Here is a 57,671-nt window from a genome sequence, read left to right as displayed (position 1 = left end):
GATCTCGCGCAACACTGCGCCGAAATCGACGGCGGTGTAGTCGATCACCTCGTCCGCGCCGATTTCACGCAGAAATTCGTGGTTGTCCGCGCGCGCCGTACCGATGACGTACGCGCCGCGCGCCTTGGCGATCTGGACCGCGAAGTGTCCGACGCCGCCCGCTGCGGCGTGGATCAGAACTCGTTGTCCCGCACGCAGATCGGCGGTGTCGATCAGCGCCTGCCACGCGGTCAGACCGGCCAGCGGCAGCGCCGCCGCCTCGATATGGGAGATGTTGCCCGGCTTGCGCGTGAACTGACGTGAAGGCGCGACGACGAATTCCGCGTACGCGCCGGCCTGGCGCGGGAAGGCGGGCATGCCGAAAACCTCGTCGCCGGGTTCGAACAGGGTGACGCCGGGCCCGACGGCCTCGACGGTTCCCGAGACATCCCAGCCGACGATCGGCACTTCGCCCCAAGCGATGAAGGCTCCGCTGGCCCGTGTCTTCCAGTCGACCGGGTTGACCCCGGCGGCGTGCACACGCACCAGGATCTCGGTCAGACCCGGCTCGGGGCGTTCGATCTCGATCGGGGTGAGCACCTCGGGCGCGCCCCATTCGCGGGCAGTGACGGCGAGCATGGTCGGCATGTGTGCGGTCCTTTCGGTCTGGTCGTTCGGTCAGCGGAGACCAGAGTGCCGCCCGGTCGCGGCCCGCAGTGCTGGCCGGACAGTCAATATGTGACAGGATCTGGCCATGGCAGCTCGACCGCACCGCATCGTGGTGCTCGCCCTCGACGGTGTACCGCTGTTCGAATTGGGCATGCCCTCACGGGTATTCGGCCAAGCATTCGACGCCGAGGGTGCCCCGCTCTACCGAGTGACCCTCTGCTCTGTCGACGGCGCGCCGGTCCGGTCCGACGAGAGCCTCACGCTGGCCATCGAGCACGGACCCGAAGCCCTCGAAACGGCCGACACGGTGCTCATCCCGCCCACGTGCGACCTCGGTGACCTGCACCTCGGCGGCCGGCTTCCGCCGCGCCTCGCCGCCGCGCTGGCACGGATCAGGCCGGGCGCCAGGCTGGTCTCCATCTGCACCGGCAGCTATGTGCTCGCCGCCGCGGGCGTCCTGGACGGCCGACCGGCCACCACACACTGGATGCGGTCGGAGGAGTTCCGCCGTGCCTACCCCCTGGTGCGTCTCGACGAGGATGTGCTCTTCGTGGACAACGGCGATGTGCTCACTTCCGCGGGCACGGCCGCCGGTGTCGATCTATGCCTCTACCTGGTGCGCCGCGATCACGGCACCGCGATCGCCAACCAGGTCGCCCGCCGCTGCGTCGTCCCGCCCTGGCGCGACGGCGGCCAAGCGCAGTTCATCGAACGTCCGGTGCCCGAACCGACGACGGCTTCCACCGCCGCGACCCGCGCTTGGCTGCTGGATCGGCTCGCGGTGCAGGTCTCGCTCGAGGAGATGGCCGCGCACGCGCGGATGAGTGTGCGCACCTTCACCCGCCGTTTCCGCGACGAGGTGGGTTCGACACCCGGTCGCTGGCTGATCGCTCAGCGGCTGGAACGGGCCCGCGACCTGCTGGAGAACAGCGATCTCGGCATCGATCTCGTCGCCCACCGCGCTGGTTTCGGTACCGCCAATTCGCTGCGCCAGCACATGCGTTCGGTGCTCGGCACGTCCCCGAACGCCTACCGCCGCACCTTCCGCGGCGCAGCCTGACCGGTCACGCCGCGGTCGAAGTCCACCATCCGGCCGATGGCGGACGCGGACATTATCGGTACCCGGCGGCGGGTCCTGCGGCGCGTTGTCGACCATCGCGTGCCCAGTCTTGTGCGCGGCTTCTCCTGACCCGCGGCCGGCCGCGAAATAGGCCGAGCCCGCGGCGGCCACGACCACCATCGCGACGCCGCCCCACTGCGCCGCGCGCAGACCTTCACCCAGCAGCACAAGCCCGGCCACCGCGGCGACCGCAGGCTGCAAACTCATCCACACCCCGAACACCGACGCCTCGATGCGCCGCAGCGCGGTCAGTTCGATGGCGTGCGGCACCAGCGACGAGCACACCGCGACAATGGCGATACCGGCCAGCAGCACCGGGTTCAGCAGCGTCGAACCGCCCTGTGCCACAAGGAAAGGCAGCACCAGGACGCCGCCGAACGCCATGGCGAGCGCGAGCCCGTCGTGGCCCGCGGTGTGCCGCCCGACCACCGCGCCGCAGGCGATGTACGCGCCCCATCCGGCGCCCGCGAGGAGGGCGAAAAGTACGCCGGTCCACGACATCGGCCCGCCGGAATCCATCAGCAGCAGCACGCCAGATCCCGCCAGCAGCGCTAGCAGTGCGTCGCGCAACTTGCGCGATCCGAGCAGGGCGACGGTGAGCGGGCCGAGGAATTCGATGGTGACCGCCACGCCGAGCGGGATCCGTTCGATCGCCGCGTAGAAGCTGAGATTCATTGCGGCGATGGATATTCCGAGTCCGGCGATACCCGGCAGCGCCTTTCGCTGCACCCGGAGTGCGGGCCGCCAGAGCAGCAGCGCGATCACACCGGCGACGACGATGCGCAGGCAGGCGACCACGTCCGCGCCCGCGAGCGCGAACAGCTGTTTGGCCACGGCCGCGCCGAGATGGATGGACACCATCGCACCGAGCACCAGCAGCGGCACGGGGACCCGATCGACGGGTGTTCGAGTGGGAAGTGAGGGAAAGGTACGCGACGGTATCGGTTCGACCGAGGTAACGACCACGAACGAAAAAGCTAGGTGTGCAAAGTAAAAGAATATTGACTACCCGGTAGCCGCACACGTCTTCCTCCGTTGCGAAATGTCGCCCGAATTGTGGCCGAAGGCACTGGGAGTAACTGGCGGGCATAGGGGTATCACCCCCCTTACGCCAGTTGGCGCGAGTTGCGGAAGGAAGCGATGACTATGCGCGAGCGAGTGACTCACGGGCGGGCTGCGCGCGAATCCGGGATGCGGTGGTTCAGTCTGCTGCTCCTGGTGTGGTTGGCCATCGGCATGATCGCCGCAGGCCAGCGGCAGTACTTCACCAGCGGGCCGATCAACTGTGCCGGATTCGGCACGATCGCGCTGACCGCGGCCTCCGGCCCGCTGAACTACCTGGGATTGAACCCCAAAGTGTCGAACTGCACCATGCCGCGGCCGAGTGAGTGACTCGGTAGCAATCCGGTAGTGCCGGGCGGTCGGCTACCGGTTGCCGGGCGTATCTGCGCCCGCCAAGGACCCGGCCTCGCACCCGACCGGTGCGGTGCCGACTCGACCGCGCGGGAGTCAGTCGCGGACCGTGACCGACTCCCGCGCGGCCGCCGCCTCGGCCCGCAGGTCGTGCAGCCGGGCGCCCTCCACGTCGATGTCGGGCACGATCTTGTCCAGCCACTTCGGCATCCACCACGCCCACTCGCCCATCAGCACCAGCAGCGAGGGGATCAGCACCATCCGGACAAGGAAGGCGTCGAGCAGCACGCCCGCCGCCAGTGCGAAGCCCATGGACTTGGCGGTCGGGTCGGATTCCAGCAGGAACGAACCGAACACCGAAATCATGATGATCGCCGCCGCGGTGACCACGCGCGCGCCGTGGTGGTAGCCGTTGACCATGGCGTCCTTGGGCGAGGCGCCGTGCACGTACTCCTCGCGCATGCGCGTCACCAGGAACACCTGGTAGTCCATCGCCAGGCCGAACACGAGACCGATCAGCATGATGGGCAGGAAGCTGACGATCGGATGCGGATCGTCGATGAGCCCGAGCTCGCCGTCCTGGAAGATCAGCACGGTCGCGCCGAACGTGGCGGCCATGGACAGCAGGAAGCCGAGCGCGCCGGTCAGCGGTACCAGGATGGAGCGGAACACCAGGATCAGGAGGATGAACGCCGCCCCCGCGACGATCGCCATGTAGGGCACGATCTTGCTGAGCAGCACGTGGTCGATGTCGGCGTAGATGGCGGTGGTGCCGGTGATGCCGTACTGGATGCCGTACTCGGCGGTGAGGCCCGCTTCGGCTTCGCGGGCGTCGCGCACCAGATCCTTGGTGGACTGGTTGTTCGGGCCCGATTTCGGCACGCCGTCGAGCATCGCGCCGTTGCCGTCCTGGCTCAGCGTCGGCTCGGTCACGTAGTCCATGTCGGCGTAGGAGATCAGCTTCTCGCGCAGCGCGGTCAACGCTTCCGCCCGGCGATCCGCAGGCACGTCGGTGAGGTCGACCGCGACATTGAGCACGCCGTTGCTGCCTTCGCCGAAGCCTTCGGTGCGCAGTTCGTAGGCCTTACGCACGGTGGAGGTCTTGGGCATGCTGTCCTCGCCCGGCAGGCCGAGGTTCAGACCGGCCGCCGGAGCGGCGAGCAGGCCGAGCACCATGATGCTGAGCGCCAGCGTGAGGGCCGGGACGCGGCCGATCAGCCGGGCGACGCGCATGCCGTTGGTGACGATGGTGTCGTCCTCGGGGTCGTGCTCGGCGACGAGCGGCAGCTCGGGCTTGAACAGGAACCGCCCGAGCGCGCCGAGCAGCGCGGGCATCAGCGTCAGCGCGACCAGCACCGCGAAGGCCGCCGCGATCGCGCCGCCCAGACCCATGAAGGTCAGGAACCTGACGCCGACGATGCTGAGCCCGACCAGCGCGATGATGACGGTCAGACCGGCGAACACCACCGCGGAACCGGCCGTGCCCATCGCGGTGCCCGCCGCTTCTTCCGGCGAATCCCGCACGGCCAGTTCGTGTTTGTACCTGGACACGATGAACAGCGCGTAGTCGATGGAGAGCGCGATGCCGATCATCGAGGCGAGGAACGTGGTGAAGCTGGGGATGGACAGGACCGAGGTGCCGAGGAGGATCAGCGAGGTGGCCGCGCCGAGGCCGACGATCGCGGTGACGATCGGCACGAAGGCGGCCACGATGGCGCCGAAGGCCACGATCATCACGATCAGCGCGACGCCCATGCCGATCATCTCCGACTTGCCGCTCGGGACCTGCTGCTCGATCGCGATGGTGCCGCTGAGGTCGACGGTCAGCCCGGCGTTGCGTGCGGCGTCGGCGACGTCGTAGGCCGCCTTGCGATTCGCGGCGGTGATGCCGGCGAAGTCCTTGATGGTGAACGGCACGCTGATGACCGCGACGGTGTCGGGCTCGATCTTGTTGAGCACGTTCAGCGGGGCGCCGCTGCAGGCGGAGACGTCCGGCTCCGGCACCAGGCAGCCCATCCGCTGGGCCGCGGCGACCGGGTCGGCGAGCGGCTTGGCGTGGTCGACGATGTCGAGACGTTCCAGGCTGCCGATCAGCGCCACGATCGCCTCGTGGTTGGCCGGGTCGGTGAGCTTCTGCCCTAGGGGTGCGCCGATCACGTACGTGCCGGTGACGGCGTCGAACTCGAATGCCGCGGACATGCCGGGGAAGTGCTTGTCGAGGATTTCCGTCGCCCGCTCCGACGGCAGATTCGGCAGGCTGAAGTCGTCGGTCATCGGCTCCTTCAACTGCGTGCCGAGCGCACCGAGCAGCAGGAAGAGGACGAGCCAGACCGGTAGCACTATCCACTTGCGGCGGAAAGCGAACTTGCCCCACCGGTACAGGTACACGGACAACAGGTTCTCCTCGCGCTGATCGGGTCGAGCCGGATTGGGCCGTCGCCGCGCCGATGCGCAGGCGGTCTACCGAGCAAAGAGTCGAACAACCCGAGTCTGCTGCGAACTGGGCACGAGATCAAGAACCCGCGGAAACACGTCGGCCCCGCACCCTGGACTGGGTGCGGGGCCGACGGCCGTCGGAATCCGATCAGCTCACGGTGACCGGTTCCTTCTTCAGCTCGACGGCCTTCTGCTGCAGCTCGCGCAGCTTGGTGCCCTCGACATCGATATCGGGCACGATCCGGTCCAGCCACTTCGGCATCCACCAGGACCACTTGCCCATGATCACCAGCAGCGCCGGGATCAGGACCATGCGGACGATGAAGGCGTCGAACAGGACACCGGCCGCCAGCGCGAAACCGAAGGTCTTCGCGGTCACGTCCGTCTCCATGATGAAGGAGGCGAACACCGAGATCATGATGATCGCGGCGGAGGTCACCACGCGCGCGCCGTGGTGGTAGCCGGCGACCACCGCTTCCTTGGGCGACTTGCCGTGCACGTATTCCTCGCGCATGCGGGTCACCAGGAACACCTGGTAGTCCATGGCGAGACCGAAGACGAGGCCGATGAGCATGATCGGCAGGAAGCTGACGATCGGCTGCGGATCGTCGATCAGGCCGAGCCTGCCCTCCTGGAAGATCAGCACGGTCGCGCCGAAGGTCGCTGCCATGGAGAGCAGGAAGCCGAGCGCCGCGGTCAGCGGCACCAGGATCGAGCGGAACACCAGGATCAGCAGGATGAACGCGGCGCCCGCCACGATGGCCAGGTACGGCGCGATCTTGCTGAGCAGCACGTGGTCGACGTCGGCGTAGATGGCGGTGGTGCCGGTGATGCCGTACTCGATGCCGTACTCGGCCTTCAGGCCTGCTTCGGCTTCGCGGGCGTCGCGCACCAGGTCCTTGGTGTCCTGGTTGTTCGGGCCCGACTTCGGCACGCCGTCGAGCAGCGCGCCCGACTTGTCCTCGCCGCTGAACTGCGGCTCGGTGACGTAGTCCATGTTGTCGTAGGACGCGAGCCGTTCGCGCAGGGCGTTGACCGCCTCGTCCCGCTTCTCGGGCGCGACGTTGCTCAGGTCGACCGCGACGTTGAGCACGCCGTTGCTGCCTTCGCCGAAGCCTTCGGTGCGCAGTTCGTAGGCCTTACGCACGGTGGAGGTCTTGGGCATGCTGTCCTCGCCGGGCAGGCCGAGGTTCAGTCCGGCCGCGGGGGCGGCGAGCGCGCCGAGCGCCACGATGGACAGGATCAGCGCGGCCCACGGGGCCTTGCCGATCAGGCGGCCGAAGCGCATGCCGTTGGTGACGATGGCGTCGTTCTCCGGGTCGTGCTTGGCGACCAGCGGGAGCTTGGGCTTGAACAGGAACCGGCCGAACGCGCCGAGCAGCGCGGGCATCAGCGTGGTCGCGGTGATGACCGCGAAGCCGGCCGCGATCGCGCCGCCCAGACCCATGAAGGTCAGGAACTCGACGCCGACGATGCTGAGCCCGGCCAGGGCGATGATCACGGTCAGACCGGCGAACACCACCGCGGAACCGGCGGTGCCGAGCGCGGTGCCCGCCGCCTCTTCCGGCGAATCCTGAACCGCGAGTTCGTGCTTGTAGCGCGAGACGATGAACAGCGCGTAGTCGATCGAGAGCGCGATGCCGATCATCGAGGCGAGGAACGTGGTGAAGCTGGGGACCTCGATGACCGAGGTGCCGAGCATGATGACCGAGGTGGCCGCGCCGAGGCCGATGATCGCGGTGACGATCGGCACGAAGGCCGCCACGATGGCGCCGAAGGCCACGATCATCACGACCAGCGCGACGCCCATGCCGATCAGCTCGGCGGTACCGCTCGGCTGCTCCTGGGTCTGAGCGATGGAACCGCTCACCTCGACCTCGAGCCCGGAGTTCCTGGCGTCGGCCCCCACGTCGTAGGCCGCCTTGCGGTTCTCTTCGGTGACGTCGGTGAACTTCGCGATGCTGAACGGCACGCTGATGACCGCGACGGAGTTCGGGGCGTCCTTGCTCAGCACGTTGAGCGGTGCGCCGCTGCACTGCGAGGGATCCGGGTTGGCCAGGCAGCCCATCTCCTCGGCGGCGTCGACCGGGTTCGCGATCGGCTTCTCGTGGTCGACGATGTCGAGCTCGCCGAGCTTGGCGATGAACGCCTCGACCGCCGCACGGTTCGCGGGATCGGTCAGCTTCTGCCCCTCGGGGGCGCCGATGACGTAAGTTCCGGTGACGGCATCGAATTTGAACGCCTCGGACGCACCCGGGAAGTGCTTGTCGAGAATGTCGTTGGCTCGGGCGGAGGGCAGCTCGGGCATGCTGAAGTCGTTGCTCATCGGTTTGCTGAGCTGCGCGCCCAGACCACCGAGGAGCACGAACAGAACAAGCCAGACCGGAAGCACTATCCATTTCCGGCGGAAAGCGAACTTTCCGAATCTATAGAGGTAAACGGACACCGGGGAACTCCTAGCGATGACTGGGACGTGCTGGATCGTGGCGTGTAGACAGCACTCTCGCGGGGCTCCCTGCTGTCCCCGCCTCCACTGACGCTTCCTGCCTACCGTGCGGTAGGTAGACTACCGAGCGGGTAAGCGGAGGTACAACCTCATTTTTGGCGGCACCCTTAGCCCTGCGCAGGATTGATGAGAGGATCATCCAATGGCCGGACCGGACGCACCCGACAGCGTTATCGCAGGTAGCGGCACCAAAATCGCGATTCGAGATGCGGCGGTGAAGCTATTCGGCGCCAAGGGATTCGAGCAGACGAGCCTTCGTGAAGTCGCAGATGCGGTGGGAATCACAAAGGCCTCTCTCTACTATCACTACCCCTCGAAGCTCGATCTGCTATTGGCGATCATCGACCCGATCATCGACCATCTGCGCTCGGTCGTCGAGGACATCGACGCGGTCCCGCACGACGCCGAAGGTGTGCGCGCGGTGCTGCGCGCCTACTTGCGCGGGCTCATCCGGCACCGCGACGCGGGCGCGCTCTGCGTGCGCGACGCGGTGGCGATCGTCAACGCGATGGCCGACCGATACCCGGACCTGATGGATTCCAACCGGGTGCTGCGCGAGTGGCTGGCGGGCCCGAATCCCACCGACGAGGCGCGGGTGCGCGCCTGCGCCGCGCTCGAGGTGCTCGGCGTGGCGCTGATGTCGAAGGAACTGGTGCCCGGCGCCGACGACTCGCTGCTGGAATCCACGCTGCTGGACTCGGCCACCTCTGTGCTGACCGCCTGCGGCGCCGCGTAGATTCGAGCGCGTCGTCGAACACGCCTGGGAGTAGCCGTGCACATCACCGCGAAGGTCGATTACGCGGTGCGGACCCTGCTGGAGATCGCCATGGCCACCCCGGCGGCCAAGATCAAGGCCGACTCCATCGCGACCGCGCAACGGATTCCGCCGAAGGTGCTCGAAACCGTGCTGGGGGAGCTGCGCCGCGCCGAGCTCGTCGTGAGCAGGCGCGGCCCCGACGGCGGCTACTCGCTGGCCAGGCCCGCCTCCGAGATCTCCATCGCCGACGTGATCCGCGCGATCGAGGGCCCGCTCGCCTCGGTGCGCGGGCAGCGGCCCGAGGACGTGAAGTATCCGGGTGCGGCCGAACCGTTGCAGCGGGTGTGGATCGCGCTGCGGGTGAACATCCGCGCGGTGCTGGAGAACGTGACCATCGGTGATATCGACGCCGACCGTTTGCCCGAGTTCGTCGAGGCGCTCACCGGCGATCCCGGCGCCTGGGCGCGGCGCTGAGCTGGGATTCCGCTCTGCGAAAATCTCCGCGACGGCTGTAACCCGTTGCCGGTAGCCTGCCAAGCATCATGTTGATCAGACTGCTCAGGACCCATCTGTACCCCTACCGCGCACAACTGGCGGGGGTCGTTGCGCTCCAGCTGGTTTCGGTCATCGCGATGCTCTACCTGCCGAGCCTGAACGCCGATCTGATCGACAACGGCGTCACCAAGGGTGATATCGGCTACATCTGGACCACGGGTCTGTGGATGCTCGCGGTCACCGGCGTGCAGATCGTCGCGTCGGCATTCTCGGTCTATCTCGGCGCGCAGGCCGCCATGGGCGCGGGCCGCGATCTGCGCGGCGCGCTGGTGCACCGGGTCGGCACGTTCTCCGCACGCGAGGTCGGCATGTTCGGCGCACCCTCGCTGATCACCCGCAACACCAACGACATTCAGCAGGTGCAGCTGCTCATCGTGATGTCGGCGACCATCCTGGTGATGGCGCCGATCATGTGCGTCGGCGGCATCGTCATGGCGGTGCGCGAAGACCTGAGCCTGTCCTGGCTGCTGCTGATCGCGGTGCCAGTGCTCGCGCTGTCGATGGGGTTCGTGGTGGCCAGGATGGTGCCGGGCTTCCGCGACATGCAGGAGCGAATCGACGTGGTCAACCGGGTGCTGCGCGAGCAGATCACCGGTATCCGGGTGGTGCGCGCGTTCGTCAGGGAACGGCAGGAGACCTGGCGCTTCGGCGTCGCCAACACCGAGCTCACCGAAGCCTCGTTGCGCGTCGGCAGGCTGATGGCGCTGATGTTCCCGGCGGTCATGCTGATCAGCAACGTCACGGCGGTGGCGGTGATCTGGTTCGGCGGGCACCTGATCGACTCCGGCGAGATGCAGATCGGCTCGCTCACCGCGTTGCTGTCCTACATCATGCAGATCCTGATGGCGGTCATGATGGCGTCGTTCCTCGCCATGATGGCGCCGCGCGCGGCGGTGTCGGCCGACCGGATCGGCGAGGTGCTCGCCACCGAGTCCTCGGTGCTGCCGCCGCGCTTGCCGCAGCCGTTCAAGGGCGATCCGGCGACGGTCGACCTCCAGTTCTGCGAGTTCGCGTTCCCCGGCGCGGAGAAGCCGGTGCTGCGCGCCATCCGGTTCCAAGTGGAGCCGGGCACCACGACGGCCATCGTCGGTTCCACCGGCTCCGGCAAGACCACGCTGCTCAACCTGATCCCGCGGCTGATCGACGTCACCGACGGCGCGGTGTACGTGGGCGGCACCGACGTCCGCCACATCGACCTGGAAGTGCTGCGCGAGCAGATCGGGCTGGTGCCGCAGAAGGCGTATCTGTTCTCCGGCACGGTCGCGAGCAACCTGCGCTACGGCAACCCGGACGCCACCGACGAGGAACTCTGGCGCTGCCTGGAGATCGCGCAGGCCGCCGATTTCGTGCGGGAGATGCCGCAGGGTTTGGAGTCGCCGGTGGCGCAGGGCGGCACCACGGTCTCCGGCGGCCAGCGCCAGCGCCTGGCCATCGCGCGGGCGCTGGTGCGCAAGCCGCGCATCTATCTGTTCGACGATTCGTTCTCCGCGCTCGACGTCGCCACCGACGCCAGGCTGCGCGAGGCGCTGAAGCCGGAGACCAGGAACGCCTCGGTGATCATCGTGGCGCAGCGCATCGCCACCATCCGCGACGCCGACCAGATCGTGGTGCTCGAAGACGGTGTGATGGCGGGCATCGGCACCCATGAACAACTGCTGCGCGATTGCTCCGAGTATCAGGAAATCGTGGCGTCTCAGCTGAGTGTGGAGGAGGCGCGATGAGGCCGGGAGCTCCCAGTCCGGGATCGCCGGACACGAAGGCGAAATCGTTCGGCCCGTCGCTGAAGCGGCTGCTGCGCAGGCTGGCGCCCGAACGGTTCTACGTCGGGTGCATCGTCGGCCTCGCGGTCGTCTCGGTGGTGCTCAACACCCTCGGCCCGTACCTGCTCGGCAAGGCGACCAACCTGGTCTTCGACGGCGTTGTCGGCAAGAACCTCGAGGCGATGCGCGGTCTGTCCAAGGAGCAGGCCGTCGAGCGGCTGCGTGACAGCGGCAACGACACCCTGGCCGACATGCTCAACGCCATGAACGTCGTCCCCGGCGTCGGCGTGGATTTCGGTGCGGTGGGCCGGTTGCTGATGGTCGTGCTCGCGCTCTACATCGGCGCCTCGGTGTTCGGCTGGCTCCAGGCTTTCCTGCTCAACATCGTCATCAACCGGACGGTGAAGCGGCTGCGCGCCGAGGTCGAGGACAAGATTCACCGGCTGCCGTTGCGCTACTTCGACTCCCAGCCGCGCGGCGACGTGCTGAGCCGGGTCACCAACGACGTCGACAACGTCTCCCAGAGCCTGCAGCAGACCATGAGCCAGCTGCTCATGTCGGTGTTCTCGGTGATCGGCATCCTGATCATGATGTTCTGGATCTCGCCGTTGCTCGCGCTGATCGCGCTGCTCACCGTGCCCGGCGCGATCGTCGTCACCGCGCAGATCGCCAAGCGATCCAAACCGCACTTCGTGGATCAGTGGAAGTACACCGGCCTGGTCAACGCCCAGGTCGAGGAGGCCTACACCGGCCACGAGGTGGTCACCGCGTTCGGCCGCGGCCGCGAGGTGGGCCGGGAGTTCGACGAGCGCAACCAGGCGCTCTACGAATCCAGCTTCAAGGCGCAGTTCATCTCGGGCCTGATCATGCCCGCGATCATGTTCCTCGGAAACGTGAACTTCGTGCTGGTGGCGCTGGTCGGCGGTCTGCGGGTGGCGACGGGCCACCTCTCGCTCGGCGAGGTGCAGGCGTTCATCCAGTACTCCAGGCAGTTCAGTCAGCCGTTGACCCAGATCGGCGCGATGGCGAACCTGCTGCAGTCCGGCGTGGCCTCGGCCGAGCGGATATTCGAGATCCTCGACGCCGAGGAGCAGAGCCCCGATCCGGTCATGGAGAACGTGCGACCGGTGGATCGCGGCCGGGTCGAGTTCGAGGCCGTCTCGTTCCGGTACGACCCGGAGAAGCCGGTCATCGAGCGGCTCTCGCTGGTCGCCGAGCCCGGACACGTGGTGGCGATCGTCGGCCCGACCGGCGCGGGCAAGACCACGCTGGTGAACCTGCTCATGCGCTTCTACGAGCTGGACGCGGGCACCATCACCATCGACGGTGTCGACATCACCGAGATCACCCGCGACCACCTGCGTTCACGCATCGGCATGGTGCTGCAGGACACCTGGCTGTTCCGCGGCACCATTCGCGAGAACATCGCCTACGGCAATCCGAACGCGAGCGAAGCGGAGATCCTCGCCGCGGCCCGCGCCGCCTACGTCGACCGTTTCGTGCACGCGCTGCCCGAGGGCTACGACACGATCATCGACGAGGAGGGCTCGGGCGTCAGCGCGGGTGAGAAGCAGTTGATCACCATCGCCCGCGCGTTCCTGGCCAAGCCGTCGATCCTGATCCTGGACGAGGCGACCAGCTCGGTGGACACCCGCACCGAAGTGCTGGTCCAGCACGCCACCGCGGCGCTGCGCAAGGACCGGACGAGTTTCGTCATCGCGCACCGGCTTTCCACCATTCGCGACGCCGATCTGATCGTCGTCATGGAGGCGGGGCGGATCGTCGAGCACGGCACGCACGAGCGGCTGCTCGAGGAGCGCGGGGCGTACTACCGGCTGTACAGCGCCCAGTTCGCGGCCGCGGCGGCCGAGGCCTGATTCAGGCGCAGAGCTGGGGGAGCAAGGTCTGATAGACCCAGTCCTCCCAGCGCTGCGCCGACCAGCCCCTGCCGCGGACCAGCAGCAGGAACAGTTCGGTGCTGAGCAGGCCGTAGAGCAGGTCTGCGGCGTCCTCGGCCGAGACGTCCTGGCGCGCACCGGGTTTGGTCATCAGCGCGGTGGCGGTGCGCAGCTGCACGGTGTAGCGCGGATCCGCGCGGTCGGCGGGCCACATCGCCGCGACTTCCGGGTCGGTCGCCGCCGCAGTCTCGATCACCTTGTGGATCGGCGCGATGCGTTCGAGCACCGGGCGGGTGCCCGCGATGTGCGCGCGCAGGTGCTCCGGCGCGGTGCCGGTCTGCATCGCGGCGCGGAACCACTCCCGTTCCATGGTTGCCACCGGTTCGTCGTCGCCCGCGATCGTGACGTCGACCAGCTCCTTGAGCAGGGTGCGCTTGTTGCCGAACACGAAGTAGATGGTCTGCACCGCCACGCCTGCCCGCGCGGCGACCTCTTGCAGGTTGCTCGCGCCATAGCCCTGTTCGACGAACAGCTCACCCGCCGCGGTGAGGATCCGCTGCCGTGTCTCCTGGGCTTTGAGGGCCCGTTTGTTCATCCCCTTGGCGGCGCTCATGGCTGGAGTTTATATCTAGAAGTGTTCACTAGAGTTGAACTCTAAAGAGGATTTTGTCATCACGGCGGTGATCCTCGGGGTTCGGCGCGGGCGGGGATCCGGCGGGCGGCGTGGACCGTGCAGGGACGCCTGAGAGGATGAGGGGCGTGTCAGCTCCGGAATCGTTCTCCTTCACCGTCGGCGCCCGGCTGGACGGACGGCACGGTCGCACGGGCGTCATCCAGACGCCGCACGGCGCGATCGCGACGCCCGCGTTCATCCCCGTCGGCACGAAGGCGACGGTCAAGGCGGTGCTACCGGAGACCATGAGCGAGCTGGGCGCGCAGGCGCTGCTGGCCAATGCGTACCACCTCTATCTGCAACCGGGCGCCGACATCGTCGACGAGGCGGGCGGGCTCGGCGCGTTCATGAACTGGCCGGGGCCCACCTTCACCGACAGCGGCGGCTTCCAGGTGATGTCACTGGGCGTCGGGTTCAAGAAGGTGCTCGCCATGGAGTCCGTCGACGTGCGCAGCGACGACGTGATCGCCGCGGGCAAAGAGCGCTTGGCCACCGTCGACGACGACGGTGTCACATTCCGCTCGCACCTGGACGGCTCCAAGCACCGGTTCACCCCGGAAGTCTCGATGGGCATCCAGCATCAGCTCGGCGCGGACATCATGTTCGCCTTCGACGAGCTCACCACGTTGCTGAACACCCGTGGATACCAAGAGAAGTCGCTGCAGCGCACGCACGACTGGGCGCAGCGCTGCATCGACGAGCACGAGCGGCTGACCGCCGCGCGCACGCACCGCCCCTACCAGGCGCTGTTCGCCGTCATCCAGGGCGCGCAGTACGAAGACCTGCGCCGCAAGGCATGCCGGGAGCTGGAAGCGATCCGCGGCACGGGCGGAACGGGTTTCGACGGTTACGGCATCGGCGGCGCGCTGGAGAAGCACAATCTCGGCGCCATCGTCGGCTGGTGTTGCGACGAATTGCCGCAGGACAAGCCGAGGCACATGCTGGGCATCAGCGAGCCGGAGGACGTCTTCGTCGCGGTGGAGAACGGCGCGGACACCTTCGACTGCGTGAACCCGTCGCGCGTCGCCCGCAATGCCGCCATCTACGTCGACGAGGGCCGTTTCAACATCAACACCAGCCGGTTCCGCCGCGATTTCACCCCGATCGACGAGACCTGCGACTGCTACACCTGCGCGCACTACACCCGCGCCTACCTCCACCATCTCTTCAAGGCCAAGGAGATGCTGGCCGCCACGCTGTGCACGATTCACAACGAGCGCTTCACCATTCGGCTGGTCGACCGCATTCGCGCCAGCATCGAGGACGGCCGCTTCGACGAGTTCAAGGCCGAGACGCTGGGCCGCTGGCAGGGGCGCATTCGCACGCCCTGACGCCCAGCGCATGCTTTGGTCCCGGCCCGCCCTCGAGGCATACCGCCGCCGAGGACGGACCGCTCCGGGCCGCGTACTAAGCGTGTAGCGGGTCGACCGAGAGTGGCGCGTAAGCGGGTTCGTGCTTCTTCAGCAGCGCGATCACCCGGTACGTGATCGGCATGACGAGCACCTCGACCAGCGTCTTCCACAGGAAGCCGACGATCACGTAATTCACGAACTGCTGCCAGGTTTCGATGCCGATGGCCGCCGCGGCGATCGAGCAGAAGATCAGGGTGTCGGCGAATTCGCCGACCACGGTGGAGCCGATCAGCCTGGCCCACAGGTACTTCTCCTTGGTGCGTTCCTTGATCAGCACCAGCGTCGCGGAATTCAGCAGCTGGCCGACGAGGTATCCGGCGAGACCTGCGATCACGAGCCGCGGCACCGGACCGATGATGGAGCGCAGCGCCTCCTGGTTCTCGTAGAAGCCCGCGGCGGGCAGGCGCAGCACGACGGCGAAGCACAGCACGGTCAGCACCAGGGCGCCGAAGCCGTAGTAGATGGCGCGCCGGGTGGCGCGGAAGCCGTAGACCTCGCTCAGCACGTCGCCGAGGATGTAGGCCAGGGGAAAGAGGAAGAACGCGCCGTCGGTGACGATCGGCAGGATCTGGAACGGTCCCACCGTCACCGATTCGTCGCGGAAGAATTCGACGCCCTTGGTGGCGCAGATATTCGAGATGATCAGCGTCGCGGTGAACAGCGCGACGATCGGTGTGTAGTACCCCCGCGCGACCTGGGCAAATGCCGCGTGGTCCGGCGCGGGGCGTCCAGACTCTTCGTGTTCTTCGGTTTTGTGCACATCACTCACGGGCATCATCTTCCCAGGTCGGCCCGGCTCGCGTGGGCCGGTCGCCCTCGGCGGGTGCTCTCTTCTCGCCTGCACCGTCGCTTCGCGGCCGCCCGTGCGTACCGAACCGGAGCCGAGTCCGGCTGCGCCTCTTGCGTGTACATCCCATTCGCCGCGTATTCGGGCGGACCGTGTCCGGTCGCGCCTATTACGCTGTACTCATGACGAATCCTGGCGACTCCTCCGACGAGTGGTGGAAGCAGTACGGCGGCCAAGGCGTGTCGCCGGACTCGGGCGCCCAGGGCTCGGTGCCGCAGTATCCGAACTCCGAACCGTCCGGGTACCCCTCCGCTCCGCAGTACCCGCAGCAGCCGCCGCCCTCGCAGCCGCAGTACCCGCAGCAGCCGCAGTACCCGAACTATCAGCAGCCCGCGGCCGGGTCGCCGTACCAGTCGGGGCCTGCGCCCTATCCGCAGCAGCCGAATTACGGTTACCCACAGGGCTACCAGCCGTACGGCGCGCCGCAGGGGCAGGGGTCCAACGGTCTGGCCATCGCCGCGATGATCGTCTCCATCGCGGGCGTCGCGTCCTGCTGCTTCCTGCTGCCCAGCATCATCGGCTTGGTGCTCGGCGTCGTCGCGCTGAATCAGATGAAGCAGTCCGGTAATTACGAAGGCAAGGGCATGGCTCAGGCCGGCGTATGGGTCGGTGTGGGCGGCATCGTGCTCGGCATTCTGTATTGGGTGCTCAACATCATCGGCATCGTCGCCGGGGTCTGAGCCGAGGCGATTCGTCGCGAAAGCGACCCCGGCTCTTGCACGAACGACCGAGGGGCGCTCCCGTTTCCGGGAGCGCCCCTCGATGCTTGTTCGGGTGAATCAGCCCTTGACGACCTGGGTGCCGCCCGCGAACTTGTCGTGCCAGCCCTGCTTGTTCGGGTCCTGCTCGATGGTGACGGCGATGTAGATGCCGAGACCGAACGCGACCAGGTTGCCCAGGCAGTAGACCGCGTTCGCCGCGAGGAAGACGTTGCGCTTGAGCGAGGTCACCGGGTCGATCTTTGCCGCGCCGCCGGGTGCGACCACTCGCAGGCCGAGGATCTTCTTGCCGAGTGTCGCGCCCTGCGTGGTCTCCATGCCCACGAAGTAGCCCAGTACCAAGATGCCGGACACCGCGGTGGTGACGATGTTGGCGACGAAGCCGCCGCCGATCGCCGCCCCCAGGAAGAGGGTGATGATGCCCGCCGGGATACCCGCGATGAGGCTGTCGATCAGGCGCGCGGCGAAGCGCGGCCACAGTTCACCGGGCTGCGCGCCGCCGAAACCGCCGGCCCCGTAGCCCTGCTGCTGCGCGTACTGCGGCTGGCCGTACGGATCCTGGTTGTACTGCGGCTGCTGGCCGTACTGCTGCTGCGGCTGCTGGCCGTAGGGGTCCTGGCCGTACTGGGGCTGCTGACCGTACTGCGGCTGCTGCTGGCCGTACTGCTGTGGCTGCTGCTGCCCGTAGGGGTCCTGCCCGTATTGCGGCTGCTGCTGCCCGTATTGGGGCTGCTGGCCGTACTGCGGCTGTCCTTGCGGGTACGGCTGGCCGTACCCGCCCTGGGGATTCTGGTTGGGGTCGTACCCACCGCTCGTCATGCTGTGTCCTCGTGGTGATCGATTGATCAGTGGTCGATTCGGTACGTTACGGACACCCACTGGGTTGCAACAACCCGTCGGTGGCCAGGATCCAGGGTTCCCGCGGCAGTCGGGCCGGATCGAAATGTTCGAGGAGCTGCGACGGGGTGCTCGCGGCGTAGCCGAGCGAGTCCGCGAGCAAGCTCACTACCTGCTCGGGCGTGTTGCCGAGGGCGAGTCGGTCGGCGAGGGTCACCGCGCCGTCGCGTTTGGCCAGCCGCTGACCGTTCTCGTTGAGCACAAGCGGCACATGCGCGTAGCGCGGGGCAGGCAATTCGAGCAGGCTCGCCAGATAGGCCTGGCGCGGAGTGGAGGGCAGCAGGTCGTCACCGCGCACCACTTGGTCGATGCCCTGCTCGGCGTCGTCGACCACCACCGTGAGGTTGTACGCGGGCGTGCCGTCGCCGCGGCGCAGCACCACGTCGTCGACCGGTCCCCGATAGCGGCCGTGCAGGTCGTCGACGATCTCGAACTCGGCGGCCGTGGCGCGCAGGCGCAGCGCGGCGGGCCTGCCCTCGGCGCGGCGCCGCGCGCGGCCCTCGGCGCTCAGCGTGCGGCAGATACCCGGATACGCGCCCATCGGTCCGTGTGGGGCGGTCGCGGCCTGCTGGACTTCCCTTCGGGTGCAATAACACTCGTAGGTCAGGCCGGCGGCGGTGAGTCGCTCGATGGCGGCGTCGTAGTGCGACAGCCGCTCGGACTGGCGCACCACCGGGCCGTCCCAGTCCAGGCCGATGGCCTTCAGGTCGGCGAGCTGGCGTTCCTCCGCGCCCGGACGCACCCGATCGAGGTCATCGATCCGCAGCAGGAACCGCCGCCCGGTCGATCTCGCGAACAGCCAGGCCAGCAGCGCCGTGCGCAGGTTGCCCAGGTGCAAGTCGCCCGAGGGGCTCGGCGCATAGCGGCCCGCGCCTCGGGCGAGGTGGTCGGGATGGGCGGCGGGCACGACTGCCATGGTAGGCGTGCGCGTTGCCGTCCCGATCAGACGCGCAGTCGCGGCTTGAGATCGTCCTCGGTGATCGTGGCGCCGGTGTCCAGCGCGGCGAGCAGCGTTTCGGCGCGCGCGATCAGCCCGGCGCCGTCGATGTCATAGGGCAGCGTGCGGTTCCTGGGTTCTGTCGAGTTGCCCGTCCCGTGGTCGTGACTATCGTCGCCCGAATTGCCGCTATCGCCTGGCTGGTAGGCCCGCAACCGTCCCACCGCACGACTGAGCAGAGTGCGGGCTCCCTTCGGATTACCGCGTTGTATGTGTGTCAGACCGACCGCGTATTGCGCGAGCCCCTGCCACAGCATCCTTTCGGCGAACGGTCCGTTCTTCCACGCGGCCTCCAATACCTCATGTGCATTGAAGGCCAGACCGTCGTCCAGGAGTTGCTGGGCGAGGGTAAGTGTTTGCTGGGGTGGGAGATTCAGATCGTCCGGAATTCTCGGCACGCCCGCGCTACCGATCGGTAGCGGGCGGCCGAAGCGGTCTCGTGGGCGGGGGTTGCGGGCGCGACCTGCCTCGTCGCGGTGGCGTTCGACCATAAGATCCATGATCCACATCGTGTCCAGGCCGGGCGCGCGAGGTCCGCCCGGAGCGGCTTTCGTAGACGGATCACAGACCAATCACACTGGTACAAATGTTTGCTTTCCTCGCCTATTCGCGGGAAAGCCGAGGACTGGCAATGTCCCCGCAACATATCGACTTCGCAAGCTTGGCAAATGCGTTGGTTCGACCGGCAAGAGACCGGCAAATCCCTCGTCGAACCTGCTAGGGTTTAGCGCGCGGGGACAACCCCGGGGGTGCATTCACCCGAACTATCAGTGCGATAGCGCGCGTCTGGACAGCTGCGCGCTATCACCAGGCGCACCACGGTATTCGGCCTTCCCGCCGGATGCCGGAGCTAGTTAGAACGAACTCAGTAGAAAATATTCTCGTTCTCGACGCAGCAAAGGAGCTAGTGCCGTGGAAGTTGATTTGACGGGAGCTGTGTGGCGTAAGAGCACATACAGTGGCCCAGACGGAAACTGCGTGGAAGTGGCATTTCTCGGCGGCGGCAATGTGGCGGTCCGCGACACCAAGGACAAGGGCAGCGGTCCGGTCTTGGCATTCACCCCGGGCGAATGGGACGCATTCCTGAGCGGAGTATCGGCGGGGGAGTTCGACAAGGCCTGAATGTGAGGTCCGACGAGCTGTCAGCACGGGCCCCGGGTCGAGGCAGGCTCGGGGCCTTCGCGCGTCCGATTTCGGTCGCCGGCTATTCGGTTTCGTTGTGGCCGTGTCCATTTCCGGTGTTGCGGTCCTGGTAGCTCCGCAACACCGCCAGCTGCCGGTGCTCCTCCTCGCGCTCGATGGCGAGGTTGCGGTTGGACTCGGCCACTGGATCGGCGCGCAGGAAGCTGCCCGTGCCCGGCTTGCCCGCCGAACCGAGGCGGTTCATCTTCTTCGGCACCGCCGCGCCCTGGTACTCCAGCGGGATCGGATGGCCGTGTTCGTCGACCGGGCCGAGCGGCTGGTGCACCTCGATGTACTCACCGTGCGGCAGACGCTTGATCACGCCGGTCTCCAGACCGTGGTCGAGCACTGCGCGATCGCTGCGCTGCAGGCCGAGGCACAGGCGATAGGCGATGAAATACGCGACTGGCGGCCCGATGAGGAGGCCGATGCGGCCGATCCAGGTGGTCGCGTTCAGCGAGATGTCGAACTTGTAGGCGATGATGTCGTTGACGCAGGAGAGCGTGAGGACCACGTAGAACGTGATGGCCATGGCGCCGATCGCGGTGCGCACCGGCACGTCGCGCGGACGCTGTAGCAGATTGTGCGCGGCGTAATCCTTGGTGAGGCGCTTCTCGATCCAGGGGTAGGTGATCAGCATGACGAACACCAAGCTCATGATCACCGCGACCCAGAACACCGCAGGAACCGTGTGGTTGCCGATGTAGATCTCCCACGGCGGCATCAGGCGCGCCATGCCGTCGGTCCACATCATGTAGAAGTCCGGCTGCGAACCCGCCGAGACCTGGGACGGGTTGTACGGGCCCAGGTTCCAGATCGGGTTGATCTGGAAGAGTCCGCCCAAGAGGCCCACGACGGCGAGGGTGAAGGCGAAGAACGCGCCCTGATCCGCGGCGAACACCGGCACGATGCGCGCACCCACCACGTTGTTCTCCGTGCGGCCGGGTCCGGGCAACTGGGTGTGCTTCTGGTACCAGACCAGCGCGATGTGCGCGGCGATGAGCGCCAGCATGATGCCGGGGAACAGCAGTACGTGTGTCACGTAGAGGCGCGGGATGATGATGTCGCCCGGGAAGTCGCCGCCGAATATCAGCCAGTGCATCCACGTGCCGATCACCGGGATCGAGATCGTGATGCCGGAGAACGCGGCCCGCAGGCCGGTGCCGGAGAGCAGGTCGTCGGGCAGCGAGTACCCGAAGAAGCCCTCGAACATCGCCAGGATCAGCAGCAGTGAACCGAGCACCCAGTTCGCCTCGCGCGGCTTGCGGAACGCGCCGGTGAAGAAGATGCGGAACAGGTGCACGATGATCGACGCCGCGAACAGCAGCGCCGCCCAGTGATGGACCTGACGCACGAACAGGCCGCCGCGCACCTCGAAGGAGATGTTCAGCGCGGTCTCGTAGGCCCGTGACATGCCCACGCCGCGCAGCGGCTGGTAGGCCCCGTCGTAGGTGACGTGCGCCATCGACGGGTCGAAGTAGAGCGTGAGATACACACCCGACAGCAGCAGGATGATGAAGCTGTACAGCGCGATCTCACCGAGTAGGAACGACCAGTGGGTCGGGAAGACCTTGTTGATCGACCTCTTCATGAATGCCGCGGCGCGATATCGCTGATCTGCCGCATCAGCCTGTTCGCCAACTGTTCGTGCGAGCGTATTCGTCATCGCCTGCACCCCGTCCCTGCGTGAGTGGAATGGGTCTACTACAGACGGTAGCAATATCTCGGTGCGGAATCGATAGTTTTCGAAAGCCCTTGTGGACCAAGATCATCAAGTGTGTCCGGCACTGCCCGGTCGGCGCCCGGATTCGAGCCGATATCGTCGGTGCGTGAGTTCGATGGCACCGCAGGACGCGACCATGTTCTGGCTCTCCGCCCGCACCCGAAACGATCTGTTCCTGCTCTACAGCTTCGCCGACACGGGCGCGCCGACCGATGCCTTGCGCACCGCCGTGGCGGCCCGCAGCGCCCACATTCCGGATCTGCGGGTCCGGCTTCGCGAGGCACCCGCCGACCTCGCCTACCCGTCCTGGGTACCCGGTGAGTTCACCGCCGATCAGTTCGTCGAACACCGGCTGCCCCGCCCGGACTGGGCCGCGGTGGAGACGACGCTCGGCGAGTTGCTCGCCACCGGCGTCGACGCCACGATCCACCCGTGGCGGTTGCACGTCTTCCGCGGCGTCGCGGGTGCGCCCATGCGGGCCACGGACGACGAACTCGCCACCGTGGTGGTGCTGCAGATGTCGCATGCGCTGGCCGACGGGAGACGGGCGGCGGCGATCGCGCGGGGGTTGTTCTCCGAGGGGGCAGGCAGGGCGGGCGTTGGCGATTCGGATGCGCGGAGCGAGCCAGGTGTCATCGGTGGAGGGGCGATGGGGGAGGCAGTCGGCGCGGTGCCCGGTCGCGCAGGTGTTGGCGATTCGGATGCGCGGAGCGAGCCGGGTTCCACCGGTGGAGGAGCGGTGCGGCAGGGCACGGGATCCGGCAGCGGAAGATCTGTGACGGGCGGGGACAGCGGTTCCGGTGGTACCTGGACGGTGCGATGGACCGGAACGCCCCAGGTATTCGGCACTGCCGTCGAGGCGATTGCGCGACTGCGGCATTCGGGCCTCGGCGCGGCGGTGTCGGGCGCTGTACAACTACCCGCCGGGGTCGTGCTGACGGCGGTGCGCGGGTATCGCGCGTATCGCGCGCAGACGGAGATGGCCCGGCTGACGGAGGCCGGAGAGGTGCCGCCGCCCGGTCCTGGGTTCGCGCCGAGCGCGGTGAACAGAGTTGGGGCCCGGGGAATTACCGACCATTGTGCGCGGATGATCGTGTGCGGGGCCGAGGAGCTGCGTGTTCCCGGCCGGACCATCACCGTTGTCGTGCTGACCGCCGTGTCGGTGGCACTGGCCGAATATCTTGCGGCGCAGGGCGAACCGGTGGAGCGGCTTGCCGCTCAGGTGCCGATGGCGCTTCCGGATCGAGGTAAGGCGTTGTCGCACAACAACTACCGGAGTCTCGGCATCGAACTCTTCACCGACGAACCCGATCTGCGGGTGCGAGCAGACCTGATCGCCGCCGCTCTCGCCGACCGCCGCCTACGGGCCGAGCACCCGCTGCTGACCGCTCAGGACCGTGTAACCGCCGTAACCCCGGCGCCGATTCTCCGCCGCGATGTCGACCGCTATCCCATCGACACCGTGCCCGACTCCATCGCGGGCCACACCGTCGTCTCCAGCGTGGACCGCGGGCCCGCCGACCTGGTCTTCGGCGGACCTGTCCGCTGCACCGGCGGCTTCCCTGCCCTCGGCGCTGTCATGCACCTGACCCACGGTGTGCATGGGCTCGGCGACACCGTCACAGTCTCCATTCACGCCGACGCGGCGGTCGTTCCGGATGTCGACGAGTACGCGGATCTGCTCCGCGGCGCGTTGCGTGCGATACCGGGTGCGCTCATGCAAAACGAGGGCCACTGAATCGCGCCGAACCCGCTCTCGGCGCACACCTCGCTCAGTTGGGGCTACGCCGTGTTCGGCGCCGTCGGGCACGGCACCGAGGTGGTCGACCCATGGACGGGCCGTCTGTGAGCGCCGATGGCTCAGTCGTTCTCCTCCGCGAGCCGATCGAAGACGCGCGTGTAATACGTGACGAAGAACTGCCGCCCCATCAGCCGCATCATCGCCAACGTGGCCAGGGTCGAAGGATGCACCGCAGTGTTGTCCCACACCCCGTGCACATCGCTACCGCCATCCTCGGCCGGGTGAACCGTCAGCTCGTGGAAACCACCCGGCGCCAGGTAATCGCTGTCGACCACGTGCATGCGCACCGTCCCCGGCGTCGACCAGTCGTAGCGCCAGCGCGCCGAGATCCTCGGGAAGTCCTGCCCCTCCACCACGTCCGCGGTGTGCTCACCCACCTCGAACACCCGATACCGCCGCGCCGACAGCGCAGGCCACCGCCGCGGCCGCTCCGCGGAGAAATCGGTGAACAACTCGACGACTTGTTCCGGCGTCGCGACGGTATGCAGGTCGAACTCGAACCGAGTGCGCATCTCGCCTCGCTCACCACCGAAGACTGGAGAGCTCGAGTTTAGTTCCGCCCCCGCATCGTTCACCCCGTTTCCTCCCGGTCGAGCGGAGGGCGCCAACCTGTTCCTCGCAGCGGTTTCCCGAACCCAGCGAACGCGGTACGCTGACATACAAAAACTTGTATATTGCCTGCGTGAAGCCGATCAGGTTCGTTGCCACCGCGCTCGACGACCTCCGTGAGTTCCCGCTCGCCGCGCGCCGGGAATGCGGTTATCAACTCGACCGGGTTCAACGTGGTCTGGACCCGACCGACTGGAAACCGGTCTCGGCCGTCGGACTCGGTGTCCGTGAGATCCGGGTCCGGGACCACAACGGCGCGTTTCGTGTCATCTATGTAGCGAAGCTCGCCGACCACATCTGCGTCCTGCATTGTTTCCAGAAGAAGACCCAGCAGATCCCGGCAGCGGATCTGAATCTGGCGGCCAAGCGGCTCAGGCAGGTCGTGGCGGAGTTCGAGAAAGGGAGAGCGCTGATGGCGGACGAGACGTTCGACAGCGTGTGGGATGCGATCGAGGACACCCCACAGGAGGCGGAGAACATGCGACTGCGGTCGCGGCTGATGATCGAGCTGACCGAGCGGATCACCGCCCAGGGCTGGACGCAACTGGCTGCGGCCGAGCGGCTTGGCGTGACCCAACCTCGGGTCTCCGACCTCATGCGCGGCAAGGTGCATTTGTTCAGCCTGGACTCGCTCGTCAATATGGTGACCGCGGCGGGCATGCACGTCGAGATGACGGTCGAACCGGCCGCTTGATCGGCCCACACGGGCGCCGCCGTTGTTCATCTTCCGTTCGGTCGCGGGAGGTTGCCTGTAGGGTCTGGGACTCGTGGTGGACAGTGGAGCGCTCGCGCCGCGCGAGGTGTACAAGTGGGGCATCGTCACCGCGTTCGGCGTAGTCGCGGGGTATGTCGCGGTTCTGCTGGCCAATGCTCGGCATTTCTATGCCGACGACACCGAGTCCCAGTACGCCCCGCTGTGGGTGATGATGGGCAGGCGGCTGCGCGACGGTGATTTCCCGATGCTGGTCCCCGAGCACTGGATGGCGGGCAACTACACCATCGAAGAGGCGGGCCTGCTGAATCCGCCGCAGTTGCTGATCGATCTGATCGCGCCCTCGGTGGACAACCTCGCGCTGTACGCCACCGTGGTCAAGCTGATCTTCGCGATCGTGCTCGGGCTCGGCGTCTACCGGATCTGCCTGGCCTACGGGTCGCGGGCGCCGTGGGCGGCCGTGGCCGGTGTCGCCATCCCGTTCAGCGGCTGGCTGCTGTTCTTCGACGAGGCCAGCTGGATGACCGCGTTCACCGGCACCGCCTGGCTGACGCACGCGTGGGCGTCGGGTGTGCGCTACGCGCGCGGGCGCTCCGGCCCGATCCCGACCTTCGTCTTCCTGTACCTGGCCATCTCGGTGCAGTACATCTTCCCCGCGGTCGAGGCCGGGATCATGATCGCCGCGGTGGTGTTCGGCGAACTCGTCTACCAGCGCAGGTGGCAACCGCCGCTGCGCCTGCTCGCGGTGTCGGCCTGCGCGGCGCTGGCCGGGCTCGCGACGTATCTGCCGAGCATGCTGTCGGCCAAGGTCACCTGGCGCGGCACCGCGCAGATCAACAACGATCAGCTGCTGACGGTGCCGTGGTCGGAGTCGTTGAACGCCAGCCTGCCCAGTACGTTGCCCGCGTTCACCACGTGGTGGGGCTACGTGCAGCCGATGCCGGTGGTCTACGTCGCCTGGTTCGTGATCCCGGCGCTGGCGTTCGTCGACTGGCGCAAGGCACTGGATTCGGCGCGCGAACTGACCGCGCCCGCGCTGTTCACGGCAATCATGCTGATGTGGACCGCAGGCCCGGGCGCCATCGGCCCGCTGCGCTGGCCCGCCCGCGTGCTGCCGATGGTGGCGCTCGGCCTGCTGGTGCTGGTCGGCGTGCTGCTCGGCCGTTTCGCGACCTTCGCCGACTGGCGGCGGCGCGGGCTGATCGCGGCGGGGTTGATCGGTCTGTTGCTGCTGCGTTCGCTCTCGGCGGCGCCGCAGGAAGCGGTGTGGCACCTGGTCTCGGCCCTCGCGGTGGCGGCGCTCGGCGCGGCCGTGGTGTGGCTGGCCCTGCGCCGCGGGATCGCTGCGGCGAGCGCGCTGGTGCTCGTCTCGATTTTCCCCATCGCCTACCTGCAGGTGTGGTCTGCCCAGCCGACGCCGCTCGGCTGGAATCTGCCTGAGCACCGCTCGCAGATGAAGGCCGCCTTCCCCGACTTCCCAGGCACCACGCTGCAACTGGGCGATCGCGCCCTCATCCCGCCCGCCGAGCGCACCCTGGACGGCGCGTACGGATCGCTGGTCTTCGGCAACTACGCCAAGGATCTCGAGCTGACCTACGTCAGTGGATACACCCCGAACGGCCACCTCCAGTTCGGCGAGATGCTGTGCATGCGGTGGGACACCAGCGTCTGCCCCGACGCTTTCCGCAGGGCCTTTGCCGTCGAGCCGACCACCGGCAAGACCATCGTCGACCTGATGAAGGTGGACCGGGTCGTGCTGCACACCGCCCTGTACCCGGACGCCAGGAATCAGCCCGCCCCGCAGGGCTGGCAGTGGGTCGACTACCCCGGCCACGAGAGGTACATCGCCGTGCTGGAGCGGGAGAACGGCTTGCTCTCGACCGTCGACGGCCGCGTCGCCGCCGCGAACGGCGTGACCGCCACCTCGCTCGCCGAATCCGACACCACAAGCCGGGTCCGGGTCAGCTCGGAGACGGGCGGCCGGGTGGTGTTCGCGCGACTGAATTGGCCCGGCTACCGCGTCACCCTCGACGGCCGCGACCTACCGTTCGACGCCGTCGCGAAAACCTTTGTCGCCGTCGATATCCCGGCCGGTACCCAGAACGCCGAACTGGAACTCGCCTGGCAGCCGCCGGGCTGGAAGATCGGCGGCGCGAGCGCCCTGGCCGGACTGCTCGGCGTCGGCGTGCTGCATTGGCTGTACCGCCGCGGCCGTCGGCACGGCGGGCCCGCCGAATTTGCGCCGGCGCTCGCGGACGACGCCGCGCTGGCGGACGCCGTCCGATGAACACCGTCGACCAGGCGGCACTGGATCCCGGCCCGCTGCTGCGCATCGTGCGGCGACAGGAGATCGCGTTCGCCATGGTCGGCATGGTGAACACCGGACTCGGTATCGCGCTGACGGTGATGTGGCTGGCGATCTTCGACAACCGCGTCTCGGCCGCGCTCGCGCCCGCCGCGGCCTACAGCATCAGCATCGTCATCGCGTTCGTGCTGCACCGCACCCTGGTCTTCCGGGTGCGGGGGCGCGTCGCGCGCGATTTCTTCGCCTTCGTCGCGGTGAATTCCGGCGGCCTGCTGATGAACATGGTGCTGCTGCAGGCGGCGGTCTCGCTGCTGCACCTGCCGAGCATTCCTTCCGCGGTGGTGGTGATGGCGCTGGTCGCGGTGGCCAGTTTCTTCGGCCACCGGCACATCTCGTTCCGCCGCAAGCCCGCCGACACGGACCTGGTCGGAGTGACCGGACAGCAGCGGTCGACCTAGCGGAAACGACTGCCCGCCCGGCCTTTTCGTGCTCGTCCTACACAGCGGAAGCCGCGGGCGAGCGCTCCGGCGTCGGCAGCGGGTCCAGGCCGAGTTCGGCTCGGGCGGCCTTGACCACCGACAGCTCCTGCTCGACAGTGCTGGCAATGGCCTTGTGCCACAACGTCCGGATGTCGTCGAGGTCGTCGACGGTCGCTTCGCCGTCCAGCGTGAGAGTCAGCTTCTGGACGGTGATGTTCGCGGCCGCGGTGAGAGTGCGCAGCAGATCTTCACAGCGGTTGGGGATGCGCGGGCCCGACAGGATTCGCAACCGGGTGACCGATCCGGCGCACTGCCCGATGCTTTCGTGCAGGTCGAGGCCGAACCTGTCGATCTCCCCGAGATAGGTGAAGTCCTGGCTGGACAGCTGCTGCCGGACCGAGGCCGAGGTCGCCAGCAGGGTGGTGACGGCCGCGAGCACCGATTCGCGCCGCCATTTCTCGTGCTCGCGCTGTTCGGCGGCTTCGGTATTCCGTTGCGCGGCTTCCAGCACGGACATGCTGCGCTGCTCGGCCGCGGCATTGACCGCCTCCACATTCCGCTGCGCGGCCTCGAGCGCGATGCTGCCGCGCTCGTCGGCCGCGTCGATCGCCCGGCGGTTCGTGCGGTTGGTGATGAGGACGCCGACCAACACGACGAAGGCGACGACCAGGGAACTGAAGAGGGGGAGCCACTGAGTCACCCCGGAATCATCGCAGCCCAGTCGCCTTCCCGGCGTCGGCCTCGCCGACAAGGGGTGCGGTTATCGGGGAGCCCGCGGGTTCGGCCGAGGTCGGCGCGGGTTCTGCGGGCCGCCGGAATTCGGGGCATTGACCTCGACCTATGTTGAGCTCTTAGCGTCGTCGCGGTGGAAAGGAATACCGTGACAACACTGGTAACAGGCGCGACCGGCAACACCGGTCGCCATGTCGTGGCAGAACTCGTGCGTCGAGGCGAGCGCGTCCGGGCACTCACCCGGAATCCGGCCGCCGCTGCCGCGAAACTCCCGCCCGGAGTGGAACTGGCGGCGGGCACCCACACCGCACCCGAGACCTTGACCGAGGCGCTCGACGGCATCACCCGCCTGCACATCACCGTGACGGCCGGACTGGCCGAGGTCGGTCCCGATCTGGTCCGCCGCGCCGTCGACGCGGGCGTCCGGCGCATCACGGTCGTCTGGGGCGGCGGCGTCGGCCCGGTCGAACAGGCCGTCGCCGACTCCGGCGTGGAGTGGACGCGACTCGAACCGCAGGAATTCATGTCCAACACGCTGACCTGGATCGACTCGATCCGGGCCGCGGGCGTGGTGCGCGAACCCTACGACTTCCCGAGCGCCGTGGTGCACGAGGCCGATATCGGCGCCGTGGCCGCCGCCGCCCTGCTCGAAGACGGCCACGCGGGCCGCGCGTACAACCTCACCGGCCCGCAGCCGTTGAGCCTGCACGAACGTCTCGCGATCTTGTCCGTGGCGGTCGGCCGCGACATCGCCTTCGACCGGATCACCCATGCGCAGGCTGTGGACCGGCTCATGGCCACCGGTGTCTCCCGGGCCGACGCCGATTACGTGATCGGCTGGTACGCCTCGCCGCCCGAGGAATCCGCGACCGTCGACGACACCGTTCCCCGGGTGCTCGGCCGCCCGGCGCGGACCTTCGCCGAGTGGGCGGCCGAACACGCGGATCGGTTCCGGGACTCCGCGCCGACTCCGGTTGGCAGGGCTCACTGACGTCGCCCCGCCGAAGTTCGATCAGCGGGTCGACGCCGCATGAGATCGCCGAGCCTGCGCGGCGGTTGCCGTCGCCGTGCGGGCTCGGTCGATTCCGAACACGCCTACTACCCCGGCCGCTCAGCGCGCGAGGGCGCCGAGGGCCGCCGGGTGGTTGCTATCAGGTCGTGCGCAATCGGTTCGGTCAGCTGCTACCGAACAGGCCGAACGGGAACAGGTTGTTCAAGCCGCCGCTCCCGCCGTAGTCGAAGCCACGCTCGCAGCGGTCGTAGCCGCGGTCGCGTCCACGGTCATAGCCGTATCCACGGTCGTTCCAGCCGTATTCGCGGTCGTAGCCATATCCGCGGTCGTCCCACCCGTAGCCGCGCTCGCAACGGTCGTGACGGTCGTAGCCCGGATATTCGGTCTGCACCACGCCCGGCGTCGATGCGGGAACGGCCGCTGCGGGGATTGCCGCCGTCATCGGAACTGCCATCGCGGCCCCTGCCAGTGCCACCCTCATGAGCACACGGAGCCTGCCTGCCTCGCGGGTCTTGTAGGTCTTCATCTCTGCCTCTTCCGGCGAGCCCGGCCCGCGGGGTCGACGACTCACCGATCGCTGAACGGTTGCCATTCCCCGACGGCTTTGATCCTAGGCGCGCCCCATTGGTTGCCACCAGTGCGCGGAACCCAGAATTTCAGGAAATACGACCCGGTTTTCGAGACCTGGGTTTACGGGACGACCCGCACGCCGCCGAGGATCGTGTCGAGATCGCTCGCGTATCGCGGCAGGTCGGCGATACGAACTTGGCCGGCCACCTGTATCGGATACACCGTCCCGCCGGAATCGTAAGCGAGTTCGACGTATTCGTAATGCATGTCGAGCCCCGCACCGGTGGCAGTCCCCGCGACGCGGATTCCGCGCTGACCACATACTTCGACGGCCTCGTGCCGTGTTTGCTGCCAGCCGAGTACGCCTGTCCTCAGGCGGTCGAGGTGGTCGAATGCCTGGTCGGCGCTCGCCGTCGGACTGAAGGCCGCGACTGTGACCGTCGCTGTTCCCATGTCGACTCCTCCCGACGGAGGATCGAAACGATGCAGCACGAAGGCGGGGGCTGGCTGGTCCACCTGCCGCTGCTCCCAGCCTGGCAACTTCGGGACCTGGATGGTGAACCAACCCGGGCGCCGTTCGGTGGTGAAAGCCGCGGCGGTCGATTCGCCAGCGGAGCACGCTGTTGTCGTGGGTGAATCGGACGTCGACACACCGCAGGAGACCGCGCAGATCGCCGCGACGGCGGCAAGAATCAGGCGCCGTCCGACACATCGAAATCCGACCACGACTGGACAGAGTATTCAGCCGCGGCCGATCTCGAGCGTGTCGGCGGGTGTCTGCTGCCCGAAGCGACGAGCGAATCCACCCATCAGGAAGCCTGAATGGTCCTGTCGAGTAACGGTTTTGGCTCCGCGAAAGACGTAGTTCTGGGGTGATGGCCCGGCGGGCCTGTCCGAATACAGTAAGAGGGTGATCGATGCGCTATCGGATACCGGGCGAATTGCCAGGTCGGCGGGGCGGGGCTACGGTGCGACCGTGCGCCGTCGGCGATCGATCGACGACGAAACCACTTCGACGACAATGTGGCCGGAGGCGGCCCGTGGACTGGAATTGACTATTCGATGAAGCTTTCCGCATTACGCAACATGGCCGCTCTGCGGACCGCCGCTGTCGCACTGACCGCCGCGCTGTCCGTGGCACTGGCAGGCGGCGCCGTTTCGGCCGAGCCGCAGAAACCCTCGGCCGTCACCTCCATCGTCAAGGAGGGGCGCACCTGGCACCTGAAGGTGTACTCGGCGGCGATGGACACCGAAATCAAGGTCGACGTGCAGCGTCCGGCCGACGAGTCCAAGCCCGCGCCGAACCTCTACATGCTCAACGGCCTGGACGCCGGTGAGGGAACCGCCAGCTGGCGGGCCGCAACGCACGCGCTGGAATGGCTGGCCGACAAGCCGGTCAACGTCATCCAGCCGATCGGCGGTCGCGGCAGCTACTACACCGACTGGCAGCAGCGGGATCCGGTTCTCGGGCTGAACAAGTGGACAACGTTCTTCACCGAGGAGCTGCCGCCGCTGCTGGACCAGACGCTGAACTCGACCGGCCTCAACGCGTTGGCCGGTCTGTCGACGTCCGGCACGTCGGTGTTGCAGCTGGCCGAGGCCAAGCCCGGCGTATGGAAGACCGTCGCCGCTTACAGCGGGTGCGCCCAGATCGCCGACCCGATGGGGCAGCAGTTCGTCAAGCTGGCCACCGAGACCTGGGCGGGCGGCAACACCGTGAACATGTACGGTCCCGCCGACAGCCCGCTGTGGGCCGCGAACGACCCGGTCATCAACGCGGAGAAGCTGCGCGGCACGCTGCTCTACGTCTCCAGCGGCAGCGGCATCCCGGTCATGGAGGACGTTCAGTACTACCTGAGCACCGCCCCCGGACCGATGGGCGCGGTCAACCTCAGCCTCGGTGTGATCATCGAGGCGGCCGTCAACGGCTGCACCGCCAACCTGAAGAACCGGCTCGACTCGCTGGGCATCCCGGCGACCTACCAGTTCAACCCGGTCGGCACGCACTACTGGCCGTACTGGGAAGAGGCGCTGCACGACTCCTGGCCGCTGCTCGCGCAGGGCATGGGGCTGAACGGCTGATGCCGACACGGGAGGGGTCCGTCAGCGGACTCCTCCCGTAGACCATCGAGAAGCTACCGCGTGGGCGGGTCGGTATCGATCTGCTACCGGCCCGGCCACGCGGTCTGGCGTCCGTCCCGGCTCAGCGTCGGCGGCGCGCGAGTGCGAGGCCGATGATCCCGGCGAGCACCGCGACGCCGACCACGATCACCGCGCCGATCACCACCCACATCGTCTGCGACGAATCCTCGTCCGCGCCGTCGGCGGTGATTGCGATCGGTTTACCGTTGGGGCCCGCGTCCTCGCCGAAGACTCCTCCGTTCGTCGTGTAGGTGGGACCCGGTTCCGGGTTCCCGGCGACGGTGAGGTCCAGTCGAATGGGGACCGGGGTGGCGCCGCCCTCGGTGAAGGTCGACCCCAGTTTGACCGCGATGTAGTACCAGCCCGCGACGGATTGCTTGCGCACCGCGGAATCGTTGGCGTCGCGGTTGGCGTAGCGGATCGGCGTCGTGGCGATCGCCGGGTCGCTGGTGGGCAGCACGCCCGCCCGTCCGGTGTAAGCCGCTGTGTCGAAGTCGATTTCCTCGCCGAGCGGCGAATACAGGGTGGTGGCGATGTTCGAGATGACGTCCAGGCCCTGCCCCCCGTTCTCCTCGAAGTGCACCCGGTACGCCAGGCCCCGGCCCCAGTCCAGCCGGACCCGGTAGAAGACGTACTCGCCCGGCCGCAGCGTGTCGGAGTAGCGGCCGCTGCCGTCGAGCGTCACCGCCTCGGTGAACGATCCGGCGCCGGTCACCGGAGTGCCCGGACCCGACGGTTCGACGAGCGCCGTCTGGGTCGTGACGCCCGCCGGGCCGGGATCGGTGACGCCCGGTTCGACGCCGATGATCAGCTCGAGCGGCAGACGCGGCGGCACGCCGTCGGATACCCGGTCCCAGGTCAGCGCGAAGTAGTACCGGCCATCGCCCTTGCACTTGTCGCTGCTGCCGCCGGTGCGTTGCTTGGTCGCGCCCTCCCAGGTCTGGGTGATGGTGAGTGCGACACCGTCGCTGGACTTCGACGCCTGTTCGGTTTCGATGGCCAGGCAGTCCTCGCCGTCGCGGCCGTAGACCCTCGACTGGAGGGTGTTGAAGTCGTCGGTCACCGAAACGCCCGGCACCCTCGGGAAGGAGACGATGCCGGTGAAGTACGCGGTGGCGCCTGCGGGGACGTCGACGGCGTAGTAACGCGTCTCGCCCTGCCCGATGGTGTCCAGATAGTGGCCCGCTCCGGCCACCGGCGCGCCCGCGTAGTTCCCTGCGCCGGTGATCGGTGTTCCGCTCGCGCGGTAGTTGCGCAGCGCCGCGGTGCTCACCCGCGGCAGGATCTCTTTCAAGGCGGGCCCGTCGGCGGCGTCGTTGTAGGTGCCGCCGGTCGCTTCGGCCATGCAGCGCAGCTGCGCCCGGGCCGTGTCGGCCACGGCGAACCCGATGGTGTGCACAACGAGGTCGAGGCCCTGCTGCTTCAGTTCCCGCGCGACATCGCACGGATCGGGCGGCGAACAGGTGTCGTCGCCATCGGAGACCAGCACGATCGAACGCGGTCCGGAATCCGGCAGCGCCCGCGCGGCTTCGCGCAGCGAAACACCCATCGGGGTCCACCCGCGCGGCTGGATGCCATCGACCGCGCCGATCAGCGCCGATCTGTCGATGGTGTCCGGTTGGCGAAGCACGCTTACGTCGCGGCAGCCGGCGGCCTTCTCCGCCTCGGTGTTGCCGGTGCCGGTGCCGTAGGTGGTCAGCCCCACTTTCGCGGCGGCGGGCGCGGATTCGACGAACGTGCGGACGGCGTTCTTCGCCGCGTCCATCATCGTGCCCGCGGGATCGGGGCGCTGCATCGAACCGGAGGCGTCCAGGATCAGCATGGTGGGTGCGTACTGGGAGTCGTCCGCCTGCGCGACCGCGGGCAATGCCACGGGCACACAGGCGACCACGCCCGCTGCGATTACTGCGGTGAACTTGGAATATCTCGACATAACGGCACGGACGCTACCGGCCGCAACCTCACTCCTCCACTCAAAACCGCAGCATGACTGCATTTTTCGGGGCGCTGGCGAGCCTCGTGTGCGCGATGTCGATGGTCCGGCGTCACGGTCCGATGTGGATGAACGACGCCCATAGTGCTGGGGAATGGGGCGCTGAGTGGCGGAGGCGGAGGACGGCATCGTGCAGGGCCTCGGCGGCATGCCGGGAGGTGAGGCCGCCGTTGGGGGCGATTGCGGTGTAGAAGTAGCCCGCCAGGTCGGCCGCCGCGGCGTCGTTGACAGACCACAAGGTGGCGATCACGTGTTGCCACCCCGAGTACTGCAATGCGGCCGCGAGGCTGATGGCTTCATCGATATTGCGTTCGGTGCCCGCGTGGGTGTAGCAGGTGTTCAAGAAGGCGAAGTCGCCTTGGTGGTGCCGGTGTTCCGCGATCCGCGCGACCGAGAGCACGCCGTCGCTGAGTATCGGCCCGCCTTCGGAGGGGTGCTCGAAGATCTGTCGTCCGTGACAGGACAGGTGCAGCCAGGAATGGGTGTCGAGCATGCCGAGCACCGCGGAGCCGAGCGCGTCCGGGCCCACCAGCACCGCGTGCTGGTGACCGGGGGTGAACATGTCTGTGAGCAGCTGGATCTCGCGGTCGACGGCCAGTAGGTCCGGCGCTCCCGGTGTGTGCGGCATACCGACGACGAGCATCCGGTGTTCGCCGGAGGCGACGGTGGTGGAGCCGTCGCGGGACTGGATCAGGGCCCGCACGGTCGGTGTGTAGGACGAGATCGCTCGATCGAGCACGCTGCGGCCACTGAGCGCATCACCTTCGGCCGCCGCGGCGTGCAGCGGCAACAGGGTGAGGGGGCCCGTCGGGCACCACCACAGCCGCTGACCGGCGTCGTGCGCGCCGGACTGCGCAAGGCTGTCGAGGATCGGTTCGGCGATCGCTTCCCACAACCAGGCCAGCGTGCTCCGAATCGTTTCCGCGGCGATCGACTTGGCCAGCGTGTTCCGGGATGCGCTGTGTAGCACCTGGAGTGCACCGATGTATGCCGTTGCCCGCGTACGTGCTTCGGCGTCGCTCAGCTTCGGCAGCGGGATCGCGCTGATGCCGGTCGGGCCGACGGCCAGCGCGTCGCAGCGCGATGATGCGGTATTGACGACGATGACCGGTCCGTCGACTGCGGCACGAAGGAGATCGCGCGCCGACGGCGGTCGCAGAAACGATTCGAAGCCGTCCTTCGTCCAGATCACGGCGAGGATGTCGTCGAAGCGGCGTGCCGCGACCACCGCGGCGTCCAGGCGGTGCGGGACGCTGGTCCCATTCCGATCGGCGGGCGAGTCCAGAACCATCAGCTGGTCGGCGAGATCGTCGGCCAGTCCGGGATGCGCCTCGCGCAACGCGTCGAGATCGGAACGGTTCTCGACCATTTGCGTCCACAGCACCGCCCGGCCGTGTTCCAGCAGTTCCAGCGCATCCTCGATCCGGTCGGCGGCGATGGCGCAGCCTGCGGCTTCGCGTGAAAGATCCGACCATTGCTCCAGCAGGAACTCGCTGTCTTTCCGGTCCAGGCCGCGCATGGCAAGCCGGGGCAGCAGCCCGACCGCGGTGCGGTAGCCCTCGACGGCGTTGTCGTGATCGGCGATCGCGGAGGCGACCGTGCCCCACAGACGAGCCGCGTGCAGGCGAGTGCTGGTCACGCTGGTCGCGGACAGTGCCGCCCTCCGGCAGACGGCGATGGCGTCCCGGGCGGCGGTGCGGTCTCCGGCGCGATCGAACCGCTTGCGCAGCGCGATCCCGAGCGCCCACAGGTGTGCGCCGTGCTCGGGGTGGCCAGCCGGTGTTTCGTCGACCGCTCGGCGGAGGGTGTCGATGGTGTCGCGGAGATGGCGGAGTTCATTGGTGAGCTCGAATTGCCTGATCTGCGCTCTCCCGAGGTTCGCCAAATACATTCCGCGATCGGGATGGCCGATCGGCACGGCGTCCACGGCCAGACGGCCGGTCTCGATGGCGTCGAAGAGATCGCCCGCGGACCCGGTGTGTTCGAACCGCCTTAGCAGTGCGATTCCGAGGGTGTTCAGGGAAATTTTGCGGTCGGGATGGTTCGTCGCCGTGGCGTTCACCGCTCGACGGCAGGCCTCGATGGCTTCGTCGAGATCGTCCGAGACCCTGGTTCGTTCGAATCGCAGGCGCAGCGCGATCCCGAGGTTGTTCAGGTACCTCCCGTGATCGGGACCGTCGGCGGGGACGGTGCCGATCGCCTGGCGGATCACCGCCACTGCGGTGGTGAGGTCGTCCGCGGCTCCGGTTGCCCTGAAGCGCGTCAGCAATGCGATGCCGAGCGCGTTGAGGCATACCGCCCGGTGTGGGTGATCGGTCGGGGTCGACTCGACCGTGCGACGGCCGATGTCGATGGCTTCGTCGAGATGGGTCGCGTCCCTGCTCCATTCGAACCGCATCCGCAGTGCGGTCACCAAATTCGACAGGCTCGATGGGTAATTCGGGTCATCCGCAGCAAAGGTGCCTGCTCCTTGCCGGAAGGTCTCGATGCTTTCATCGAGATCGTCGATTGTTCCGGCTACTTCGAATCGTTTTGCCAGCATGGCTCCGAGGGTCGACAAGAGCACCGCGTGGCCGGGCTTGCCGCTTGCGACGTTCGCGGCCTGACGTCCGATGTCGACAGCTTCATCGAGATCATCGATCGCCCCGGTTCTTTCGGACCGCATGCCCAGCAAGGTCATGAGGTTGTTGACATCCGCGATGTTCGCCCGGCCCGCATCGCGAACCTGCTTGTAGATCTCGATCGCTTCGTCGAGGTCGGCCGCGACCCCCGACCGTGTGTATCGGGTGGACAGGTTCTCCGCCAGAGTCGTCCTGTACTCCGCGCGATTGGGGTCGGCCTGCGGAGCAGCGCTCACCGCACCGCGCAGTGTTGTGATCGCCTCGTCGAGTTCTATTGCGGCCCTCGTTTGTTCGAACCGGGTATTGAACGCGATCCCGAGTTGCCACAGATGCATCCCGCGGAGGGGATGGCCGGGTGGGGTGGCGTCGGCCGCCTGCCGGATGGTGTCTACGCCGCTGTCGAGGTCGTCGGTATCCCCGGTGGCCCTATACCTGTCAAGCAGCGCGGTTCCGAGGTGGAACAGATATGTTCCGCGGTCGGGGTGATCGACCGGGGTCGCGGCGACCGCACTGCGGAGTGTCTCGATGAGCTCGTCGAGGTGGTCGGCATTCTTGGTCCGCAGGTACCGACCGGTCAGCGCCACCCCGAGGCTCAGCAGCCGTCTGCCGCGATCCGGATCGTCGGCCGCGGTCGCGGCTACCGCCAGTCGGCCGGTATCGATGGCCTCTTCGAGATAGACCATGCGGCCGGTCCGATTGAACTGGTCCTGCAGGGCCATCCCGAGTTCGAGCAGGTACGCCCCGCGGTCGGGGTCGTCGGGGGAGATGTTCGTGCGCGCGTGGCGGACTGCCTGGATGACATCGTCGGGATCGTCTGTGTCATCGGCCGGTTCGGTGTCACGGTCCAGCGCTTCCCAGAGTTCTGCCAGGTCGGGATCGTCGGGTGGGTCGACGCTCGCGGGCAGCGAACCACCGGCGGGAGATACCGCACCGGAGCCGCCGGTCAGCTCGAACCGCATCCCGAGTGCGTTCCTGAGATTCGACTGGTAGGTCTCGCGGTCTGGGTCGCCGATCGGCGTAGCGTCTATCGCCCGCTTCATGACGTCGATCGCGTCGTCGAGATCGCGTGCGTTCCCGGACTTTTGGAATCGACGGACCAGCGCGGTCCCGAGATGGGAGAGGCTTGCACGGTGTTCGGGCTCTTCGGTCGAGATGCTGCTTGCCGCTCGGCGACCGGTCTCGATCGCATTGTCGAGGACACCGAGGTCACCGGACTGTTCGAACTTCCGGAACAGTGCCGGTCCGAGGCGTGACAGTGACCTGGCGCGGTTGGGCTGGCCAACCGGGGTGGTGGCGATCGCCTGAACCAAGATGCCGATGGCGTCGTCGAGATCGCGTGTGTCTCCGGTCCGCTCCACGCGCAAGAACAGCGCGTCCCCGAGATTGGACAGGGATACCTCGCGCAGCGGCTCGTTGGCGGCGCCGGTATCGAGTGCTTGGCGCATGATCTCGATGGCTTCGTCGAGATCGCCGATGTCGCCGGACCTGTCGAACCGCCTACGGAGACCGTTCCCGAGATTTCCCAGGTACATAGGGCGATTGGGGTCGTCGGGTGCGGTGGCGGCGACGGACTCGCGGATGGTGGCGTTGGCCTCGTCGACATCGGCTATCGCTTCGGTCCTCGCGGCCCGCTGGAGCAACGCGGATCCGAGATTGTTCAGATGTCGTGCGCGGTCGGAGTTGTCGGGGCCTGCGGCGATGATGAGACGGAGAACGTCGATCGCCTCGTCGATATCAGCCGAGCCGTCGGTCTGCAGGTGCCGCTTGAACAGCGTGTTGGCGAGGACGCCCAGATATGTCACCCGATTGGGATCATTGGTCGGCATGACGGTGACCATCTGGCGGATGGTGTCGATGGCATCGTCGAGGTCGCCGCTGTCTCCGGCCGATTCGAACCGCTCGAGTAGTGCGACCCCCAGGTTTGCCAAACGAAGAACGCGCGAAGGGTGGTCGACAGGCGTAGCGGCCAGTACGCGGGTGGACAGGGTGATCGACTCCGTCAACGCGCTCACGTCATCGGATTCCACGCCTTTGTGATACGCCTGCATGGCCTGTCTCGACCACGCGGCGGTCAGTATCTGGATGATGTCGATGACGGACCGTCGCACGCCGACTGCTCCAAAGAGGGGATCGAAAGGACTGCCGAGCTCGCCATACGCAGGATACGGCTGATCGGTTGTCGCGCACCGGGGTTCGCGCGAAAGCGTGCGCGCCGACGCGGCCCGGCGATAGAGTTCTGGCTGATGGTTCAGCGGTGATCGAGCCGGACCGGCGCACCATTCGTGATGGCCGAAGGAGAACAGTTGCAGTCCGAGGACTGGGCCAGGCTTTTCGACCCCGACATCCCCTCCGCCGCGCACCGGCTGCTGTTGGACAGCGGCGCTGATATTTACGACGCCGCCGACGCCATCGAAGGGCTGTTCGGCGCGGTACCCGAAGTCGACGCGGTCGCGGTGTGGATCGGTGACCGACTCGAGGGACACACCTCACGCGCGCACATCGCGCGGATCTTCCCCGCACCGGGGCAGCCGGTCGGCTCGGCGGAGCGGGGTTTCGGTGACGGTGACGGGTTGCACCTGCCCGGGCTCGCGCGGTTCGCGGCGCTGCGGTACGACTGCCCCCGATGCGGCCAGGTCTACTGGCTGATCGGTGTCGCGCCCGGTGAGCCGCCGACCTGCAGCGACGACGGTCAGTTGCTGGAGCACGTGCGTTGAACCTGTCGGCCCTGTTCAAACCCGCCGAGTCGCTCGGTGGCCGATTCTTCCTCGTCGGCATGTTGCCGACATACGCCGCGGCGGTGTTCCTGGCGGTTCTGGTGTGGGCCGGTGCGCCTGGCCCGCTGCATTTCACTGCCGCGTGGCGTACGGCTTCGGCGCTCGGTTTGGGCGAGGTCCTGCTGTTCGCGTTGCTGATCACCCTCGTCGCGTTCTTGCTGCATCCGCTCCAACAGCCGATGTTGCGGCTGCTCGAGGGCTACTACTGGCTGCGGTGGCTCGCCGCACCGGGTCGCTGGTACCACGGCCGCAAGCGCGGGAAGCTGGCCAAGGCGAGCGCGCCGCGGACCGGTTCCGCACCCGACCAGCAGACGGAGGATCGCATGGCGGCGGCGTATCAGCGGCTGCGGCTGCGGTATCCGGCACCGGAGCGCCTTCGGCCCACCTTGCTCGGCAACGTGCTCGCCGCGGCGGAATCCACCGCGGGCGCCGACTACGGTTTCGAAGCGGTCGTCGCGTGGCCTCGGTTGTTCCCGCTGCTGTCGGAACCCGTCCGGACGATCGTCGACGACCGGCGCAATCAAATCGACCTCGCGGCCCGCATAACCTTCACCGGCGCAACGACATCCATCGTCGCCGTGGTCCTGCTGAGCCGTTCCGGGTGGTGGTTGCTGCTTGCCCTAGCGCCCGCCGCCCTCGCGGTGCTCGCCTATACGGCCGCGGTGCAGGCCGCCGTCGGCTACGGCGAAGCACTGCGCGTCGCATTCGATCTGCACCGCTTCGACCTGCTCGACGCCCTGCGGCTGCCGCTGCCCGCGGACCCGAGCGCTGAACAGAGCGCCAACACCGAGCTGTGCCGCTTCTGGCGACAAGGGGTTGCGCTCGACGGTATCCAGTACCGGCACCCGTCCTGACGCGTTGTCTGGCCACCTTTCGCCGAATACAACGCGGACATCGTCGCGGGACGCACGCCCTTTCTGCTGGTCGGCACCGCTGGAACGACCGGTGGTGGAATCATCGATCCGCTCGGCGAACCGGTCTGGCTCGTGACTGGGGAGTGCACTTCCACGTCGATGCGGCATGGGCTGTGGGTGCGGGGATGTTCTTCACTCGGCATCACGGTGCGTTGGCGGAGACCTTCCACGCTGGCATACCGCCGTAGCCGAACACGTGGTGCGCAGCGGGCAGGCGTGGATCGCCCCGATCGGCCTCGCCGGCCGCCCTGCCCTCCGGCTGTGCATCACGAGCTACCGCACCCAGCCATCCGACATCGACCGAGTGGTCGCCGCCCTCGACAAGGCCCGTGCCGCAATCCGCGCGCCAATCTGAGCAAGTTTCCGCGGACGATGCAGCTGTGGCAACTCGGCCTTTTGCATACAGAAAACGCCTCTGACCAGCCAGTAAATGCTGATCAGAGGCGTTTGCCGTGGCGGAGGATAGGGGATTTGAACCCCTGAGGGCGTTAACCCAACCCGCGTTCCAGGCGAGCGCCATAGGCCACTAGGCGAATCCTCCGTGGAGCAGCATACCGGTTGCCCCCGGTCGCACGCCAAATCACCCTGGTGAATCGATGGTTTGTACTGGTCGGGCGGGGTTCGGAGGACGGAGCGCGCGGGCGAGGTCGGCCCCATTCGGACGGAGTGGGGAGGACCCGCTACACTGGCCGACGGATCCCGCGCGGCGCGCATCCTGTGAACTCCCCCAGGGCCGGAAGGCAGCAAGGGTCAACGGGCTCTGCCGGGTGCGCGGGGTCCCCTAATATCTGGCCCCCTCGGCCGACGATCAGGCACTCGCCATCGGTCCCCCACGTACGCAGATTCGGCAAAGCCGAACGAATTCCGTCACCACACCGCGCATGGCCGGAGCGGGCGGAAGGTATGCCTCCAATTCCGGGCAACACACGGGTAACGTGGTCAACGGTCCACCGACGGTTGTCGGTACGGACGTCGACCCACACCCCTTCGCCGCTTCGAAAGGCTGCTCAGGATGCCCCGGCAAACGCAGATCGGTTTGATGAGCCATGAGGAGCTCGTGTCCGAACACGAGACCCAGACCGCGAATTACGCGACGCTCAAGACCGAGAAGCTCACGCTGGACCTGACGAGGGGAAAACCTTCGCCGGAACAACTCGACCTCTCGGCAGAGCTACTGTCCCTGCCCGGCGTCGACGACTACCGGGACGGCACCGGCACCGACTGCCGCAACTACGGTGGGCTGCACGGTCTCCCGGAGCTGCGCGCCATCTTCGGTGAGCTGCTCGGCGTCCCGGTCGACAACCTGCTCGCAGGCAACAACGCGAGCCTCGAGCTGATGCACGACGTCATCACCTACGCGATGCTGTACGGCACCAACGATTCCGAGCGTCGCTGGGCCGCCGAGCCCGCGCTGAAATTCCTCTGTCCCGCGCCGGGTTACGACCGGCACTTCGCGATCACCGAGGCGCTCGGCTTCGAGATGATCCCGATCCCGATGCGCCACGACGGTCCCGACACGCACCGCATCGCGGAGCTGCTCGCCGCCGACCCGCAGATCAAGGGTCTGTGGGCGGTGCCGAACTACTCCAACCCGACCGGCGTCGTCTTCTCCGAAGAGGTTGTGCGGGAACTGGTTTCGATGCCCGCCGCGGCGCCGGACTTCCGGCTGTTCTGGGACAACGCCTACGCGGTGCACCCGCTGACCGACACCGCAGCGCCGGTGATCGACGTGCTCGGCCTGGCCGCGGCCGCCGGAAACCCGAACCGGCCCATCGTCTTCGCCTCCACCTCGAAGATCACCTTCGCGGGCGCGGGCGTCAGCTTCCTCGGCGCGTCCACCGCGAACCTGGACTGGTATCTCTCGCACGCGTCGAAGAAGAGCATCGGCCCTGACAAGATCAACCAGCTGCGCCACCTGCGTTTCTTCGGGGACGCCGAGGGCGTGCGTGCGCACATGCAGAAGCACCGCGAGATCCTGGAGCCGAAGTTCGCCCTGGTGCTGAAGATCCTGGAGGACCGGCTCGGCGCGTCCAAGGTCGCCTCGTGGACCGAGCCGAAGGGCGGCTACTTCATCAGCCTGGACGTGCTCGAGGGCACCGCGGCCCGGGTGATCGCGCTGGCCAAGGACGCGGGCATCGCGCTGACCGCGGCGGGTTCGGCCTTCCCCTACCGGAACGACCCGGAGGACAAGAACATTCGCATCGCCCCCAGCTTCCCGAAGCTCCCCGAGCTGGAGAAGGCGATGGACGGCCTGGCCACCTGCGTCCTGCTGGCGGCCACCGAGAAGCTGCTCGGCAAGTAGACGAAGAGCAACGGCCCTCCGCACCCGGGTGCGGAGGGCCGTCGGCTGTGTACGTCCGAGCGGCTCGGCTCAGCGCGGCTTGTGCGCCAGCACCGCGAACATCGTGACCGAGAGATGAATATCGCCGCTGTCGGCGCCGCGCTCGAGATCGGCGAGCAGGCGGTCGCGCTGGGCCTCGGTGATGGAACCGCGGGCCACCGCCATGGCCGAGATCCGGGTGACCAGCGAGCCGGGACCCACGCTGCGGTCCTGCACGAGCGCGTGCGAGCCGACCTCGTCGATCACCAGGCCGGCCTGGGTGAGCAGGCCGGGAAGCCTGCGGCCGGAGAGCGGGTTGGTGGTCGCCGAGACCAGCGTGTCCAGCACCTGGCGCACCACCTGACGATCGCCCGGGTGCACGATCGCGGTGTCCCAGTCGACGTCGACCACCACGACGCGACCGCCGGGGCGCAGCACCCTGGCGATCTCGTTCGCCGCGCGGCCGGGCGCCGTCAGGTGCTGGAAGACGCGCTCGCACAGCGCCGCGTCGAAGGTGCCCGCGCCGAACGGGATGCCGTAGGCGTCGCCCGAGTGGAACTTCGCGTGCGAGCTCAGCTGGGTCGCGCGGCGCTCCGCGGAGGCGAGCAGATGCGGGTCGGGTTCCACGCCGACCGCCTCGCCGGTCGGGCCGACCTCGTCGGCGAAGGCGAGGACCTCCGAGCCGGTGCCGGAGCCCACATCGACGACGTGCTCGCCGGGCTGTAGCGCGAGCGCCTCGTGCGCCCAGGTGCGCAGCCGCCGGATACCGGGTAGCGCGGCCTGCAGGTCGCGCACGTCGACCAATTGGTCCTGACCTGCGCTGTCGAAGCGATCCGGGCGTAGTGGATAGGTGTCCATGGGCGCGTGTCCGTCCCTCGGTATTGCCGTCGTCTGAGGCATGGGCAGAGCCTACGCGCGGCTGTGGCGTGCCGCACAGCTGATGCGGGTGAGATGATCGAAGACGAACGCGCCGACAACCCGAAAGGAACGACGGTGACCGTCACACTGTGTCTCGCGCAGGAACCGGAGGCCGACAAGCTCCTGTCGGAAGACCCGTTCGCTCTCTTGACGGGCATGCTGCTCGATCAGCAGTTCCCACTCGAGCACGCCTTCCGCGGTCCGAAGAAGATCGCCGACCGGATGGACGGGTTCGACATCAACAGGATCGCCGAGGCCGATCCGGAGGCGTTCGAGGAGCTCGCCGCGACGCCACCCGCCATCCACCGCTACGGGCGGTCCATGGCCCGGCGCACCCAGGAACTGGCGCGATACGTCGTCGAACACTACGACGGGGACACCGCCGCGATTTGGCGGAACGGCGATCCGGACGGCAAGGAAGTGCTGCGCAGGCTGAAGGCACTGCCTGGTTACGGCGACCAGAAAGCGCGTATTTTTCTCGCCCTGCTGGGCAAGCAACTCGGGGTACGCCCGACGGGGTGGGAAAAGGCGGCGGGCGCCTATTCGGAGAAGGACTCGCGACGCTCGGCGGCCGACATCACCGACGCGGAGTCCCTGCTAGAGGTGCGTGCGTTCAAGAAGCGGGTGAAGGCCGAAGCCAAGGCCGCCGCGGCGAAATAGCATTTCGCTCCGCGATTGCCCCATTCGAATCTCGCTGCTTTTTTCCCTCGTCTCCGGCGCGCCGGTGCTCGATGCTTTCCCCTCGAACAAGCTCCATCGGATGAGGGATAGCAGTACACATGAAAATCAGGAAGCTCGCTGTGGTCGCGGCACTCGTGACCATGGCGACCGGCGTTACCGCGGGCACCGCGGTAGCCGGTCCGGAGACCCCCGCCGGGGACGTCATCAACTACACCGCCACCCAGACCGAGACCGCGGCGATCATCAGCACCGACGCCGGTTCGCTCGTCGCCGAGGACGATGCGCTGAAGATCAAGGCCGCGGACGGCACCGTGGTCGCGGGCACGCCGCTGAAGTTCCGGCTCGACGAGTTCGAGTTCCCGATCGCGGCGCAGATCTCGGGCCGCACCGCGACGCTGACGCCGCAGCTCGACCTCGACCACGCGGCCTACAAGCCGGTCGCGCTGCCGTTCGAGGACAAGGCGCCGTGGAAGTCCGAGTACGACCGTGAGGTCGCGGCCTGGACCCGGCTGACCAGCACCATCAGCATGGGCGCCACCATCGGCACACTGGCCGGTGGTCTCGGCGGCGCGGCGGTCGGCTGCGTGCTCGGCGGCATCCTCGGCGGCGCGGTGGTCGGCGGCACCATCGTCGGTCTGTTCGGTCCCTTCCTGCCCGCGGCGGCCGTCGGCTGCCTCGCCGGAGCGGCCGCGGTCGGCGCGCTCGGCACCATCGCGGGCCAGATCTTCGTGACGGCGCCGTTCGCCATCACGGCGATCATCCAGTACTTCTCGACGGTCAACGCGCCGTTCAACGCGCCCGCACCCGCGAAGTAGTCCGTTCGCGCTTCCCGGTCGTCACCGCCGTGGAAACCGGCCCCGCCCAGAGCTTCTCGCTCGGGCGGGGTTTTGGCGTGCCCGGCGCTGACCAGGCAAAACGGTGTGTCCTCGAGCACCGGAATCTGCGGAAGCTTGGTGCGCCGGTGAATTCGGTGTTACCTTTTTTTGCATGTCCATCAGCAGCCCCTCCGCCTTGCGGGTCACCTACGTGACCGCCGCGCTCGGCCTGCGGCTGCCGCTGACGCGGGAGCTGTGTTACTCCCGTCGTCGCAGCTGAGCCGCCTTTTCGGCGCGCGAGCTGCCTCGTCGCCGCTCGTATAGGCACGTCCCGTTCGACGGGACTTCAGCAAGGACTTCATATGTCGATCCCCACCCTGGAACGATCCGTTTCGCGGGTTGCTACCGGCCGTGTCCGTGTTCAGCGTCCCGTCGTCGCACCGGAACTCCGCATCTCCGACAACCCGGCGGCCGCCGTGCTGCGCGCCGCGACCGGCGGGCCGATCTCTCGCGACAATGCCGCGCGCACAACGGGGTTGAGCATCGCGACGGTCAACCGTCAGGTGTCGGCCCTGCTGAACGCCGGGTTGCTGCGGGAGCGGCCGGACCTGACCACCTCGGGCGCGGTGGGCCGCCCGCGGGTGCCGTTCGAGGTCGACCACGACACCTACCTGACCCTGGGCATCCACATCGGCGCCGCCGCGACCAAGATCGTGGTCGCCGACCTGCGCGGCCGGATTCTCGGCGGACTGGCGATCGCCACCCCGCAGACCGGCCAGGAATTCGCGACCACGACCGTGGCGCGCAGCGCGAAAGCCTTTCTGCAGCGCTGGCATCGGCGAAAACCGCTGTGGGCGGGCGTCGCGATCGGTGGCCGCGTCGACCCGCTGACGGGCGTGGTCGATCACCCCAAACTGGAATGGAAGGGCGCCCAGGTCGGCGCCGTGCTCGGCGAAGTGCTCGAGCTGCCGGTCTCGGTGGCCCCGCACGTCGAGGCGATGGCGGGCTCCGAGCTGCTGCTGCCGAATCCGGAACCGCGCGAGGGACAGCAGCGCGGTAGCAGCCTGTTCTTCTATGTGCGTGAAACCGCCGGTATCGCAGTCACTCTCGACGGCCGGGTGCACACCCCGAGCAACGGCCCCGGCTCCATCGCCCATCTGCCCACCGGCTCCGACGTCGAATGCACCTGCGGCAGGCGCGGTTGCTTGGAGGTCACCGTCGGTGACCGGGCGCTGCACGCGCGGGCCGTCGGGCGCGGAATCATCCCGGCGTACAACGGAACCGCGGGCTCGACCATCGCGGATCTGTACCGCGCGGCCGCGGCCGGTTCGGTGCCTGCGCGTGAACTGCTCGCGGAACGGGCCGCGATGCTCGGCAGCACCGTCGCGCTGGTGCGCGACATGCTCAACCCGGATCGCGTCATCCTCGGCGGGCAGGCCTTCACCGGCTACCGGCCCGGCATCGCGCACGTCGCCGAGGCGTTCCGGCAGAGTTCCACCCTCCCGCCCACCGACATTCGCATCAGCGGATTCGGCGGCAAGGTCCAGGAATTCGCGGCCGTGGTGACCTCGCTCAGCGCGCTCTACGCGGACCCGCTCAGCGCCATGCGTCGCACCGCGTTCGCCGACTGACGCCGAAACACCGAACAGTCCGAAAGACCGAAGGCCGGGTCCTCCTCGGAGGACCCGGCCTTTCGGCGTGACGTATCGCTCAGCGGGCCGACGACCCGCTGAACAGTCCCTCGAGCGCGGTGATGAAGAACGGGAAGTGGGCGGCGAAGCGGTGCAGGTTCTGGTCGCGTTCGAAGCTGCCGAACCAGTAGAGGCCGGGCTGAGCGTCGGCGGCCGGGTTCAGGTCGCGGAACGCGCGAACCCAGTTGTCGGCGCGGCCGCCGATGACGGTGAACGGCAACGCGCGGGAGAACACTGTCTCCTGGTCGGTCGGCGGAATCTGTTCGCGCCGAGTGGCATCCAGCCCGCGCTGCAGGGCGCGCACCTGGCCGGCCAGCCTGCGGCCCGCCGGGGTGCGCACCGGTAGGTACTTCGGCATCAGCACGGTCGCCACGCCCGCGAGCAGGATCGCGACACCGACCAGCGCCGAGCCCGCGGTGACGGCCAAGCCCACCGTGGCGGCGATGCCCGCGACGATCAGCGCGCCGCCCACCCAGACCGGCAGCCCGATGCTGGACCGGTCGGCGAAGGCGCCCCGCCGCACCGCGTCGGCGATCATCGCCTGACGGATCGGCTCGGCCTGCACCCTTCCCGGAGCGCGCAATTCGCCGAGGGTGACCGAGTCGGCGCCGTCCGGCAGCAGCGCGGTGTACACCGCCTTCTCGTAGTCGCGCAGCTGATCGTCGGCGGCGTTCACGCGGTTGATGCGCCAGTCCTTGTCGCTGATCGGCGTCACCCAGATGTAGCGGCGCACCGCGAGATCCACCACGGTGGCGGCGATATCGATCGGGTCCGCGTGCTCGTCGAGCAGCACGCCGGCCTCACCGGGCAGAATGCCCTCGGGCGAGGTGAATTGCACCTGGTTGCCGTCGCGCAGCAGCGGGTCGACGGTCTCGGAACCGCTACCCGCCGCGGCATTCTCGCGACGGGCGCGCAGTACGAAAACGGCAAGACCGGCCAGCGCGAGCAGCAGCACACCGAACGCGGCGAGCACCGGACCGGTCACCGAGAAAGGACCAGGCGCGCTCTCGTCCTCGATGTCGGCATTCGCGGGGACGGTGCCGGGCGGCAGCTGCAGGGTCAGGTCGATGGCGTCGCCCTTGTTCAGATCGGTCTGCTCCAGCCAGAGCACGCCGTCGGATTCGATCCGGACGTCGGCGCACGGCCTCGTGTTGCCGGGCGGCCCGAGTTTGCAGTCCACGATGGCCATTTCGAAGCTCGGGCTGATCAGCGAGGCGCTGATGGACGCGATGTCGGTGTTCATCACGCCGAGCCAGTGGAACACCTGGGTGCCGGGTGCGTCGCTGACGGTGTTGTGGATCGAGTACTTGTAGCTGGACTCGCCGGGCTTGGCGTCGATGGTGAACTGGTCGTTGGCGACCGTCGCGGTGCCAGCGCCCTGTGCATCGATATCGGTGACCTCGAAACGGCGCTCCACGTCGTTCTGCAACTGAAGGCGCAGCGGCAGCGACATCTTGAACGATTCGCCCTGCGGCACGGTTACTGTTTCGTCGACTTCGAGCACGCCCTCGCGGCTGAGTTTCAGATCGGCGACAATGGTCACGCCTTCGGGCGTCGGTTCGCTCTTGGCACCCGGCGCGGTCGCCACCAATCCCGCGGCGGCGAGTATCAGCGCGCCTGCGGCGGCCCCCCGAAATGTCAGCATGGGTGCCTACTCTAGACAGGTTGCTATTCTTCGTCAGCGGCTGTCGACGATCATCTTAGGCGAGGGGGTACGGGGGAGTGACCCAACCACCGTACGGATATGGACCGGTTCCACCTGGTGGACATCCGGTTCCGCCGCCGGGCTACGGCCCTCGCCCTGGTTACGGGCCCCCGCCCGGATACCCGCCCGCGCCCGGTTACGGTCCGCCGCCCGGTTACGCGCCGCGCCCGGGATACGGTCCGCCGCCGGGTTATTCGGCGCCACCCGGCTACGGTCAGCCACCCGGGTACCGTCCGCCGATGCCGCCCCCGATGCCGTACGGCCCGCCCGGCCGTCCGCCGCAGCCGCCACGGAAAGGTGGCGGAAGCAAGATCGTCTCGCTGCTGCTCGTCGTGGTGTTCCTGGTGGCGGGCGCGTTGGTGCGCACCGCGATTCGCAGCGACCGCAACGACCGCGCCTCGGGACCCTCGCCGAGTTTCACCTACACCCCCGATGGTTCCCAGGGCCCCGCGGAGACCGGCAGCAACCCGCTGCTCACCGATCCGAATGCGACGCTGATCCCGGCCGACTGCAATTACAGTCCGTGGAGCACGCAGGTCGAGACCGCGCGCAAGTTCTTCGAGACCGCGGCGGGCTGCCTGGAGAACGCGTGGAAGCCGGTGCTGCAGAAGGCGAATCTGCCGTTCACTCCGCCGACGCTGAACGTCAGCGCCTCCACCGCGGGCATCTCCACCCCGTGCACGGGCACCACCACCAACTTCGCCGCGTTCTACTGCCCGGCGAACAAGACCATCTACATGCCGATCAGCCAGTTGCAGACCGATCTGTTCAAGGACAACTGGGTGGTCTACCTCTCGGTGTTCGCGCACGAGTACGGCCACCACGTGCAGGCCGTGTCGGGCATCCTGCGCAAGGCCAACAGCGAGCGGGTGGACGCGGGCACCCGCAGCCAGCGCGGACTGGAGCTCTCGCGCCGGATCGAGTTGCAGGCGCAGTGCTTCAACGGCATGTACCTCGGCTCCTCCGAGGACGGCGGTGCACTCACCACCGCGCAGATCGGCGTGGCGCGGCGGGACGCGCGCGGCCGCGGCGACGGACCGACCGACGCGCGCGACCACGGGTCCTCGGAGAACAGCGGCGACTGGTTCGAAGCGGGCGTCGACGAGAACCGCACCACCCAGTGCAACACCTTCACCGCTACGGCCGGCGCGGTGAGCTGAGATGACCACCCCGCCTTACGGCTACGGCCACCAGCCGCACTACCCGCCGCCCGGATACGGACCGCCGCCCGGGTATCCGCCGCCGGGTTACCCGTACCCAGGTCACGCTCCGGCGCCCTACGGGCCGCCGCCGGGTTATGCCGTTCCGCCGTACGGGCCGCCGGGCTACGGACGTCCCTATCCGCCGCCGCGGCGCGGGGGCGGCGGAGCAGGTGCGGTGCTGGGGGTGCTCGGAATCTTCCTCATGGTCGGCTCGCTCATTGCCGCGGCGATCGCGGTGGCGAGCAGCGAGAGCGAGAACGACCGCAGGACAACGGCGTACACGCCCAGCTACACCTATACGCCGACGATCCCGTCCTCCTCCGCGGCGGCGACGACCACCTCGGCGGCGCGTCCGACCACCAGGGCCAGCAGTCCGGTCCGCACCACCACGGCCACGCCGACCAGACCCGCTGGGCCGCAACCGGTCGCGAAGCTCGGTGATCATCCGCTGTTCGCGCACGCCGACACGGGACTCAACAACATCCACTGCGCGTTCTCGCGCTGGGCTCCGAACGTGGCTGCGGCCCAAGCATTCTTCCAGTCCGCCTCCACGTGCCTCGGGCAGATGTGGAAAGGACTGCTCGACTACGAGAACCTGCCGTTCTCGCCGCCGAACATCAGCGTCCCGGTCAGGGGCGTCGATGCGGTCTCGCCGTGTACCAGCTCGGGCGGAAACTACGCGGCGTTCTACTGCTCGATGAACAACACCATCTATATGCCGATGGACAAGATCCAGACCAACTTGTACGGGGACAACTGGATCATCTACCTGATGGTGTTCGCGCACGAGTACGGCCACCACGTGGAGGCGATCACCGGCATTTCGAAACGGACGCACGAGGAGCGATACAACGCGGGACCGCGTAGCGCGCGTGGCCTCGAGTTGTCGCGCCGCCTGGAGCTGGGCGCGCAGTGTTTCGGCGGGATGTTCATCGGCTCATCCGCTTATGTCGGTTCGGTCTCCGGGGCGGAGGGCGAGCGCGCGGTACAGGACAACTACACGCGCGGTGACAACCCGGGTGACGCACGCGACCACGGATCGAAGCAGAACTACGGTCTCTGGTACGAGTACGGCTACCGGAACAACCGGGTCCAGAAGTGCAACGCCTGGGCGGCCTCGGCCGACGCGGTGTCCTGAGCCGCCGGTCGCACGACCGAAGGTCCCCAGCCCCCAGACCGATCGACTGCAGGTCGATTCGGTCGGCCTGGCGGATGACGGTGACCTTCGGTCGTCGGCCGGCCTAAGGCTCGTCCCGATCGTGCGGCGTGTGCCCGCCGCCGATGCCGAAATGCCCGCGCGGCGAATGCCCGTGCACCCCTTCGGCGTACGCGGTCTCCGCGTGCTGTGCGAAGTCGATGCCCGCGGTCTCGTCCTCCTTGCTGACCCGGAAGCCGACGAACTTGTCGATGCCCTTGCCGAGAACGAACGAGACGCCGAAGGCGTAGGCCGCGACCACCACCGCGCCGAGCAACTGCTTGCCGAGCTGGGTGAGCCCGCCGCCGTACAGCAGACCCTCCACGCCGCCGGTCATCACCTGGCTGGCGAGCAGGCCGATGAGCACTGTGCCGACCACGCCGCCGACGAAGTGCACGCCGACCACGTCGAGGGAGTCGTCGTAATTGGCCTTGAACTTCCAGCCGACCGCGAACGAACACACCGTGCCCGCCGCGAGCCCGACGACGACCGCGCCGAGGGTGTCGACGTATCCGCAGGACGGAGTGATCGCCACCAGACCGGCGACGACGCCGGACGCGGCGCCGAAGGTGGTCGGATGTCCGTCGCGCACGCGCTCCACCGCGAGCCAGCCGAGCATGCCGAGGCAGCCCGCGACCAGCGTGTTCAGGAAGACCGCGGCGGCGAGGCCGTTGGCGCTCAGCGACGAGCCCGCGTTGAAGCCGAACCAGCCGAACCACAGCAGGCCCGCGCCGAGCAGGACGAACGGCAGGTTGTGCGGTCGCATCGCGTCCACTTTGAAGCCGATGCGCGGGCCGAGCACCAGCGCCAGCGCCAGTGCGGAGGCGCCGGAGGCGATCTCGACCACCAGGCCGCCCGCGTAGTCCAGCGCGCCGAATTTGGCCAGCCAGCCGTCCGGTCCCCACACCCAGTGCGCGATCGGCACGTACACGGCCAGCGTCCACAGCGGCACGAACACCATCCAGCCGGAGAACTTGGCCCGGTCGGCGATCGCGCCGCTGACCAGCGCCGCGGTCAGAATGGCGAAGGTGAGCTGGAAGGTGGCGTAGAGCAGTTCCGGCACCGTGCCGCGCACGGTGGTCGGGTCGATGCCCGCCAGGCCGACGTGCTCGAGCGTGCCGATCAAGCCGCCGCCCGCGTCGGGCCCGAAGGCCAGGCTGTAGCCGAACAACAGCCAGGTCACGGTGACGAGCGGGATGGCGATGAAGCTCATCATCAGCATGTTGAGCACGCCGGTGGAGCGCACCATGCCGCCGTAGAAGATGGCCAGACCGGGCGTCATCAGCAGCACCAGCGCGGTGCTGCCGAGCAGCCAGGCGGTGGCCGCGGGGTCGATGGTGGGTGGCATGGCGGTTACTCCTTCTCCGCGGTCGTGCGTCGCGAAGAAGTTACCGAATGCTCACGAGGTCTTCCGCCACTGCGGGAGATTTTCGTCCAGCCAGGTATCGATCTCGTCGGGGCTCGGCGTCCCGCCGATCATGTTCAGCACCGTGTGCCCGAGGCAGGCGGCGCTCATGATGCGATCGGCGAACTGCTCGTGATCGCCCCACGGCAGATGGGGCTTGGCGATCAGCACCGACGCGACGCCGTGCGCGACCGTCCACATATCGAGCACGATCGGCAGCGGGTCGCCCGGTGCGATCGTGCCCTCCGTCATGCAGTCGCGCACGGTGGCTGCGAAGTGCTGGAACGCGCCGCTGCTGAGCACCTGGTCCACCGCGCCGCCGCTCTCGGTGGGCCCGGTCGCCACCCGGTACTGCTCGGGGTGCTCCAGTGCGAAGCGCACGTAGGCGAGGCCTTGGTCGCGCAGCCGGTTCATCGGCGACACGGTGGGGTCGGTCGCCTCGCGCAGCGCCTCGGCCAGATCCTCGAACGCCTTGGCCACCGACGCCTCGATCAGCTCGTCCTTGTCGGCGAAGTGCCGGTAGATCGAGGGCGCGCTCACCCCGACCAGCTTGCTCACCTCGCGAATCGACACCGCGTCGGCCCGGCCGGTGCGTGCGAGCAATTCCGCTGTGGCGGTGAGTATCTCGGTACGCAACTGGGCGCCGGAGCCGCGCGGTGATCGAGGTCGACGGTGAAGGGTCATGAACGTCCCGCGTGCTCCGGTTGCCGTGCGACGGCGGGTTGCTCGGCGTCCTCGGTGAGGCCGATCCGTTCGTGCAGCCGGGCAAGGGGTTTCGGCGCCCACCAGTTGGCCGAGCCGAGCATGCGCATCAGCGCGGGCGCGAGCAGAGCGCGGATGATCGTCGCGTCGACGAGCACGGTCAGGGTCAGGCCCAGACCCATCAGCTGCATGAACGAGACCTTCGAGGTAACCATCGCGCCCAACACGATAGCCATCAGCACCGCGGCGGCGGTGAAGATCCGGCCGGTCCTGGCCACGCCGACGGCGACCGCGCGGGTGTTGTCGTGGGTGCGCAGCCACTCCTCGCGGATCCGCGAGAGCAGGAACACCTCGTAGTCCATGGACAACCCGAAGGCCAGGCAGAACATCAGGATCGGCATGGTCGGCACCATGTAGCCGACCGCGGTGAAGCCGAGCAGATTCGACAGGTGTCCTTCTTGGAACACCCACACCATCGCGCCGAACGCGGCCGCGAGCGACAGGGTGTTGAGCGCCAAGGCCTTGATCGGCAGCACGACGCTTCCGGTGAACAGGAACAGCACGACGAAGGTGGCGAGCACGATGAGCGCGACCGCCAAAGGCAGCCGATCGCCCAGCGCGGCAAGCGAATCCGCGTTGATCGCGGCCGCACCGCCGTACAGCGCGGGCGTGGGCGCCTGCACCGCCTTGATCGCGCGCAGCTGACGTTCACCGTCGGGGGAGAAGGGGTCGACGTGGCTGACGACGGTGAGGAAGGTCCCCGTGTCGTTGGCCATGCCGGGCGGCGCGAACCCCACCCGCGCCCCGTTCACGAAGGTGCCTGCGCTGGACAGCACCGCGGGCACGTTCGGCAGCTCGGACAGTCGCGTGGCGTAGGCGCCCACCGCGGCGGTGTCGCCGGTGTAGCCGTCCAGCACGATCGTGGTGGTCGCGCCGGGATCGGCCTGCGGGTAGTGCTCGCGCAGCTCGTCGCCGACCTGCCTGCTGGTCGAGGAGGTGGGCAGCACGCGGTCGTCGGGATAGCCGAACTTCACCGACAGGAACGGCGCGCCGAGGAACAGCAGCAGCGCGACGATCACCACGGTCACCGGCAGCGCGCGCCGCATCACCACCGTGACCAGCCGGTACCAGCCGGACTGTTCCGGCGGCACCGGCCCGGTCGGCGCTGGACGGCGGAACAGTCGCCGCAGCGGAACGCGCAGATCGAGCGCGTTGACGCGGTACCCGAGCAGCACCAGCGCGGCGGGCAGGATCAGGATCGCCGCCGCGGCGGCGGCCGCGACCACCGCGACGCCCGCGTAGGCGAAGGACTTCAGGAAGTACAGATTGAACACGCTCAGCGCGGCCAGCGACAGCGCGACGGTGAGCGCGGAGAACAGCACCGTGCGGCCCGCGGTCTGCACGGCGCGGATGGTGGCCGCCGTCGGGTCGAGGCCGTTGCCCAGTTCCTCGCGGTATCGGCTGACGATGAACAGGCTGTAGTCGATCGCCAGGGCCAGACCGAGCGCGGTCGTCATGTTCAGCGCGTAGATGGACACGTCGGTGACGAGCGTGAACAACCGCAGGATGGCCATGGTCGCGGCGATCGCGAAGAGGCCGACGGCCAGCGGCAGGGACGCCGCGACCAGACTGCCGAACACCAGGATGAGCACGATCATCGACAGCGGCACCGCGACGCTCTCGGCGAGGGTCAGGTCGCGGGTGGTCTGCTCGTTGACGTCGTGATAGATCGCGGCGATGCCGCCCTGGCGCACGGTCACGCCGTCGGCGGTGCCGGTGAGCTGTTCGGTGAGTTCGCCCGCGGTTACCTGCACCTCGGTCTCGCTGCCGGTGAGGAAGACGGCGATCAGCGCGCTCGACCCGCCGTCGGTGCTGCGCAACGCGGTCGAGAACGGCGGCGGGGTGGTCCAGTAGGACTGCACGGCGGTCACGTCGGGGCGGGCGCGCAGAGTATCGACGAGCCGGAGACCGGTGGTGCGCGCGGCGGGGCTGTCGACGCCCTCCTCGGCGCTCACCAGCAGGACGAAATTGGGGGATCCTCCGCCGCTGAAATTCTTCGAGAGAAGGTGGTTGACCTGCGAGGATTCCGCATTGTCCGAGGTGAATCCGCCGGATTTCAGGTGCGCGGCAGCAGTGGCTCCGAACAGTCCGCATCCGATCACCAACGCCAGCGCGGTGATCAGAATCGTGCGCGGGTATCGCGTGGTCAGTTGTGCGATCCGATAGAGCATCGCTGCTCCCCTCCGTGAGTTAACGCGGTTAGCGTAACGCCGTTAACTCACGAATGTCGAGGGCAGGCAAACGGTTATGGGAAGTCGCTCAGCCGCGGTTCTTGCGCGCCAGCGCGCGGCGCCCGCGGCGGCCGGGGGTCGGCAGATCGTCCTCCATGGCCACCCATTCGGCCGTGATCAGCCACTGTTCCTGCGCCCGCGCGTCGGCGGTGTCATGGAAGACGCGGCGCCCGCGGTCGTCGCGCAGCTCGTGGGCGAGGCTGGACCAGCGCGGCGGACGGCCGTGCTCGGCCAGGTGCGCGGCGAGATATCCGGTGACCAGCGTCCCGATCGCGTTGACCGGTCGCAGCGAGACCCGGTTGCCGTACTTGCCGGCATGGAAACGCCTTGCCGCGCAGAGGGATTGCGGATTCGCGTTGGACGCGATCCAGCCCGCGCGCTGGGCCCGTTCGATCAGCCACAGGTGTTTGACCGCGTTGGGTGCGACCACGCCGATGCGTTCCTGGATCAGGGTCGTCACCGGTTCCGAGGAGAGGACATCGCGGCGGGTGGGGCCGATGCCGTGCGTCATCCAGTGCTCGTGCGCGAGTCGCGCGAGCGCACGGCCGAAGTCGTCGATGCTGCGCTGGGCGCGGCGGCCGAGTCGTTCGATGCGCTCGGCCTCACGGCGCATCTCGTTCTGCGCGGTGAGGGTGCGGATTGCGGCCATGGTCGGCACCTGCCCGCGTTCGAGCAGCTCGAGGATGGCCGAGGCGGTCGCGGGATCGGCGGCGGCCGTCACCGGAAGGGAATCGCGCTTGAGCGCGAATTCCTGGGGGCTGATGGCGCGGCTGAGCAGTCCGACGGCTGCTCGATCGCCCGCGAAGTCGGTATTGGAGAGCCAGGCGGCGGCGATGTCGTCACACGACGTCACGGAAAGCGTTCCTCCGATATACGCGGTGGGAGTTCGGCGATGTCGCCCTTGGGCCGGGAGATTTTTCAGGTTGTGCCCCGGTCGGGATGAGGGACCGGCCGGGGTCACCAACCTGATGAAGGTTTGGCTACCGAAGTTGCCAATAGCCACGGTAGCCAGCGCCGCCGGTAACTGTCACTCGGATTGACCTATTCGTTATCTCGGTAAAAAGGGGTCGAATCGGGGAGTGAGTCGGAATCTCCGCAGGCAAGAAAGTCGAACGGCCGGATCCGGCCGGGGCGTGACTATGCGTCGATCCATGATTGCTGCCGTGTTGCCGTTTCGCGAGAGGAACGAAGAGGCGGAACAAGTCTCGCAGAATGATGTGATGTACGTCACATTTCATGGGAATTGCGCGGTCCTCTGTGAGCGGCGCGGTGGCCCGCGGGCGCGAGTCCCCGGTCGCCGCCCGCTTTGTCGGTGGTCGCCGGTAACCTCTGGCCGTGGCTCTGTACCGGAAGTACCGACCGGCAACGTTCGCAGAGGTGGTGGGTCAGGAGCACGTCACCGACCCGCTGAGCATCGCGCTCGACACCGGACGGATCAGTCATGCCTATCTGTTCTCCGGTCCGCGCGGCTGTGGCAAGACCTCGTCGGCGCGCATCCTCGCGCGCTCGCTGAACTGCGTGCAGGGCCCGACCTCGCGACCGTGCGGCGTCTGCCCGTCCTGCGTCGCGCTCGGGCCGGGCGGCCCGGGCAATCTCGACGTGATCGAACTCGACGCCGCGAGCCACGGCGGCGTCGACGACACCCGCGAGCTGCGCGACCGCGCCTTCTATGCCCCCGCCGAATCCCGGTACCGCGTCTTCATCGTCGACGAGGCGCACATGGTCACCACCGCGGGCTTCAACGCGCTGCTCAAGATCGTCGAGGAGCCGCCCGCCCACCTGATCTTCATCTTCGCCACCACCGAGCCCGACAAGGTGCTGCCGACCATCCGCTCGCGCACCCACCACTATCCGTTCCGGCTGCTGCCGCCCGCGACGATGCGCGGGCTGCTCGGCAAGATCTGCGAACAGGAAAACGTTCCGGTCGAAGAAGCGGTGTACCCGTTGGTGATTCGCGCGGGCGGCGGTTCCCCGCGCGACAGTCTCAGCGTGCTCGACCAGCTGCTCGCGGGCGCGGGCCCGGAGGGCGTCACCTACAACCGCGCGGTCGCGTTGCTCGGCGTCACCGACGTCGCGCTCATCGACGACGCGGTGGAGGCGCTGGCCGCCGCCGACGGCGCCGCGCTGTTCGGCACCGTGGACACCGTCATGGAGGCAGGGCACGATCCGCGCCGTTTCGCCGTCGACCTGCTGGAGCGCTTCCGCGATCTGATCCTGTTGCGCGCGGTGCCCGACGCCGCCGACCGCGGCCTGGTCTCCGGGCCGGGCGACGTGCTCGACCGCATGCGCGACCAGGCCCAGCGCACCGGCCCGGCCACCCTGACCCGCTACGCCGAACTGCTGCACGAGGGTCTCGGCGAGATGCGTGGCGCCACCGCGCCGCGGCTGCTGCTCGAGGTCGTCTGCGCACGCATGCTGCTGCCCTCGGTCTCCGACACCGAATCCGCCACCCTCCAGCGCCTGGAACGACTGGAACGCGGTGTCGCGGGCGGCGCCGTCGCACCGCTCCCGCCCGCTGCCTCGACCGCCGCCCCTGCCG

Annotated in this window: 45 protein-coding genes, 1 tRNA gene, 1 other RNA gene and 2 pseudogenes (1 of these 49 running past the window's edge); 26 read left to right on the top strand and 23 right to left on the bottom strand. The window is 67.9% G+C overall.

The genetic code is table 11. The features are described 5' to 3' along the window. Positions 1-627, bottom strand: the 5' portion of a protein-coding gene (locus tag NL1_RS23330) for an NADP-dependent oxidoreductase (RefSeq protein ID WP_307623583.1). It extends 330 nt beyond the left edge of the window; only the first 627 of its 957 coding nucleotides appear in the window; its start codon is at positions 625-627; its stop codon lies off the left edge, out of view. Between the two features lie 106 nt (positions 628-733). Here NL1_RS23330 and NL1_RS36785 point away from each other — a divergent pair, with 106 nt between their 5' ends. Next, positions 734-1,708: a GlxA family transcriptional regulator gene (locus tag NL1_RS36785; protein ID WP_084510884.1), complete on the top strand. Its 975-nt coding sequence runs from the start codon at positions 734-736 to the stop codon at positions 1,706-1,708. A gap of 168 nt (positions 1,709-1,876) precedes the next feature. Here the strand turns inward: NL1_RS36785 and NL1_RS39650 are convergent. Beyond that, a pseudogene (locus NL1_RS39650) lies at positions 1,877-2,269 on the bottom strand (EamA family transporter); the annotation flags it as partial. A 645-nt stretch (positions 2,270-2,914) separates the two neighbouring features. On the opposite strand from NL1_RS39650, the gene NL1_RS23315 reads away from it, so the two are divergent. Further along, a complete protein-coding gene (locus NL1_RS23315; protein WP_245673484.1) occupies positions 2,915-3,160 on the top strand; it encodes a hypothetical protein in 246 nt (81 codons plus the stop codon). Between the two features lie 117 nt (positions 3,161-3,277). On the opposite strand, the gene NL1_RS23310 is transcribed toward NL1_RS23315, so the two are convergent. Both NL1_RS23310 and NL1_RS23305 read right to left on the bottom strand, forming a co-directional pair. Further along, positions 3,278-5,575, bottom strand: a complete 2,298-nt coding sequence (locus tag NL1_RS23310; protein WP_067843121.1) for an MMPL family transporter — start codon at positions 5,573-5,575, stop codon at positions 3,278-3,280. Between the two features lie 190 nt (positions 5,576-5,765). Next, positions 5,766-8,063, bottom strand: a complete 2,298-nt coding sequence (locus tag NL1_RS23305) for an MMPL family transporter (protein WP_067843118.1) — start codon at positions 8,061-8,063, stop codon at positions 5,766-5,768. A gap of 202 nt (positions 8,064-8,265) precedes the next feature. Here NL1_RS23305 and NL1_RS23300 point away from each other — a divergent pair, with 202 nt between their 5' ends. The 4 genes from NL1_RS23300 to NL1_RS23285 all read left to right on the top strand — a co-directional run bounded on the left by NL1_RS23300 (position 8,266) and on the right by NL1_RS23285 (position 13,072). Next, on the top strand, positions 8,266-8,859 hold the full coding sequence (locus tag NL1_RS23300; RefSeq protein ID WP_067843115.1) for a TetR/AcrR family transcriptional regulator: 594 nt from the start codon (positions 8,266-8,268) through the stop codon (positions 8,857-8,859). A gap of 36 nt (positions 8,860-8,895) precedes the next feature. Further along, on the top strand, positions 8,896-9,354 hold the full coding sequence (locus NL1_RS23295) for an RrF2 family transcriptional regulator (protein WP_067843114.1): 459 nt from the start codon (positions 8,896-8,898) through the stop codon (positions 9,352-9,354). A gap of 68 nt (positions 9,355-9,422) precedes the next feature. After that, positions 9,423-11,156, top strand: a complete 1,734-nt coding sequence (locus NL1_RS23290; protein WP_067843111.1) for an ABC transporter ATP-binding protein — start codon at positions 9,423-9,425, stop codon at positions 11,154-11,156. Next, complete coding sequence (locus NL1_RS23285) at positions 11,153-13,072, top strand: ABC transporter ATP-binding protein (RefSeq protein WP_067843108.1); 1,920 nt, start codon at positions 11,153-11,155, stop codon at positions 13,070-13,072. Before NL1_RS23290 ends, NL1_RS23285 begins: the two co-directional genes overlap by 4 nt. Position 13,073: 1 nt before the next feature. On the opposite strand, the gene NL1_RS23280 is transcribed toward NL1_RS23285, so the two are convergent. Next, a complete protein-coding gene (locus NL1_RS23280) occupies positions 13,074-13,706 on the bottom strand; it encodes a TetR/AcrR family transcriptional regulator (protein WP_067843105.1) in 633 nt (210 codons plus the stop codon). 137 nt (positions 13,707-13,843) lie between these two features. Between NL1_RS23280 and tgt the strand changes: the two genes are divergently transcribed. Then, entirely contained in the window at positions 13,844-15,097 is a 1,254-nt protein-coding gene (tgt, locus tag NL1_RS23275; protein WP_067843102.1) for a tRNA guanosine(34) transglycosylase Tgt, read from the top strand. Between the two features lie 76 nt (positions 15,098-15,173). On the opposite strand, the gene NL1_RS23270 is transcribed toward tgt, so the two are convergent. Continuing rightward, a complete protein-coding gene (locus tag NL1_RS23270; RefSeq protein ID WP_067843098.1) occupies positions 15,174-15,956 on the bottom strand; it encodes a queuosine precursor transporter in 783 nt (260 codons plus the stop codon). A 191-nt stretch (positions 15,957-16,147) separates the two neighbouring features. On the opposite strand from NL1_RS23270, the gene NL1_RS23265 reads away from it, so the two are divergent. Continuing rightward, positions 16,148-16,705, top strand: a complete 558-nt coding sequence (locus NL1_RS23265; RefSeq protein ID WP_067843095.1) for a DUF4190 domain-containing protein — start codon at positions 16,148-16,150, stop codon at positions 16,703-16,705. Positions 16,706-16,804: 99 nt separating this feature from the next. Here NL1_RS23265 and NL1_RS23260 read toward each other — a convergent pair whose 3' ends face one another. From NL1_RS23260 to NL1_RS23250, 3 genes are read right to left on the bottom strand one after another with little or no spacing between them, the layout of a single operon-like run. After that, positions 16,805-17,563: an RDD family protein gene (locus NL1_RS23260; RefSeq protein WP_067843091.1), complete on the bottom strand. Its 759-nt coding sequence runs from the start codon at positions 17,561-17,563 to the stop codon at positions 16,805-16,807. Between the two features lie 46 nt (positions 17,564-17,609). Then, a complete protein-coding gene (gene gluQRS / locus NL1_RS23255; RefSeq protein ID WP_067843088.1) occupies positions 17,610-18,557 on the bottom strand; it encodes a tRNA glutamyl-Q(34) synthetase GluQRS in 948 nt (315 codons plus the stop codon). Between the two features lie 26 nt (positions 18,558-18,583). Further along, positions 18,584-19,129: a DUF309 domain-containing protein gene (locus tag NL1_RS23250; protein ID WP_067843085.1), complete on the bottom strand. Its 546-nt coding sequence runs from the start codon at positions 19,127-19,129 to the stop codon at positions 18,584-18,586. A gap of 421 nt (positions 19,130-19,550) precedes the next feature. On the opposite strand from NL1_RS23250, the gene NL1_RS23245 reads away from it, so the two are divergent. Beyond that, complete coding sequence (locus NL1_RS23245) at positions 19,551-19,760, top strand: DUF397 domain-containing protein (protein WP_067843082.1); 210 nt, start codon at positions 19,551-19,553, stop codon at positions 19,758-19,760. A gap of 82 nt (positions 19,761-19,842) precedes the next feature. Here NL1_RS23245 and qcrB read toward each other — a convergent pair whose 3' ends face one another. Beyond that, a complete protein-coding gene (gene qcrB, locus NL1_RS23240; RefSeq protein ID WP_067843152.1) occupies positions 19,843-21,486 on the bottom strand; it encodes a cytochrome bc1 complex cytochrome b subunit in 1,644 nt (547 codons plus the stop codon). Positions 21,487-21,658: 172 nt separating this feature from the next. On the opposite strand from qcrB, the gene NL1_RS23235 reads away from it, so the two are divergent. Beyond that, positions 21,659-23,281 carry a wax ester/triacylglycerol synthase domain-containing protein gene (locus NL1_RS23235; RefSeq protein WP_067843079.1) on the top strand — a complete coding sequence of 541 codons (1,623 nt, stop codon included), beginning with the start codon at positions 21,659-21,661 and terminating at the stop codon, positions 23,279-23,281. 122 nt (positions 23,282-23,403) lie between these two features. Here NL1_RS23235 and NL1_RS23230 read toward each other — a convergent pair whose 3' ends face one another. Then, positions 23,404-23,856, bottom strand: coding sequence for a hypothetical protein (locus NL1_RS23230; RefSeq protein WP_067843076.1), 453 nt, complete (start codon positions 23,854-23,856; stop codon positions 23,404-23,406). Positions 23,857-24,026: 170 nt separating this feature from the next. On the opposite strand from NL1_RS23230, the pseudogene NL1_RS23225 reads away from it, so the two are divergent. The 4 genes and pseudogenes from NL1_RS23225 to NL1_RS23210 form a co-directional block, all read left to right on the top strand. Continuing rightward, positions 24,027-24,314: pseudogene (locus NL1_RS23225) on the top strand (type II toxin-antitoxin system RelE/ParE family toxin); the annotation flags it as partial. Positions 24,315-24,365: 51 nt separating this feature from the next. Then, complete coding sequence (locus NL1_RS23220) at positions 24,366-24,647, top strand: helix-turn-helix domain-containing protein (protein ID WP_067843150.1); 282 nt, start codon at positions 24,366-24,368, stop codon at positions 24,645-24,647. A 73-nt stretch (positions 24,648-24,720) separates the two neighbouring features. Further along, positions 24,721-26,952 (top strand): hypothetical protein, encoded by a 2,232-nt coding sequence (locus NL1_RS23215; protein ID WP_067843072.1) that lies wholly within the window; start codon positions 24,721-24,723, stop codon positions 26,950-26,952. Beyond that, entirely contained in the window at positions 26,949-27,428 is a 480-nt protein-coding gene (locus tag NL1_RS23210; RefSeq protein WP_067843069.1) for a GtrA family protein, read from the top strand. Before NL1_RS23215 ends, NL1_RS23210 begins: the two co-directional genes overlap by 4 nt. Positions 27,429-27,465: 37 nt before the next feature. Here the strand turns inward: NL1_RS23210 and NL1_RS23205 are convergent, their stop codons facing one another. Continuing rightward, a complete protein-coding gene (locus NL1_RS23205; protein WP_067843066.1) occupies positions 27,466-28,149 on the bottom strand; it encodes a hypothetical protein in 684 nt (227 codons plus the stop codon). Positions 28,150-28,329: 180 nt separating this feature from the next. Between NL1_RS23205 and NL1_RS23200 the strand changes: the two genes are divergently transcribed. Next, entirely contained in the window at positions 28,330-29,172 is an 843-nt protein-coding gene (locus NL1_RS23200; protein WP_067843147.1) for an NmrA family NAD(P)-binding protein, read from the top strand. Between the two features lie 184 nt (positions 29,173-29,356). Here NL1_RS23200 and NL1_RS23195 read toward each other — a convergent pair whose 3' ends face one another. Together NL1_RS23195 and NL1_RS37805 are read right to left on the bottom strand one after the other, a co-directional pair. After that, positions 29,357-29,719, bottom strand: coding sequence for a hypothetical protein (locus NL1_RS23195; RefSeq protein WP_067843063.1), 363 nt, complete (start codon positions 29,717-29,719; stop codon positions 29,357-29,359). Positions 29,720-29,883: 164 nt separating this feature from the next. Continuing rightward, positions 29,884-30,216: a hypothetical protein gene (locus NL1_RS37805; protein ID WP_156095001.1), complete on the bottom strand. Its 333-nt coding sequence runs from the start codon at positions 30,214-30,216 to the stop codon at positions 29,884-29,886. A 609-nt stretch (positions 30,217-30,825) separates the two neighbouring features. On the opposite strand from NL1_RS37805, the gene NL1_RS23185 reads away from it, so the two are divergent. Then, positions 30,826-31,845, top strand: coding sequence for an alpha/beta hydrolase (locus NL1_RS23185; protein WP_067843056.1), 1,020 nt, complete (start codon positions 30,826-30,828; stop codon positions 31,843-31,845). A gap of 121 nt (positions 31,846-31,966) precedes the next feature. Here NL1_RS23185 and NL1_RS23180 read toward each other — a convergent pair whose 3' ends face one another. Together NL1_RS23180 and NL1_RS23175 are read right to left on the bottom strand one after the other, a co-directional pair. Further along, entirely contained in the window at positions 31,967-33,838 is a 1,872-nt protein-coding gene (locus NL1_RS23180) for a vWA domain-containing protein (protein ID WP_067843053.1), read from the bottom strand. A gap of 112 nt (positions 33,839-33,950) precedes the next feature. Beyond that, positions 33,951-38,627, bottom strand: a complete 4,677-nt coding sequence (locus tag NL1_RS23175) for a CHAT domain-containing tetratricopeptide repeat protein (RefSeq protein ID WP_067843050.1) — start codon at positions 38,625-38,627, stop codon at positions 33,951-33,953. 177 nt (positions 38,628-38,804) lie between these two features. Here NL1_RS23175 and NL1_RS23170 point away from each other — a divergent pair, with 177 nt between their 5' ends. Then, positions 38,805-39,233 carry a hypothetical protein gene (locus tag NL1_RS23170; protein ID WP_067843047.1) on the top strand — a complete coding sequence of 143 codons (429 nt, stop codon included), beginning with the start codon at positions 38,805-38,807 and terminating at the stop codon, positions 39,231-39,233. Further along, a complete protein-coding gene (locus tag NL1_RS23165; protein WP_067843044.1) occupies positions 39,230-40,147 on the top strand; it encodes a hypothetical protein in 918 nt (305 codons plus the stop codon). The genes NL1_RS23170 and NL1_RS23165 overlap by 4 nt, the downstream gene beginning before the upstream one ends. Positions 40,148-40,660: 513 nt before the next feature. Here the strand turns inward: NL1_RS23165 and NL1_RS23160 are convergent. Next, a tRNA-Ser gene (locus tag NL1_RS23160) sits at positions 40,661-40,748 on the bottom strand. Positions 40,749-40,898: 150 nt separating this feature from the next. Here NL1_RS23160 and ffs point away from each other — a divergent pair. Together ffs and NL1_RS23150 are read left to right on the top strand one after the other, a co-directional pair. Further along, positions 40,899-40,993: signal recognition particle sRNA small type (ffs, locus tag NL1_RS23155), an RNA gene on the top strand. A gap of 226 nt (positions 40,994-41,219) precedes the next feature. Next, entirely contained in the window at positions 41,220-42,509 is a 1,290-nt protein-coding gene (locus tag NL1_RS23150) for an aspartate aminotransferase type Ic (RefSeq protein WP_067843041.1), read from the top strand. A gap of 69 nt (positions 42,510-42,578) precedes the next feature. Here the strand turns inward: NL1_RS23150 and NL1_RS23145 are convergent, their stop codons facing one another. Next, on the bottom strand, positions 42,579-43,427 hold the full coding sequence (locus NL1_RS23145; RefSeq protein WP_373862585.1) for a methyltransferase domain-containing protein: 849 nt from the start codon (positions 43,425-43,427) through the stop codon (positions 42,579-42,581). Positions 43,428-43,520: 93 nt separating this feature from the next. Between NL1_RS23145 and NL1_RS23140 the strand changes: the two genes are divergently transcribed. The 3 genes from NL1_RS23140 (at position 43,521) to NL1_RS23130 (ending at position 46,572) form a co-directional block, all read left to right on the top strand. Continuing rightward, positions 43,521-44,105, top strand: a complete 585-nt coding sequence (locus tag NL1_RS23140) for an HhH-GPD-type base excision DNA repair protein (protein WP_067843144.1) — start codon at positions 43,521-43,523, stop codon at positions 44,103-44,105. A 119-nt stretch (positions 44,106-44,224) separates the two neighbouring features. Then, a complete protein-coding gene (locus NL1_RS23135) occupies positions 44,225-44,941 on the top strand; it encodes a DUF8020 domain-containing protein (RefSeq protein ID WP_067843035.1) in 717 nt (238 codons plus the stop codon). Between the two features lie 362 nt (positions 44,942-45,303). Then, positions 45,304-46,572, top strand: coding sequence for an ROK family transcriptional regulator (locus tag NL1_RS23130; RefSeq protein WP_067843032.1), 1,269 nt, complete (start codon positions 45,304-45,306; stop codon positions 46,570-46,572). Between the two features lie 79 nt (positions 46,573-46,651). On the opposite strand, the gene NL1_RS23125 is transcribed toward NL1_RS23130, so the two are convergent. After that, complete coding sequence (locus NL1_RS23125; protein WP_067843029.1) at positions 46,652-48,277, bottom strand: DUF2207 family protein; 1,626 nt, start codon at positions 48,275-48,277, stop codon at positions 46,652-46,654. A 299-nt stretch (positions 48,278-48,576) separates the two neighbouring features. On the opposite strand from NL1_RS23125, the gene NL1_RS23120 reads away from it, so the two are divergent. Both NL1_RS23120 and NL1_RS23115 read left to right on the top strand, forming a co-directional pair. Further along, on the top strand, positions 48,577-49,497 hold the full coding sequence (locus NL1_RS23120) for a neutral zinc metallopeptidase (protein ID WP_067843026.1): 921 nt from the start codon (positions 48,577-48,579) through the stop codon (positions 49,495-49,497). Between the two features lies 1 nt (position 49,498). Continuing rightward, positions 49,499-50,677 carry a neutral zinc metallopeptidase gene (locus tag NL1_RS23115; RefSeq protein ID WP_245673482.1) on the top strand — a complete coding sequence of 393 codons (1,179 nt, stop codon included), beginning with the start codon at positions 49,499-49,501 and terminating at the stop codon, positions 50,675-50,677. Positions 50,678-50,780: 103 nt separating this feature from the next. Here NL1_RS23115 and NL1_RS23110 read toward each other — a convergent pair whose 3' ends face one another. From NL1_RS23110 to NL1_RS23095, 4 genes are all read right to left on the bottom strand, one after another. Beyond that, entirely contained in the window at positions 50,781-52,082 is a 1,302-nt protein-coding gene (locus NL1_RS23110; protein ID WP_067843020.1) for an ammonium transporter, read from the bottom strand. Positions 52,083-52,133: 51 nt separating this feature from the next. Further along, on the bottom strand, positions 52,134-52,823 hold the full coding sequence (locus tag NL1_RS23105) for a TetR/AcrR family transcriptional regulator (RefSeq protein WP_067843017.1): 690 nt from the start codon (positions 52,821-52,823) through the stop codon (positions 52,134-52,136). Continuing rightward, positions 52,820-55,072: an MMPL family transporter gene (locus NL1_RS23100; RefSeq protein ID WP_067843014.1), complete on the bottom strand. Its 2,253-nt coding sequence runs from the start codon at positions 55,070-55,072 to the stop codon at positions 52,820-52,822. Before NL1_RS23100 ends, NL1_RS23105 begins: the two co-directional genes overlap by 4 nt. Positions 55,073-55,160: 88 nt before the next feature. Beyond that, positions 55,161-55,985, bottom strand: coding sequence for a hypothetical protein (locus NL1_RS23095; protein ID WP_067843012.1), 825 nt, complete (start codon positions 55,983-55,985; stop codon positions 55,161-55,163). A gap of 482 nt (positions 55,986-56,467) precedes the next feature. Here NL1_RS23095 and NL1_RS23090 point away from each other — a divergent pair. Continuing rightward, the coding region (locus tag NL1_RS23090; protein ID WP_156094999.1) for a DNA polymerase III subunit gamma and tau at positions 56,468-57,671 on the top strand (1,204 nt) is incomplete at its 3' end.

The organism is Nocardia lijiangensis NBRC 108240 (assembly GCF_001613045.1).
GTDB classification, from domain to species: Bacteria; Actinomycetota; Actinomycetes; order Mycobacteriales; family Mycobacteriaceae; genus Nocardia; species Nocardia lijiangensis.
The sequence above is the reverse complement of the archived record's forward strand: the minus strand, read 5'-3'. Positions and strand labels throughout refer to the sequence as shown.

Excerpts from the sequence above, each read along its gene's own strand:
- NL1_RS36785 (WP_084510884.1), top strand. The coding sequence starts at position 734 with ATGGCAGCTCGACCGCACCGCATCGTGGTGCTCGCCCTCGACGGTGTA.
- NL1_RS23315 (WP_245673484.1), top strand. The coding sequence starts at position 2,915 with ATGCGCGAGCGAGTGACTCACGGGCGGGCTGCGCGCGAATCCGGGATG.
- NL1_RS23300 (WP_067843115.1), top strand. The coding sequence starts at position 8,266 with ATGGCCGGACCGGACGCACCCGACAGCGTTATCGCAGGTAGCGGCACC.
- NL1_RS23290 (WP_067843111.1), top strand. The coding sequence starts at position 9,423 with ATGTTGATCAGACTGCTCAGGACCCATCTGTACCCCTACCGCGCACAA.
- NL1_RS23285 (WP_067843108.1), top strand. The coding sequence starts at position 11,153 with ATGAGGCCGGGAGCTCCCAGTCCGGGATCGCCGGACACGAAGGCGAAA.
- NL1_RS23280 (WP_067843105.1), bottom strand. The coding sequence starts at position 13,706 with ATGAGCGCCGCCAAGGGGATGAACAAACGGGCCCTCAAAGCCCAGGAG.
- tgt (WP_067843102.1), top strand. The coding sequence starts at position 13,844 with ATGAGGGGCGTGTCAGCTCCGGAATCGTTCTCCTTCACCGTCGGCGCC.
- NL1_RS23270 (WP_067843098.1), bottom strand. The coding sequence starts at position 15,956 with ATGATGCCCGTGAGTGATGTGCACAAAACCGAAGAACACGAAGAGTCT.
- NL1_RS23265 (WP_067843095.1), top strand. The coding sequence starts at position 16,148 with ATGACGAATCCTGGCGACTCCTCCGACGAGTGGTGGAAGCAGTACGGC.
- NL1_RS23260 (WP_067843091.1), bottom strand. The coding sequence starts at position 17,563 with ATGACGAGCGGTGGGTACGACCCCAACCAGAATCCCCAGGGCGGGTAC.
- gluQRS (WP_067843088.1), bottom strand. The coding sequence starts at position 18,557 with ATGGCAGTCGTGCCCGCCGCCCATCCCGACCACCTCGCCCGAGGCGCG.
- NL1_RS23250 (WP_067843085.1), bottom strand. The coding sequence starts at position 19,129 with ATGGTCGAACGCCACCGCGACGAGGCAGGTCGCGCCCGCAACCCCCGC.
- qcrB (WP_067843152.1), bottom strand. The coding sequence starts at position 21,486 with ATGACGAATACGCTCGCACGAACAGTTGGCGAACAGGCTGATGCGGCA.
- NL1_RS23235 (WP_067843079.1), top strand. The coding sequence starts at position 21,659 with ATGGCACCGCAGGACGCGACCATGTTCTGGCTCTCCGCCCGCACCCGA.
- NL1_RS23230 (WP_067843076.1), bottom strand. The coding sequence starts at position 23,856 with ATGCGCACTCGGTTCGAGTTCGACCTGCATACCGTCGCGACGCCGGAA.
- NL1_RS23220 (WP_067843150.1), top strand. The coding sequence starts at position 24,366 with ATGGCGGACGAGACGTTCGACAGCGTGTGGGATGCGATCGAGGACACC.
- NL1_RS23210 (WP_067843069.1), top strand. The coding sequence starts at position 26,949 with ATGAACACCGTCGACCAGGCGGCACTGGATCCCGGCCCGCTGCTGCGC.
- NL1_RS23195 (WP_067843063.1), bottom strand. The coding sequence starts at position 29,719 with ATGAAGACCTACAAGACCCGCGAGGCAGGCAGGCTCCGTGTGCTCATG.
- NL1_RS37805 (WP_156095001.1), bottom strand. The coding sequence starts at position 30,216 with ATGGGAACAGCGACGGTCACAGTCGCGGCCTTCAGTCCGACGGCGAGC.
- NL1_RS23185 (WP_067843056.1), top strand. The coding sequence starts at position 30,826 with ATGAAGCTTTCCGCATTACGCAACATGGCCGCTCTGCGGACCGCCGCT.
- NL1_RS23180 (WP_067843053.1), bottom strand. The coding sequence starts at position 33,838 with ATGTCGAGATATTCCAAGTTCACCGCAGTAATCGCAGCGGGCGTGGTC.
- NL1_RS23170 (WP_067843047.1), top strand. The coding sequence starts at position 38,805 with ATGGCCGAAGGAGAACAGTTGCAGTCCGAGGACTGGGCCAGGCTTTTC.
- NL1_RS23150 (WP_067843041.1), top strand. The coding sequence starts at position 41,220 with ATGCCCCGGCAAACGCAGATCGGTTTGATGAGCCATGAGGAGCTCGTG.
- NL1_RS23145 (WP_373862585.1), bottom strand. The coding sequence starts at position 43,427 with ATGCCTCAGACGACGGCAATACCGAGGGACGGACACGCGCCCATGGAC.
- NL1_RS23135 (WP_067843035.1), top strand. The coding sequence starts at position 44,225 with ATGAAAATCAGGAAGCTCGCTGTGGTCGCGGCACTCGTGACCATGGCG.
- NL1_RS23130 (WP_067843032.1), top strand. The coding sequence starts at position 45,304 with ATGTCGATCCCCACCCTGGAACGATCCGTTTCGCGGGTTGCTACCGGC.
- NL1_RS23125 (WP_067843029.1), bottom strand. The coding sequence starts at position 48,277 with ATGCTGACATTTCGGGGGGCCGCCGCAGGCGCGCTGATACTCGCCGCC.
- NL1_RS23120 (WP_067843026.1), top strand. The coding sequence starts at position 48,577 with ATGCCGCCCCCGATGCCGTACGGCCCGCCCGGCCGTCCGCCGCAGCCG.
- NL1_RS23115 (WP_245673482.1), top strand. The coding sequence starts at position 49,499 with ATGACCACCCCGCCTTACGGCTACGGCCACCAGCCGCACTACCCGCCG.
- NL1_RS23110 (WP_067843020.1), bottom strand. The coding sequence starts at position 52,082 with ATGCCACCCACCATCGACCCCGCGGCCACCGCCTGGCTGCTCGGCAGC.
- NL1_RS23105 (WP_067843017.1), bottom strand. The coding sequence starts at position 52,823 with ATGACCCTTCACCGTCGACCTCGATCACCGCGCGGCTCCGGCGCCCAG.
- NL1_RS23100 (WP_067843014.1), bottom strand. The coding sequence starts at position 55,072 with ATGCTCTATCGGATCGCACAACTGACCACGCGATACCCGCGCACGATT.